General features: G+C 71.0%; 54 protein-coding genes (2 of these 54 running past the window's edge). 30 read left to right on the plus strand and 24 right to left on the minus strand.

The features are described 5' to 3' along the window. Both ACZ5K7_RS14590 and ACZ5K7_RS14595 read left to right on the plus strand, forming a co-directional pair. Positions 1–153 carry the end of an N-acetylneuraminate synthase family protein gene (locus ACZ5K7_RS14590; protein ID WP_351693198.1) on the plus strand. Its footprint begins 783 nt before the window's first position, so the window shows 153 of its 936 coding nt (coding positions 784–936); the start codon falls outside the window, past its left edge; the stop codon is at positions 151–153. 60 nt (positions 154–213) lie between these two features. Next, on the plus strand, positions 214–1,359 hold the full coding sequence (locus ACZ5K7_RS14595) for a hypothetical protein (RefSeq protein ID WP_351693195.1): 1,146 nt from the start codon (positions 214–216) through the stop codon (positions 1,357–1,359). Positions 1,360–1,450: 91 nt separating this feature from the next. Here ACZ5K7_RS14595 and ACZ5K7_RS14600 read toward each other — a convergent pair whose 3' ends face one another. Continuing rightward, positions 1,451–2,143, minus strand: coding sequence for a TetR/AcrR family transcriptional regulator (locus ACZ5K7_RS14600; RefSeq protein ID WP_351693192.1), 693 nt, complete (start codon positions 2,141–2,143; stop codon positions 1,451–1,453). Positions 2,144–2,315: 172 nt separating this feature from the next. Between ACZ5K7_RS14600 and ACZ5K7_RS14605 the strand changes: the two genes are divergently transcribed. After that, entirely contained in the window at positions 2,316–3,575 is a 1,260-nt protein-coding gene (locus ACZ5K7_RS14605; protein ID WP_468913445.1) for a prolyl oligopeptidase family serine peptidase, read from the plus strand. Positions 3,576–3,587: 12 nt separating this feature from the next. On the opposite strand, the gene ACZ5K7_RS14610 is transcribed toward ACZ5K7_RS14605, so the two are convergent. Together ACZ5K7_RS14610 and ACZ5K7_RS14615 are read right to left on the minus strand one after the other, a co-directional pair. Further along, entirely contained in the window at positions 3,588–3,755 is a 168-nt protein-coding gene (locus tag ACZ5K7_RS14610) for a zinc-binding dehydrogenase (RefSeq protein WP_468913902.1), read from the minus strand. 67 nt (positions 3,756–3,822) lie between these two features. Then, entirely contained in the window at positions 3,823–4,617 is a 795-nt protein-coding gene (locus ACZ5K7_RS14615; RefSeq protein ID WP_468913447.1) for an SDR family NAD(P)-dependent oxidoreductase, read from the minus strand. 153 nt (positions 4,618–4,770) lie between these two features. Between ACZ5K7_RS14615 and ACZ5K7_RS14620 the strand changes: the two genes are divergently transcribed. Further along, the gene (locus tag ACZ5K7_RS14620) at positions 4,771–5,412 is read left to right on the plus strand and encodes a TetR/AcrR family transcriptional regulator (RefSeq protein WP_468913449.1); all 642 of its coding nucleotides are present in this window, start codon (positions 4,771–4,773) and stop codon (positions 5,410–5,412) included. Positions 5,413–5,469: 57 nt separating this feature from the next. On the opposite strand, the gene ACZ5K7_RS14625 is transcribed toward ACZ5K7_RS14620, so the two are convergent. Further along, the gene (locus ACZ5K7_RS14625) at positions 5,470–6,210 is read right to left on the minus strand and encodes a 3-oxoacyl-ACP reductase family protein (protein WP_468913451.1); all 741 of its coding nucleotides are present in this window, start codon (positions 6,208–6,210) and stop codon (positions 5,470–5,472) included. Between the two features lie 247 nt (positions 6,211–6,457). On the opposite strand from ACZ5K7_RS14625, the gene ACZ5K7_RS14630 reads away from it, so the two are divergent. Then, positions 6,458–7,555 (plus strand): glutamate--cysteine ligase 2, encoded by a 1,098-nt coding sequence (locus ACZ5K7_RS14630; RefSeq protein ID WP_468913454.1) that lies wholly within the window; start codon positions 6,458–6,460, stop codon positions 7,553–7,555. Between the two features lie 48 nt (positions 7,556–7,603). Here the strand turns inward: ACZ5K7_RS14630 and ACZ5K7_RS14635 are convergent, their stop codons facing one another. After that, positions 7,604–8,257: a class I SAM-dependent DNA methyltransferase gene (locus ACZ5K7_RS14635; protein ID WP_468913458.1), complete on the minus strand. Its 654-nt coding sequence runs from the start codon at positions 8,255–8,257 to the stop codon at positions 7,604–7,606. A 260-nt stretch (positions 8,258–8,517) separates the two neighbouring features. Between ACZ5K7_RS14635 and ACZ5K7_RS14640 the strand changes: the two genes are divergently transcribed. The 8 genes from ACZ5K7_RS14640 (at position 8,518) to ACZ5K7_RS14675 (ending at position 18,506) form a co-directional block, all read left to right on the plus strand. Next, on the plus strand, positions 8,518–9,735 hold the full coding sequence (locus ACZ5K7_RS14640; protein WP_468913460.1) for an amidohydrolase: 1,218 nt from the start codon (positions 8,518–8,520) through the stop codon (positions 9,733–9,735). Between the two features lie 332 nt (positions 9,736–10,067). Then, complete coding sequence (locus ACZ5K7_RS14645) at positions 10,068–11,099, plus strand: BMP family lipoprotein (RefSeq protein WP_351693168.1); 1,032 nt, start codon at positions 10,068–10,070, stop codon at positions 11,097–11,099. A gap of 247 nt (positions 11,100–11,346) precedes the next feature. Then, positions 11,347–12,393, plus strand: a complete 1,047-nt coding sequence (locus ACZ5K7_RS14650) for a BMP family lipoprotein (protein WP_351693165.1) — start codon at positions 11,347–11,349, stop codon at positions 12,391–12,393. A 268-nt stretch (positions 12,394–12,661) separates the two neighbouring features. Then, positions 12,662–14,377, plus strand: a complete 1,716-nt coding sequence (locus tag ACZ5K7_RS14655) for an ABC transporter ATP-binding protein (protein WP_351694500.1) — start codon at positions 12,662–12,664, stop codon at positions 14,375–14,377. Continuing rightward, positions 14,374–15,495 carry an ABC transporter permease gene (locus tag ACZ5K7_RS14660; protein WP_468913464.1) on the plus strand — a complete coding sequence of 374 codons (1,122 nt, stop codon included), beginning with the start codon at positions 14,374–14,376 and terminating at the stop codon, positions 15,493–15,495. The genes ACZ5K7_RS14655 and ACZ5K7_RS14660 overlap by 4 nt, the downstream gene beginning before the upstream one ends. Continuing rightward, the gene (locus tag ACZ5K7_RS14665) at positions 15,495–16,757 is read left to right on the plus strand and encodes an ABC transporter permease (protein WP_351693159.1); all 1,263 of its coding nucleotides are present in this window, start codon (positions 15,495–15,497) and stop codon (positions 16,755–16,757) included. The genes ACZ5K7_RS14660 and ACZ5K7_RS14665 overlap by 1 nt, the downstream gene beginning before the upstream one ends. Next, on the plus strand, positions 16,754–17,158 hold the full coding sequence (locus ACZ5K7_RS14670) for a cytidine deaminase (RefSeq protein WP_351748709.1): 405 nt from the start codon (positions 16,754–16,756) through the stop codon (positions 17,156–17,158). The genes ACZ5K7_RS14665 and ACZ5K7_RS14670 overlap by 4 nt, the downstream gene beginning before the upstream one ends. A gap of 64 nt (positions 17,159–17,222) precedes the next feature. Then, positions 17,223–18,506 carry a thymidine phosphorylase gene (locus tag ACZ5K7_RS14675; RefSeq protein WP_351693153.1) on the plus strand — a complete coding sequence of 428 codons (1,284 nt, stop codon included), beginning with the start codon at positions 17,223–17,225 and terminating at the stop codon, positions 18,504–18,506. 7 nt (positions 18,507–18,513) lie between these two features. Here ACZ5K7_RS14675 and ACZ5K7_RS14680 read toward each other — a convergent pair whose 3' ends face one another. Next, positions 18,514–19,434, minus strand: a complete 921-nt coding sequence (locus tag ACZ5K7_RS14680; protein ID WP_468913470.1) for an AEC family transporter — start codon at positions 19,432–19,434, stop codon at positions 18,514–18,516. A 197-nt stretch (positions 19,435–19,631) separates the two neighbouring features. Here ACZ5K7_RS14680 and ACZ5K7_RS14685 point away from each other — a divergent pair, with 197 nt between their 5' ends. Then, complete coding sequence (locus ACZ5K7_RS14685; RefSeq protein WP_468913471.1) at positions 19,632–19,976, plus strand: STAS domain-containing protein; 345 nt, start codon at positions 19,632–19,634, stop codon at positions 19,974–19,976. Here ACZ5K7_RS14685 and ACZ5K7_RS14690 read toward each other — a convergent pair. The 3 genes from ACZ5K7_RS14690 to ACZ5K7_RS14700 all read right to left on the minus strand — a co-directional run bounded on the left by ACZ5K7_RS14690 (position 19,860) and on the right by ACZ5K7_RS14700 (position 22,811). Next, positions 19,860–20,873 carry a sigma-70 family RNA polymerase sigma factor gene (locus tag ACZ5K7_RS14690; protein ID WP_468913474.1) on the minus strand — a complete coding sequence of 338 codons (1,014 nt, stop codon included), beginning with the start codon at positions 20,871–20,873 and terminating at the stop codon, positions 19,860–19,862. The two genes, ACZ5K7_RS14685 and ACZ5K7_RS14690, sit on opposite strands and share 117 nt — an antisense overlap. 201 nt (positions 20,874–21,074) lie before the next feature. After that, a complete protein-coding gene (locus ACZ5K7_RS14695; protein ID WP_468913477.1) occupies positions 21,075–21,512 on the minus strand; it encodes a cytidine/deoxycytidylate deaminase family protein in 438 nt (145 codons plus the stop codon). 21 nt (positions 21,513–21,533) lie between these two features. Continuing rightward, complete coding sequence (locus ACZ5K7_RS14700) at positions 21,534–22,811, minus strand: MFS transporter (protein ID WP_468913479.1); 1,278 nt, start codon at positions 22,809–22,811, stop codon at positions 21,534–21,536. Between the two features lie 62 nt (positions 22,812–22,873). Between ACZ5K7_RS14700 and ACZ5K7_RS14705 the strand changes: the two genes are divergently transcribed. Beyond that, on the plus strand, positions 22,874–23,827 hold the full coding sequence (locus tag ACZ5K7_RS14705; RefSeq protein ID WP_351693136.1) for a LysR family transcriptional regulator: 954 nt from the start codon (positions 22,874–22,876) through the stop codon (positions 23,825–23,827). 101 nt (positions 23,828–23,928) lie between these two features. Here the strand turns inward: ACZ5K7_RS14705 and ACZ5K7_RS14710 are convergent, their stop codons facing one another. After that, positions 23,929–24,693, minus strand: coding sequence for a dienelactone hydrolase family protein (locus ACZ5K7_RS14710; RefSeq protein ID WP_351693133.1), 765 nt, complete (start codon positions 24,691–24,693; stop codon positions 23,929–23,931). Between the two features lie 124 nt (positions 24,694–24,817). Here ACZ5K7_RS14710 and ACZ5K7_RS14715 point away from each other — a divergent pair, with 124 nt between their 5' ends. After that, positions 24,818–25,975: an adenosine deaminase gene (locus ACZ5K7_RS14715; RefSeq protein WP_468913483.1), complete on the plus strand. Its 1,158-nt coding sequence runs from the start codon at positions 24,818–24,820 to the stop codon at positions 25,973–25,975. Positions 25,976–26,130: 155 nt separating this feature from the next. Further along, positions 26,131–26,484: an ATP-binding protein gene (locus ACZ5K7_RS14720; RefSeq protein ID WP_468913484.1), complete on the plus strand. Its 354-nt coding sequence runs from the start codon at positions 26,131–26,133 to the stop codon at positions 26,482–26,484. A gap of 82 nt (positions 26,485–26,566) precedes the next feature. On the opposite strand, the gene ACZ5K7_RS14725 is transcribed toward ACZ5K7_RS14720, so the two are convergent. The 5 genes from ACZ5K7_RS14725 to afsQ1 all read right to left on the minus strand — a co-directional run bounded on the left by ACZ5K7_RS14725 (position 26,567) and on the right by afsQ1 (position 30,483). Then, positions 26,567–26,764: a PspC domain-containing protein gene (locus tag ACZ5K7_RS14725; RefSeq protein ID WP_351693125.1), complete on the minus strand. Its 198-nt coding sequence runs from the start codon at positions 26,762–26,764 to the stop codon at positions 26,567–26,569. Between the two features lie 126 nt (positions 26,765–26,890). Further along, on the minus strand, positions 26,891–27,442 hold the full coding sequence (locus ACZ5K7_RS14730; protein ID WP_351693122.1) for a VanZ family protein: 552 nt from the start codon (positions 27,440–27,442) through the stop codon (positions 26,891–26,893). 199 nt (positions 27,443–27,641) lie between these two features. Beyond that, positions 27,642–28,244: a hypothetical protein gene (locus ACZ5K7_RS14735; RefSeq protein WP_468913488.1), complete on the minus strand. Its 603-nt coding sequence runs from the start codon at positions 28,242–28,244 to the stop codon at positions 27,642–27,644. After that, positions 28,244–29,755: an ATP-binding protein gene (locus ACZ5K7_RS14740; protein WP_468913491.1), complete on the minus strand. Its 1,512-nt coding sequence runs from the start codon at positions 29,753–29,755 to the stop codon at positions 28,244–28,246. Before ACZ5K7_RS14740 ends, ACZ5K7_RS14735 begins: the two co-directional genes overlap by 1 nt. 50 nt (positions 29,756–29,805) lie before the next feature. Beyond that, on the minus strand, positions 29,806–30,483 hold the full coding sequence (gene afsQ1 / locus ACZ5K7_RS14745) for a two-component system response regulator AfsQ1 (protein ID WP_174855921.1): 678 nt from the start codon (positions 30,481–30,483) through the stop codon (positions 29,806–29,808). 254 nt (positions 30,484–30,737) lie between these two features. Between afsQ1 and ACZ5K7_RS14750 the strand changes: the two genes are divergently transcribed. Continuing rightward, on the plus strand, positions 30,738–31,499 hold the full coding sequence (locus tag ACZ5K7_RS14750) for a SigE family RNA polymerase sigma factor (RefSeq protein WP_351693112.1): 762 nt from the start codon (positions 30,738–30,740) through the stop codon (positions 31,497–31,499). A 279-nt stretch (positions 31,500–31,778) separates the two neighbouring features. Here the strand turns inward: ACZ5K7_RS14750 and ACZ5K7_RS14755 are convergent, their stop codons facing one another. After that, positions 31,779–32,423, minus strand: a complete 645-nt coding sequence (locus ACZ5K7_RS14755; protein ID WP_468913495.1) for a uridine kinase family protein — start codon at positions 32,421–32,423, stop codon at positions 31,779–31,781. Positions 32,424–32,550: 127 nt separating this feature from the next. On the opposite strand from ACZ5K7_RS14755, the gene ACZ5K7_RS14760 reads away from it, so the two are divergent. Next, positions 32,551–32,958, plus strand: coding sequence for a hypothetical protein (locus ACZ5K7_RS14760; protein WP_351693106.1), 408 nt, complete (start codon positions 32,551–32,553; stop codon positions 32,956–32,958). A 73-nt stretch (positions 32,959–33,031) separates the two neighbouring features. Here ACZ5K7_RS14760 and ACZ5K7_RS14765 read toward each other — a convergent pair whose 3' ends face one another. The 3 genes from ACZ5K7_RS14765 to deoC are packed head-to-tail and all read right to left on the minus strand — an operon-like array spanning position 33,032 to position 36,334. After that, on the minus strand, positions 33,032–33,934 hold the full coding sequence (locus ACZ5K7_RS14765; protein WP_468913502.1) for an aldehyde dehydrogenase family protein: 903 nt from the start codon (positions 33,932–33,934) through the stop codon (positions 33,032–33,034). After that, positions 33,924–35,363 (minus strand): aldehyde dehydrogenase family protein, encoded by a 1,440-nt coding sequence (locus ACZ5K7_RS14770; RefSeq protein ID WP_468913504.1) that lies wholly within the window; start codon positions 35,361–35,363, stop codon positions 33,924–33,926. Before ACZ5K7_RS14770 ends, ACZ5K7_RS14765 begins: the two co-directional genes overlap by 11 nt. A 20-nt stretch (positions 35,364–35,383) precedes the next feature. Further along, positions 35,384–36,334, minus strand: coding sequence for a deoxyribose-phosphate aldolase (gene deoC, locus ACZ5K7_RS14775; RefSeq protein ID WP_351694494.1), 951 nt, complete (start codon positions 36,332–36,334; stop codon positions 35,384–35,386). 216 nt (positions 36,335–36,550) lie between these two features. Here deoC and ACZ5K7_RS14780 point away from each other — a divergent pair, with 216 nt between their 5' ends. Next, complete coding sequence (locus ACZ5K7_RS14780) at positions 36,551–37,192, plus strand: PH domain-containing protein (protein WP_468913507.1); 642 nt, start codon at positions 36,551–36,553, stop codon at positions 37,190–37,192. 407 nt (positions 37,193–37,599) lie between these two features. Here the strand turns inward: ACZ5K7_RS14780 and ACZ5K7_RS14785 are convergent, their stop codons facing one another. Further along, complete coding sequence (locus tag ACZ5K7_RS14785; protein ID WP_468913510.1) at positions 37,600–38,364, minus strand: calcium-binding protein; 765 nt, start codon at positions 38,362–38,364, stop codon at positions 37,600–37,602. A gap of 433 nt (positions 38,365–38,797) precedes the next feature. Here ACZ5K7_RS14785 and ACZ5K7_RS14790 point away from each other — a divergent pair, with 433 nt between their 5' ends. From ACZ5K7_RS14790 to ACZ5K7_RS14835, 10 genes are all read left to right on the plus strand, one after another. Continuing rightward, positions 38,798–39,184, plus strand: a complete 387-nt coding sequence (locus ACZ5K7_RS14790) for a DUF1508 domain-containing protein (RefSeq protein WP_351693091.1) — start codon at positions 38,798–38,800, stop codon at positions 39,182–39,184. A gap of 199 nt (positions 39,185–39,383) precedes the next feature. Further along, positions 39,384–40,400, plus strand: a complete 1,017-nt coding sequence (gene pstC / locus ACZ5K7_RS14795) for a phosphate ABC transporter permease subunit PstC (protein ID WP_468913513.1) — start codon at positions 39,384–39,386, stop codon at positions 40,398–40,400. 26 nt (positions 40,401–40,426) lie between these two features. After that, complete coding sequence (pstA, locus tag ACZ5K7_RS14800; protein WP_351693085.1) at positions 40,427–41,704, plus strand: phosphate ABC transporter permease PstA; 1,278 nt, start codon at positions 40,427–40,429, stop codon at positions 41,702–41,704. Further along, positions 41,701–43,425 (plus strand): phosphate ABC transporter substrate-binding protein PstS, encoded by a 1,725-nt coding sequence (pstS, locus tag ACZ5K7_RS14805; RefSeq protein ID WP_468913516.1) that lies wholly within the window; start codon positions 41,701–41,703, stop codon positions 43,423–43,425. The genes pstA and pstS overlap by 4 nt, the downstream gene beginning before the upstream one ends. Continuing rightward, positions 43,422–45,887, plus strand: a complete 2,466-nt coding sequence (locus ACZ5K7_RS14810; RefSeq protein ID WP_468913518.1) for a hypothetical protein — start codon at positions 43,422–43,424, stop codon at positions 45,885–45,887. Before pstS ends, ACZ5K7_RS14810 begins: the two co-directional genes overlap by 4 nt. Positions 45,888–46,078: 191 nt before the next feature. Next, the gene (locus ACZ5K7_RS14815; protein WP_351693076.1) at positions 46,079–47,077 is read left to right on the plus strand and encodes a hypothetical protein; all 999 of its coding nucleotides are present in this window, start codon (positions 46,079–46,081) and stop codon (positions 47,075–47,077) included. A gap of 106 nt (positions 47,078–47,183) precedes the next feature. Beyond that, a complete protein-coding gene (locus ACZ5K7_RS14820) occupies positions 47,184–48,650 on the plus strand; it encodes an Ig-like domain-containing protein (protein WP_468913521.1) in 1,467 nt (488 codons plus the stop codon). 89 nt (positions 48,651–48,739) lie between these two features. Next, positions 48,740–49,681: a sortase gene (locus ACZ5K7_RS14825; protein WP_351693070.1), complete on the plus strand. Its 942-nt coding sequence runs from the start codon at positions 48,740–48,742 to the stop codon at positions 49,679–49,681. A gap of 20 nt (positions 49,682–49,701) precedes the next feature. Next, on the plus strand, positions 49,702–50,589 hold the full coding sequence (locus tag ACZ5K7_RS14830; protein WP_351693067.1) for a phosphate ABC transporter ATP-binding protein: 888 nt from the start codon (positions 49,702–49,704) through the stop codon (positions 50,587–50,589). 126 nt (positions 50,590–50,715) lie between these two features. Then, positions 50,716–50,991, plus strand: a complete 276-nt coding sequence (locus ACZ5K7_RS14835; protein WP_468913524.1) for a hypothetical protein — start codon at positions 50,716–50,718, stop codon at positions 50,989–50,991. Position 50,992: 1 nt separating this feature from the next. Here ACZ5K7_RS14835 and ACZ5K7_RS14840 read toward each other — a convergent pair whose 3' ends face one another. From ACZ5K7_RS14840 to ACZ5K7_RS14855, 4 genes are all read right to left on the minus strand, one after another. Continuing rightward, positions 50,993–52,177 carry a hypothetical protein gene (locus ACZ5K7_RS14840; protein WP_468913527.1) on the minus strand — a complete coding sequence of 395 codons (1,185 nt, stop codon included), beginning with the start codon at positions 52,175–52,177 and terminating at the stop codon, positions 50,993–50,995. Positions 52,178–52,446: 269 nt separating this feature from the next. Next, positions 52,447–54,078: a phospho-sugar mutase gene (locus ACZ5K7_RS14845; protein WP_468913530.1), complete on the minus strand. Its 1,632-nt coding sequence runs from the start codon at positions 54,076–54,078 to the stop codon at positions 52,447–52,449. Between the two features lie 398 nt (positions 54,079–54,476). After that, positions 54,477–55,301 carry a purine-nucleoside phosphorylase gene (locus ACZ5K7_RS14850; RefSeq protein ID WP_468913533.1) on the minus strand — a complete coding sequence of 275 codons (825 nt, stop codon included), beginning with the start codon at positions 55,299–55,301 and terminating at the stop codon, positions 54,477–54,479. 143 nt (positions 55,302–55,444) lie between these two features. Further along, a protein-coding gene (locus ACZ5K7_RS14855; RefSeq protein ID WP_351693053.1) for a gamma-glutamylcyclotransferase family protein crosses the window boundary here: on the minus strand, positions 55,445–55,580 show its end. It continues 305 nt past the right edge of the window; 136 of the gene's 441 nt are visible here — the last part of the coding sequence; its start codon lies beyond the right edge, outside the window; it ends in the stop codon at positions 55,445–55,447.

Here is a 55,580-nt window from a genome sequence, read left to right on the forward strand (position 1 = left end):
CGCGACATCCGCACCATCTCGGCCTCCCTCGGTGACGGCGTCAAGAAGGTCTACGACTCCGAGCTCGGCCCGATGAAGAAGCTGCGCCGCGTCACCGGTGTCGTCGCCGAGGCGGAGATCGCCGCGGCGGCCGGCGAGCCGGTCCAGGTCTGACACCGCTGAGATCCTGAAGTTACGTCTGTTGTGTTACGACGACGGGACGGTCGTACGTCGATGAGCCCCCGCGCCGGGAACCCCGGCCCCCACACACTCGCGTTCGTCGAGAGTCCGGTGCAGCTGCTGAACGTGCTGGAGTGGGCGCATGTCCACGCCCTGCGCGGGGCGGTGGACCCGCTGCCGACGGTGCCCTCGCAGGCCCGCCGCGCATCGGTCGCCATATCGGCGGCGGCACCCGGCGCGGAACTCACGATCGTCGTCCTGTCCCCGACGGACCCCATGACCCGGGGCCAGCTGCGCCGTATGGCGGACCTGGCCCGTGACGAGGGCTACCGGGTCCGCTGGGAGGAAGCCCGGGGCGGCACCACCGCCCCCTTCCACACGATCGGCGGCCTGGCGGGTTCCCTCCGCCGGGCCGACCGGATCGTGATGGGGGATCCTTTCTCCCGTTACGTACAGCTCCTGCTGACGATCACCCGCGCCCGTGACCTGGTCGTCGTCGACGACGGCACGGCGACGATGGAGTTCGTCGCCCAACTGGCGCGCGGCGAACGCCTGGTCCGCTGGCACCGCAAGGGCGGCCGCCCGGGCGCCCGGGACCTGCTCTTCGCCCCCGTCTCCTCCTCGGCCCGGCGCCGCCTCACGCCCAGCGACCGCCGCCGGGTGGAGGTCTTCTCCTCCATGCCGGTGACGGAGACCCCGGCGGGAGTGACGGTCACCGCGAACGACTTCGGCTGGACCCGGGCCCGCTTCGGCCCGCCGCGCATCACCAAGGGCGCCGACATGGTCGGCACGTCCCTGGTGGAGACCGGGGTGGTGGACGGCGACCGCTATCTGGAGGCCGTCCAGAGCCTGGCGAAGGCACACGGCGCGACGCGCTACTTCGCGCACCGCAGGGAGAGCACGGAGAAGCTGCACCGCCTCGCGGGCGAGACGGGACTGGAGATAGTCCGCCCGGACCTCCCGCTGGAACTGATCGCCCGCCGCGGCCCGATCGGCCGTACGATCCTGAGCTTCCCCTCGACCGTCGTCCACACGCTTCCCCTCGCCCTGGTCGGCACGGGCGTCCGCGTCGCGGTCTGCGACATCGACCCGGCGTGGCTGACGGAGAACGCGTCGCCGCGCGCCCAGGGGTTCCTCTCCGGGGTCACCGGCACGGCGAAGGACGTGCACCGGCTGACGGCGGTCACCAGCCTGGCGTAGCCGGCTGGGCGGGTGATCCGCCGGGGCGGGTGTGGCCGGCGGGGCGGGCGGTCGGCCGGCGGGCGGTGGTCAGTCGGCCGGCGGGCGGTGGTCAGTCGGCCGGCGGTGGGCCCTTGCGCGGGCCGAAGCCCGCGCCCGGCGGGGTCATGTGCTCGCCGAAGCCGCCGCCGGGCAGCGGTTCCGTGTGCTCGGGGCGTGCGCGCAGGCCGTCCAGTAGCAGCCGCAGATAGCGCCGCCACAGCTCCGGCTGACCGCTGCGATCGGTGACCGCCCCCAGCATCTGCTGGATCATCACCAGGTCCCAGGGCTCGGCGTCGGCGCGCAGGACGCCCTGCTCCCTGGCCCGCTCGACCACGCGATCGACGTGGCCCTTGATCCGCTCCCCGAACTCCGACCCCCGCGGCGCTGTCCGGTCGGTGCCGAGCAGCACCTCGCGCAGACCGCGGTCGAGGGCGTGCAGTTCCGCCACCCGCTCCAGGCTGGTCGCCAGCCCCCGCCAGGCGTCGGGATCCTCGGCACCCTCCCGCGTGGCCTCCTCGACGCGGCCCAGCATGTCGTCGAAGACCGCGTCAATCAGCGCCTCCTTGTTGGGGAAGCGCCGGTACGCCGTACCCACCCCGACCCCCGCGTGATGCGCGACGTCGTCCAGGGTCGCGCTCAGCCCGCGCTCACGGAACACCTCGCGGGCGGCGGCGACGAGACGGCGGCGGTTCAGCTCGGCGTCGCGCCGCAGCCGGGGCGCGCCGGATCCGCCCGACTCACCCGATGCGCGGGGCGGCGCCATACAGGGGTCTCGCTTTCGGAAGGCGTGTGATCGTCGGCCCACATCGTACTCACCTCGGCAGACACAAACCGGAGATGGCATCTCCGGTTCGTGTTACAGTGACGGCCCGGTGAATCCGGAGATGTCATCTCCACTTAATGCCGCCATGCGCCGTCTACGGGAGATTCCTGCGATGCCTCGACCTGTCACACCCCGAACACCGCCCCGCCGCCGGACGGGCGCCGCCCTGGCCACGGCGACGCTCCTGGCCGCGCTCGGCCTGACCGCCTGTGGATCCGACGACTCGACAGACACGGCGTCCTCGGCGTCCGGATCCGCCTCCCCTGCCGCCTCCGCCTGCCCGGCGGACACGGCGGGGATACCGCAGGGTCAGGGCGGCGTGCCGTCCGGGAGCGCGGGAACGGGCGCGCAGAGCCTCGGCCAGGCCAAGACGATCAAGAAGACCGACAACAGCACCAGCACGGTCATCGACCCCGAGGGCGCGGCGATCACCTGCGACACGTCGACGCTCACGACGACCGACGACATCACCTACTCCTCACCGACCACCAAGGGCGCCACCACCGACCTGAAGCTCGACATCCAGGTGCCCAGGACCTCGGGCAGGAAGCCGCTGGTGGTGTATGTGACGGGTGGCGGCTGGCAGTTGGCCGACCGCACCGGCAACCTCGCCCAGCGCACCTACATCGCCGACCAGGGCTATGCGGTGGCCAGCGTCCAGTACCGCACCGTGGCCGACGGTGCCACCTACAAGGACGCCCTCGCCGACGTGAAGTCCGCGATCCGCTATCTGCGCGCGCACGCCGGCACCTACGGCATCGACACGGACCACGTCTTCGTCTGGGGCCAGTCGGCGGGCGGCTACCTCGCGGCGATGACCGGTGTCACCAACGGCGACAAGACCTACGACACCGGCGGCGACCTCGACCGGAGCAGCGAAGTCCAGGGCGTGGTGGACGAGTTCGGCCCGGCCGACCTCTCGAAGCTGGCCGCCGACTACGACCGGGCCGCCCAGGACAGCAACTACGCGGCGGGCAACGCCTCCGCGCAGTGGGTCTACGGCCCCGGAACCGGCAAGTCGGTGAAGCAGTACACCGCTCAGGTGGCCGCCGCCGACCCGGCCACCCACATCTCCTCCGCCACACCGCCGTTCCTGCTGATGCACGGCAGCGCCGATCCGCTGGTCTCGCCCAGCCAGACGCTCAACCTCTTCACCGCGCTGAAGGGCAAGGGCGTCGACGCCGAACGCGTGGTGCTCACGGGGGCGGGCCACGGCGACGTGAGCTTCGGGGCGGCGATCTCCGGCGCCGCCCCGGGCGCCTCGGCCTCGGCCTCCGGCGGCTCGTCCGCGGCGGCGGACGCGAAGCCCTGGTCGACCAAGGAGACGATGGGCTACATCAAGGACTTCCTGGCGAGCCACTCCCGGTCGTAGCGCTCACCGAGATCACGGTCTTGCCGCGGGCGTGCCCCCTTCCACATGGCGCACGCCCGCGGCGGCGTCGTCCAGCGGATACGTCCGGTCGACCACCGGGGTGAGCCGGCCCGCCTCCAGGAGCGCGGTCACGGCGAGGAGATCCTCGTGGACCGGGCCGTCCGGGACCGCGGGGAGGATCGGCCAAAGCCGCTGCCGGGCCCGCGCAGGCCGGGTCGTGGCGGCGCCGGCGCCGGCGCGGGGCCTGTCAGGCGAGGGTTTCGCCGCCGTCGACGGTGAGGATCTGGCCGGTGACGTAGTTGTTCGCCATGAGGAAGAGGGCGGTGCCGGCGGCTTCCTCGGCGGTGCCGAAGCGGCCGACGGGGACGGCGGAACCGGCGGCGGTGACCGCCTCGTCGGAGTCCAGCCCCGGCAGCGAGCGCAGCAGCGGGGTGTCGATCCGGCCGAAGCGGACGGTGTTCACGCGCACGCGGACGGGGGCCAGCTCCACGGCGAGGGCCCTGGTGAGGGTCTCCACGGCGCCGGCCACCGACAGCGGGGCGGCCATGCCGGGGAGGGGGCGGGCCACGAGGATCCCCGAGCTGAACGTGAGCGAGCCTCCTGCCGGAAGCCGGGACGCCGAGGTGCGGGCGATGGCGAAGGACCGCTGGAGGAGGGAGTCGAAGGTCGCACGGAGGTCGTCGGCCGACAGCGCGGTCACGGGCCCCCTGCCGCTGAGGCCACCCGCCGTGACGAGCACATGGTCGACGTGGCCCGCCCGGTCGAAGGCCTCGGCGAGGACCCGCTCGTCCCCGCCGTCGCCGGCGACGGCCAGTACGGCGTCGTCGGGGTCGTCGGCGCGGTTCGCGTCCCGCACCCGGGAGACGGCGGCCTTCAGCCGGTCGGGGTCGCGGCCGACCAGGACGACGCGGGCGCCGACCGAACGCAGCAGGAGGCCCGCCGCCAGTCCGATGCCGGAGCTGGCGCCGACGAGGACGGCGGTGGTGCCGGAGAGGCCGCTGGACAGCGGCGAACGGACGGGGATGGGAGGTGCGGTGGTCATGCGAGGCCTTCCGATCGATCGAGCGGGCCGTGAAACCGCGGCACGGTGGACGCATGGAACAGCGGCGCGGTGAAATAAACCATCTGGTTGTTTTACTGATGCCGATACTGCCGCTCGGGCGGACCGGAGTCAACCGGATGGTTTAATTCGGCCATGGCCTATGACGCGGAGGACACCAGACGGCGGATCTTCGCCGCCGCCGCAGCCGAGTTCGCCGAGCGTGGGCTGGCGGGCGCCAGGGTCGACCGGATCGCGACCGCCGCCAAGGCCAACAAACAGGCCATCTACCTCTACTACGGCGGCAAGGAAGAGCTCTTCGCCGCCGTCGTGCGGGCGAAGCTGGAGGAGGTCTGCGTCTCCATCTCCATCGATCCCGACGCGGTCGCCGAATCGGTCGGGGAGATGTTCGACTGCTATCAGCAGCATCCGGAGCTGATCAGGCTGCTCATGTGGGAGGCGCTGGAGGCGGGCGACGAACCCGGGGAGGGCGCGCGGGGCCGCCGTGACGCCTTCCGCGAGAAGACCCACCGGCTCGTGGCCGGCGGCGTGGCCGGCGACCTCCCCGAAGAGGCCCGCGTCCGCGCCGCCCAGGACCTGCTGTTCACCCTCATGGGCCTGATCTCGTGGAACTTCGCGGTGCCCAAGATGTGCCGCATGGTCCTGGACGAGGACACCCACGAGGCGGCGCTCACCCGCCGCCGCGCCACAGTGATCGAAACGGCCCGCACACTCGCGACGGCGGCGGGATCGCTCCAGACGGGAGCCCGGCGTCCGCAGAGCGGATCAGGCCAGTAGTCCGACCACGCCAGGTCTCCCGTCGGACAGGGCGGTCGGGTGCGCCCTCACGCGGTGTCAGGCCGTGAACCCTCCGTCGACGTTGATCGCCGCTCCGGTGATGTACCCACCGTCCGCGCTCGCCAGGTGGGCGACGGTGGCGGCGATCTCCGCCGCGTCCGCGTAGCGGCCCAGCGCGGTGAACCCGGCGATCGCCGACGCGTCGGGGCCGTCGGCGGGGTTGGAGTCCGTGTCGGTGGGACCGGGGTGCACCAGGTTGACGGTGATACCGCGCGGGCCGAGTTCCCTGGCCAGGCCCTTGGTCATTCCGGCCAGGGCCGTCTTGCTCATCGCGTACAGGGCCAGGCCCGGGAAGACCGCGCGCTCCGCCACGTTGCTGCCGATACTGACGATGCGGCCGCCCTCGCCCATGTGACGCGCCGCCGCCTGGGATGCCACGAACGGCGCCCGGACGTTCACCGCCAAGGTGCGGTCGATCTCCGCCGCGCCCAGGTCCTCGAGCGGGCCGACGAGGAACGCCCCTGCGTTGTTGACCAGGACGTCCAGCCTGCCGAACGTCTCGACGGTCAACTCCACCGCCGCGGCCAGTCTCTCGGGGACCGCGCTGTCGGCCTGGACGGCCAGCGCCCGGCGACCACCGTCCCTGATCCGCTTCACCACCCCGTCGGCGAGCGCCGCGCTGTTCTCGTACGTCAGAGCCACGTCGGCGCCCTCCTCGGCCAGCCGTAGAGCCACGGCAGCGCCGATACCCCGGCTTCCGCCGGTCACCAGGGCCACAGTTCCTTCGAATCGATTCATGGCGACGAGCATCGCGCCGCCCACCGCGGAACACTGGCGCAAAACGGACCTCGTGGTCGGCGCCTGCCTACTGGGGGAGTCGCGCCGTTTCCAGACGGCGGTTGTTGCCGGCCCATGGGACGGGGTGCACGGATTCGCCTCGCGTTGCCGGTGCCGCTGCGGCAGGTGTCTCCCCGGCCGGCGGGGGAAGTCGGGGGGTGCGGAGGCTGCCGCGTTCGGTGGTGGCGCGGACGGAGGGTGGGATCGCGTGCGTACCGTCGGAGTGGAGGAGGAGCTTCTGCTCGTCGACCCGGAGTCGGGGGAGCCCAAGGCGTCGGCGGCCGCGGTGCTGGCCCGGGCCGCGCTGGTGGACCCGGGGCAGGGCGTGTTCGAGAAGGAGCTGTACGGGCAGATGCTGGAGTTCGCCACCCAGCCGCAGTCGGAGATGACGGACCTGGGAGAGGAGATCGTGCGGTGCCGTAAGGAGGCCGCGCGGCTCGCCGGGGAACTCGGGTGTGCCGTTGCCGCGCTTGCCAGCTCGCCGCTGCCGGTCAGCCCCTCCGTCAGTGTGAACCGGCGCTACCAGTGGATGGCCGAGCAGTACGGGATCTCGACTCGTGAGCAACTGGTCTGCGGGTGCCATGTGCATGTTTCCGTGGAGTCGGACGAGGAGGGGGTGGGGGTTCTGGACCGGGTGCGGGCCTGGCTGCCCGTGCTCGTCGCCGTCAGCGCCAATTCCCCCTTCTGGCAGGGCCGGGACTCCGGGTACGCCAGTTACCGCAGCCGGGTGTGGGCACGCTGGCCGTCCGCCGGACCGGCCGAGCTGTTCCGGTCCGCGGAGCGGTACCACCGGCTGGTCACGGACATGGTGGCCACCGGCGTCATCCTGGACGAGGGGATGGTCTACTTCGACGCCCGGCTCGCCCGGCGCTTTCCGACCGTGGAGATCCGGGTCGCCGATGTCTGCCTGCGCGCCGGGACCGCCGTGCTCGTGGCCACGCTGGCCCGCGCCCTCGTGGAGACCGCCGCGCGGGAGTGGCGGGCCGGACAGGAGCCCGTCGATCACGGCGTGGCGCTGGCGCGGATGGCCGGCTGGCGCGCCGCCCGCTCGGGGCTCGGCGGGGAACTGCTGGACCCCGTCACGCTGCGGCCCCGGCCGACGAAGGAGGTACTGGACGCCCTGCTGGCGCACACCCGGGACGCCCTCGCGGACAGCGGCGACCTGGCGATGGCGGAAGAGGGCGTCCAGCGGCTGCTGAGGGACGGCAACGGCGCCGACGAACAGCGGCGGCTGCTGACGGACACCGGCAGCCTGCGGGACGTCGTCACCGAGTGTGCGAGCCGTACCCAGGTCGCTCAGCTCTGATGTCTCCGGTCGCCTCTGATGTCTCCGGTCGCCGCGCCCCCGGTACGGTCAGGGCTTGCGGGCCAGTACGAACGCCCGCGGCCACTTCTCCTCGTCCAGCGGCTCGCGGATCAGGGTGGCCGCCACCTCCAGGCCCGCCTTGGCGAGCATGTCGCCCACCGCGTACGCCGGCCGCCAGTAGTAGCGGAGGTCGATCTCGTGGCCGAAGCGTTCGGTGACGTGCAGGCCGGGCTGTTCGCCCTTCTGGAAGGCGAGCAGGACATGGCCGCCGGGGACCAGGGCGCGGTGGAAGCCGGCGAAGGTCGCCGGGAGGCGGTCGTCGGGGATGTGGATGATCGAGTAGAGGGCGAGGATGCCGCCCAGGGCCGCGTCGGGCAGGTCCAGGGACGTCATCGAACCCCGGTGGAAGCGCAGCGCGGGGTGGGCCTCGCGGGCCAGGGTGACCATGGCGGGGGAGAGATCGATGCCGAAGGCCGGGACCCCCAGCTCGTTCAGGTACGCGGTGATGTGGCCGGGGCCGCTGCCCAGGTCGGCCACGGGGGCGGTGCCGTTCGCCTTCACCAGCTGGGCGAAGGCGGCGATCAGGGACAGGTCCACCGGCCGGTCGGGGAGGCCGGGGTAGGCGGCGGAGTAGTCCTTCGCGATCGCGTCGTAGGACGTACGGGTGGTTTCTATGAAGTCGGTCGTCTCCGAGTCCGTCACGGTCGCGCACGCTACCGGGCGGGCGTGCCGCGCGTGGCGAAGTCGCCGTTCCGGCCCGGTTCCGTTTCGGTACGTGGACAGAAACGGCGTGATTGCCGTGCAGCGTGGTATCCGTGGAAGAGGAAACATAGGTTTTACCCAGCCACGTCCGAGGTCATGCCATCGCGGTCAGATTTTCTTCCCCTAACGGGCTGAACTTTTGTTGATCTCGGGGCAGTTGACCCCCCGGGCGTCCTACCCTTCAGAGGGTGAACCAATTGATGTCCCTAGAGTCCGAGGCCGACCTCCCAGGGGATGTGCTCCCCGGTGTGCTCAGCGAGGAGCTGCACGCCGAACTCGTAGCCTTCCGGCGCGACCTGCACATGCACCCCGAGCTAGGCAACCAGGAGTTCCGCACCACGGCCGCGATCAAGGAACGGCTGGAGAAGGCCGGTCTGAGGCCGCGGGTGCTCTCCATGGGAACCGGGCTCATCTGTGACATCGGGCCCGAGGCCGGCGGGCTGCCCGTGCTCGCCCTGCGCGCCGACATCGACGCCCTGCCGATCCCGGACATGAAGACCGAGTGCGCCTACCGGTCCACCGTGCCGGACCGGGCGCACGCGTGCGGGCACGACGTGCACACGGCCGTGGTGCTGGGCGCCGGGCTGGTCCTCGCCGAGCTGCACGAGCGGGGGCTGCTGCCGCGGCCCGTACGGCTGCTCTTCCAGCCCGCCGAGGAGGTGCTGCCCGGCGGTGCCGCCGACGCCATCCAGAGCGGGGCGCTGGACGGGGTGGGGCAGATCATCGCCGTGCACTGCGACCCCAGGGTGGACGCGGGGCGGATCGGGCTCAGGAACGGCGCCATCACCAGCGCCTGCGACCGCATCGAGGTGGCGCTGGACGGGCCCGGCGGGCACACCGCCCGGCCGCATCTGACCACCGACATGGTCACCGCCGCCGCCCGGGTCGCCGTCGACGTGCCTGCGCTCATCGCGCGGCGCGTGGACAGCCGCAGCGGGCTCGCCGTGACCTGGGGGCGGATCGAGTCCGGGCACGCGCCCAACGTCATCCCGCAGCACGCCGAGCTCTCCGGGACCGTGCGGTGCCTGGACCTGACCGCCTGGCGGCAGGCCCCGGACGTGGTGCACGCGGCGATCGACGAGGTCGCGACCCTGCACCGGGCCAAGTCCGAGATCAACTACGTGCGCGGGGTGCCGCCGGTCGTCAACGACCCGGTGGTCACCGAACTGCTGCGGGACGCGATGACCGCCCGGCGCGGCACCGACTCCATCGAGACCACCGAGCAGAGCCTCGGCGGCGAGGACTTCTCCTGGTACCTGGAGCATGTGCCGGGCGCGCTGGCGCGGCTCGGGGTGCGGACGCCCGGCGAGCGGACCGTGCGCGACCTGCACCAGGGTGACTTCGACGCCGACGAGCGGGCCATCACGGTCGGGGTGGAGCTGTTCACGGCCGCCGCCCTCATCGACGCGACCCGCTAGCGGGACGGCGGCAGTCGTATCGACAGGCTGGAGAAACGGTCACCTGGCCCCAGGGGACGAAGGCGCCCGATCGGTGCCCCTTCGTCCCCTTGTGTCACCCCGGCGTAACCCGGGATCTCTCCTTGTAACCCGGGGTCGGCACGGTTCGATAACGGCAATGAGAAACCCCGTTCCCCTTCCCTTCTACGCGCGTTACTGTGCGCCGGAATCGCCACCACAGGTGGCCGATTGGGGAAGCGGGCCGGTGACGGTGCCGTGGGGACGAAGGGGTGCTTGCTGTGCGTTTTGTCTCTAGGGGAATCTCTCGCAGGACGAGGGTCTCCCAAGCCGCGGTGACCGTCGCCGTCATCGCCCTCGCCGCCGCCGGATGCGGTAAGTCCAGCCAGGACAGTGGTGACACCGCGACGAACTCGTCCGGCAAGTACAACGGCAAGGGCATAGGCCTTGCCTACGACATCGGCGGCAAGGGCGACCAGTCCTTCAACGACGCCGCCTACGCCGGCTTCCAGAAGGCCGAGAAGGAGTTCGGCATCGGCGGCTCGGACATCGAGCCGCAGGACGGCGAGTCCGACGCCGACAAGGTGCAGCGCCTCAACACGCTCGCCAAGGCCGGCTACAACCCGATCATCGGGGTCGGCTACTCCTACGCGCCCGCCGTCAAGGAGGTCGCCGCCAAGTACCCGAACATCACCTTCGGCATGATCGACGACTCGACGATCAACGAGAAGAACGTCGTCGACATGGTCTTCGCGGCCGAGCAGTCGTCGTACCTCGCGGGTGTCGCGGCCGCCTCGGCCACCAAGAAGGACCACATCGGCTTCATCGGCGGCGTGGACATCCCGCTGATCCACACCTTCGAGGCCGGGTTCGACCAGGGCGCCAAGTCGGTCAACCCGAAGATCAAGATCGAGTCGCAGTACCTGACCCAGACCGCGGCCGAGGGCGGCTTCTCCAGCCCGGACAAGGGCAAGACCGCCGCCCAGGGGCAGATCGACTCCGGTGCCGACGTCATCTACCACGCGGCCGGTCTCTCCGGTCAGGGCGTCATCGAGGCCGCCGCCACCGCCAAGGTGTGGGCGATCGGCGTCGACTCCGACCAGTACGCGCAGGACGCGCTCGCCAAGTACAAGGACTACATCCTCGGCTCCGCGCTGAAGAACGTCGGCGGCGCGGTGTACGACCTGGTGAAGTCCGTCTACGAGGGCAAGCCGGAGAGCGGTGTCGTCAACGGCACCCTGAAGACCGGCGGGGTCGGCTTCGCGGACACCAACCCGAAGTACAAGGCCCTCACCAAGGTCGTCGAGGCCGTCGACAAGGCCAAGCAGGACATCATCGACGGCAAGGTCACCGTCAACACCAAGTGATCCGGCATATATAAGCGGCCGGGTGAGCCGGCCGGCCGTACGTACGACCGGCTGAGCGCCGCCGTTGCAGTCCCCGCGCCCCTTGCCTCCTGCAAGGGGCGCACTGCTGTCCGTCACCATGGACGGTGACTGTGGCCACAGCTAGATAACGGACCGGACATTGGGGGTTTTCCGGTTCGTCTACGCGCGTTACGCTGCCGCGGAACCAGCGCCTGGTTTGGGCGCTTGCACAAAGGAGTCAAGTTCCATGCGCCGGGTGTCCCGTATCGCGGTTGCAGGCGTTGCAACCGCAGCTCTCGCCGTCACAGTCTCCGCCTGTGGCAGCTCCTCCACCTCGTCCTCCGCGAGCAAGGGCAAGGACCTCGGTCTGGCTCTCGCCTACGACGTCGGCGGGAAGGGCGACCAGTCCTTCAACGACGCCGCGACCGCCGGCATGGACAAGGCCGACCAGCAGTACGGTTACAAGTCCTCCGCCGTCGAGCCGCAGGACGGCGAGTCGGACGCGGACAAGGCGCAGCGCCTGGAGACCCTGGCCAAGGCCGGCTACAACCCGGTGATCGGCGTCGGCTACTCCTACGCGCCGGCCGTCAAGGAGGTCGCGGCGAAGTTCCCGAAGGTCACCTTCGGCATCATCGACGACAACACCATCAAGGCCGACAACGTCGCCGACCTCGTCTTCCACGAGGAGCAGGCGTCCTACCTGGCCGGTGTCGCCGCCGCCAAGGCCACCAAGACCAACACCGTCGGCTTCGTCGGCGGTGTGGACGTGCCGCTGATCCACAAGTTCGAGGCCGGCTTCGAGCAGGGCGTCGCGGACACCAAGAAGGGCGTCAAGGTCAAGTCGCAGTACCTGACCGAGACCGCCGCAGAGGGCGGCTTCTCCAGCCCCGACAAGGGCAAGACCGCCGCGGACGGCCAGATCGACGCCGGTGCGGACGTCGTCTACGCCGCCGCCGGTCTGTCCGGTCAGGGTGTCATCCAGTCGGCCGCCGCGCACAAGGTGTGGGCGATCGGCGTCGACTCGGACCAGTACAAGCAGGACGCGCTGGCCAAGTACAAGGACTCCATCCTCACCTCGGCCATGAAGGACGTCGCGGGCGCGGTCTACAACCTGGCCAAGTCCGTCCACGACGGCAAGCCGGAGACCGGCGAGATCCGCGCCAGCCTGACCACCGGCGGCGTGAGCCTGTCCGACTCCAACCCGGTCTTCAAGAACAACGCCGCCATGCAGGCCGCGATCAAGAAGGCCGAGGACGGCATCAAGAGCGGTTCGATCACGGTCAAGACCTCCTGACCCAGGGGTCATGACCGTGTCGTAGGCATGGTCAAAGGCGCGCCGTAATGGCAGCGTTACGGCCACGGAACGGGGTGCGGGCAGGATCTTCCTCCCGCGCCCCTGCCGTAGCCCCGGATCCCGACGGGGTACGGCGGTGACGCACCCCGTTCGCGCGGCAGAATGCTCGGAACGGATCGAGAGTCAAAAGAGCTCGGTCAGGTCCGGGCACTATTTAAAACAGGGGCGCTACGCGCGTAGATGGCCCCTTTCCCGAGGAGAGTGCGCCATCGACGCGTCCAGCAGCCCTCCGCTCACCGCAGAGACGACAGCCGCGGTCGAGCTGGCGGGGATCACCAAGCGATTCCCGGGTGTCGTAGCCAACCACGACATCCACCTGTCGGTCCGCAAGGGCACCGTCCATGCCCTCGTCGGTGAGAACGGCGCCGGCAAGTCGACCCTGATGAAGATCCTCTACGGCATGCAGAAGCCGGACGAGGGCACCATCGCGATCGACGGCGAGCAGGTCACCTTCTCGTCCCCGGCCGACGCCATCGCGCGCGGCATCGGCATGGTCCACCAGCACTTCATGCTGGCCGACAACCTGACCGTCCTCGAGAACGTGGTGCTCGGCAGCGAGAAGCTGTACGGCATCGGCGGCAACGCCCGCAAGAAGATCCGCGAGATCTCCGACCGGTACGGCCTCGGCATCCGCCCGGACGCCCTGGTCGAGGACCTCGGCGTCGCCGACCGGCAGCGCGTGGAGATCCTCAAGGTCCTCTACCGCGGCGCCAAGACCCTGATCCTCGACGAGCCCACCGCCGTCCTCGTCCCGCAGGAGGTCGACGCACTCTTCGACAACCTGCGGGAGCTGAAGTCCGAGGGCCTGTCGGTCATCTTCATCTCGCACAAGCTCGGCGAGGTGCTGTCGGTGGCCGACGACATCACCGTCATCCGCCGCGGTACGACCGTCGGGACCGCGGTCCCCTCCGAGACCACCCCGCGCCAGCTCGCCGAGCTGATGGTCGGCAGCGAGCTGCCCACCCCGGAGACCGCCGAGTCCACGGTCACCGACAAGCCGGTCATCACCGTCCGCAACCTCACTGTCTACGCCAGTGGCGGCGCCTCCCTCGGCGAGCTCGGCGCGCAGCCCGAGACCGCGACCCCCGGCTCGGCCGGTGCCACGGCCGGCGCCGACGTCCTCACCGAGGCCACCACCCCCGGCGCGGCCAAGCGGGTCCTCGACGACGTCACGTTCACCATCCACGCCGGCGAGGTCATGGGCATCGCCGGTGTCGAGGGCAACGGCCAGACCGAGCTGATCGACGCGCTGATCGGCACCCGCAACGCCGACTCCGGCACCGTGGAGTTCCTCGGCGAGGACGTCACCCCCTGGGCGACCCGCAAGCGCCGCGAGTCCGGTATCGGCTACATCCCCGAGGACCGGCACCGCCAGGGCCTGCTCCTGGAGTCGCCGCTCTGGGAGAACCGCATCCTCGGCCATGTCACCGAGAAGCCCAACGCGAAGGGCTTCTGGCTGGACATCAAGGGCGCCCAGGCCGACACCCGCCGGATCGTCGAGGAGTACGACGTCCGCACCCCCGGCATCGACGTCACCGCCGCCTCCCTGTCCGGCGGCAACCAGCAGAAGCTGATCGTCGGCCGCGAGATGAGCCACAGCCCGAAGTTCCTGATCGCCGCCCACCCCACCCGCGGTGTGGACGTCGGCGCCCAGGCGCAGATCTGGGACCGCATCCGGGAGGCCCGCCGGGAGGGCCTGGCCGTGCTGCTGATCTCCGCCGACCTCGACGAGCTGATCGGCCTGTCGGACACGCTGCGAGTGATCTTCGACGGAAAGCTGGTCGCGGACGCTGACCCGGCCACCATCACCCCGGAGGAGCTGGGCTCCGCCATGACGGGTGCCGCGTCCGGCCACCTGGAACACGTAGACACCGCCCCAGAAGCACACGATGGCGCCGCTGGTCCGGAGGACGAGGCCCGATGAAGAAGTTCGACAAGGAGCGGGTGCTCCTCGCGCTGGCCGGCCCGGTCATCGCGCTCGTCCTGGCGATCGCACTGACGTCGATCGTGCTGCTCGCCTCGGACCGCAACCCGTTCGAGCCGTACTCCCTGATGCTCCAGCAGCTGCCGTACTCGGACATCCAGGTGCTGATCATCAACCAGGCGGCGATGTACTACATCGCGGCCATCGCGGTCGCTCTCGGCTTCCGGATGAACCTGTTCAACATCGGCGTCGACGGCCAGTACCGCCTCGCCGCCGTGATGACGGCCGTGGTCGGCGCCAACATCGGCCTGCCCGCCTTCCTGCAGATCCCGATGCTGCTCCTGGTCGCCATGTTCACCGGCGCCTTCTGGGCCGGCATCGCGGGCGTCCTCAAGGTCACCCGAGGGGTGAGCGAGGTCGTCTCCACGATCATGCTGAACGCCATCGCCACCAGCGTCATCGGCTATGTCACCCTCGCCAACATCTGGGGTGTCCAGGTCGGCAACAACATGACGACCGGCGACATGAAGAAGTCCGGCTGGTTCCCGGGCATCAACCTGGGCTCGGACGTCGGCGAGATCTACGGCATGGTGTTCGTCGCCATCGCCCTCGGCATCGCCTACTGGGTGGTCCTCAACCGCACCCGCTTCGGCTTCGACCTGCGCGCCACCGGTGCCTCCGAGTCCGCCGCGGCCGCCTCCGGCGTCGACGCCAAGCGCATGGTCCTCATCTCCATGCTGATCTCCGGCGCGGTCTCCGGTCTCGCGGGCCTCCCGCTGCTGCTCGGCGACACCCACACCTACAGCCTGAGCTTCCCGGCCGGCCTCGGCTTCACCGCCATCGGCATCGCCCTGCTCGGCCGCAACAACCCCGGCGGCATCGCCTTCGCCGCCCTGCTCTGGGCCTTCCTCGACAAGGCCTCGCCCGCCCTCGACTACGCGACCCCGGTGGCGTACGAGAAGGAGATCGCCACGATCATGCAGGGCCTGATCGTCTTCTCCGTGGTCATCTCCTACGAAGCCGTACGCCAGTGGGGTCTGCGCCGCCAGCAGCGCCAGGTCGGCGCGGAGCTCGCCGCGGCCGCCGCCCAGAACACCAAGAAGGAGGTGGCGGCCTGATGTCCACCGCGACCATCGCAAAGCCGCAGGCGAAGCAGCCCGGCAAGGGCGGCCGCCGAATGTCGCTCCCGGTACTCCTGCTGGTCATCGCCGGCGTACTGATCCTGACCTCGGCCGTCCGCCTGATCACCGGCGCCGACGGCATCACCTCCACCGGCCAGATGTCCACCGCGCTGCGCCTGGCCGTGCCGATCGGCCTCGCGGGTCTCGGCGGTCTGTGGGCCGAGCGCGCGGGCGTCGTCAACATCGGCCTCGAGGGCATGATGATCCTCGGCACCTGGTTCGGCGCCTGGGCCGGCTACCAGTGGGGCCCCTGGGTCGGCGTGATCTTCGGCATCATCGGCGGCGCGCTCGGCGCCCTGCTGCACGCCATCGCGACCGTCACCTTCAACGTCAACCACATCGTCTCCGGTGTGGCCCTGAACATCCTCGCCCTGGGCGCCACCCGCTACCTCTCGAAGTTCACCTTCGAGGACGCCCCCGGCGGCTCCTCCAAGCAGTCCCCGCCGATCGACTCGCTCGGCACCTTCAGCGTGCCGGGCCTGTCCGACTGGCTGAACACGCTCAACGAGAAGCACTGGTTCTTCATCTCCGACATCGCGGGCCTGGTCGGCGGTCTGCTCACCGACCTCTCCCCGCTGACGGTCGTCGCCGTCGCCCTCGTCCCGATCACCTGGTGGGTGCTGTGGCGCACGCCCTTCGGCCTGCGCCTGCGCTCCTGCGGTGAGAACCCGGTCGCGGCCGAGTCCCTCGGCGTCAACGTCTACAAGTACAAGTACATCGCGGTGATCATCAGCGGTGGCTTCGCCGGCCTCGGCGGCGCGTTCCTCTCGATCGTCGCCTCCAACGTCTACCTGGACGGCCAGACGGCCGGCCGCGGTTACATCGGTCTCGCCGCGATGATCTTCGGCAACTGGATGCCGGGCGGCCTCGCCCTCGGCGCTGGCCTGTTCGGCTACACCGACAGCCTCAACCTGCGCGGCGGCACGGTCAACGTGCACGCGCTGATCCTGCTGCTCGCGATCCTGCTGGTCTTCGGCGCGGTCTACCTGGCCTGGCGCAAGAAGTACGTCCCGGCCGTCATCACGATCGTCATCTCGGTCCTGATGTTCATCTGGTACGCCTCCACCAACGAGGTCCCGCGGCAGCTCGTGACCGCGACCCCGTACCTCGTCACCCTGCTGGTGCTCTCGCTGTCCGCGCAGTCCCTGCGGATGCCGAAGGCGGACGGCCTGCCGTACCGGAAGGGACAGGGCAAGTGACGGCCGCGGCCGCCGGATTCGACTGGGAGACCCTGCGCGCGGAGGCCCGCGAGGCCATGTCCCACGCGTACGCCCCCTACTCCGGCTTCCCGGTCGGGGTCGCGGCCCTGGTCGACGACGGCCGCACGGTCACCGGCTGCAACGTGGAGAACGCGTCGTACGGCCTGGGCCTGTGCGCCGAGTGCGGACTCGTCTCCCAGCTCCAGCGCACGGGCGGTGGCCGGCTGACCCACTTCACCTGCGTGGACGGCACGGGCGGCCTGCTCGTCCCGTGCGGCCGCTGCCGCCAGCTGCTCTACGAGTTCGGCGGCCCGGACCTCCTCCTGGACACCCCGGAGGGCGTCCTGCCCCTCTCCGAGATGCTGCCCCAGGCCTTCGGCCCGGCCCATCTCACCAAGTAACTCCCGTACGGCCCCTCCTCGCCGGGAGGGGCCGTACGCTTCGCAATGCTTCGAAGGGAACGTCATGGCCATGGACGCCATCTCCGTCATCCGCACCAAGCGGGACCGCGGTGAGCTCAGTGACGAGCAGATCGACTGGGTCATCGACGCGTACACCCGCGGCGAGGTCGCCGACGAGCAGATGTCGTCGCTCGCGATGGCCATCCTCCTCAACGGCATGAACCGCCGCGAGATCGCCCGCTGGACGGCGGCGATGATCGCCTCCGGCGAGCGCATGGAGTTCTCGGCGCTGTCCCGCCCGACCGCCGACAAGCACTCCACGGGCGGTGTCGGCGACAAGATCACCCTCCCGCTGGCCCCCCTGGTCGCGGCCTGCGGCGCGGCCGTCCCCCAGCTCTCCGGCCGGGGCCTCGGCCACACCGGTGGCACCCTGGACAAGCTGGAGTCGATCCCCGGCTGGCGCGCCCTGCTCTCCAACGAGGAGATGCTGTCGGTGCTGGACGGCACCGGCGCGGTGATCTGCGCGGCGGGCGACGGTCTGGCCCCCGCGGACAAGAAGCTGTACGCGCTGCGCGACGTGACCGGCACGGTCGAGGCGATCCCGCTGATCGCCTCCTCCATCATGTCGAAGAAGATCGCCGAGGGCACCGGTTCCCTGGTCCTGGACGTGAAGGTCGGCACCGGCGCCTTCATGAAGACGCTCGCCGACGCCCGTGAGCTGGCCTCGACCATGGTCGGCCTCGGCACCGACCACGGCGTGAAGACGGTCGCGCTCCTCACCGACATGTCCACCCCCCTCGGCCTCACGGCCGGCAACGCCCTGGAGGTCCGCGAGTCGGTCGAGGTCCTGGCCGGCGGCGGCCCCTCCGATGTCGTCGAACTGACCCTCGCCCTGGCCCGCGAGATGCTCGACGCGGCCGGCCTGAAGGACGCCGACCCGGCGAAGGCGCTGGCCGACGGTTCGGCGATGGACGTCTGGCGCCGGATGATCGCGGCCCAGGGCGGCGACCCGGACGCGGTGCTCCCGGTGGCGAAGGAACAGCACGTGATCAAGGCGCCGTCGTCCGGTGTCCTGACCCGCCTGGACGCCTACGGCATCGGCGTCGCCGCCTGGCGCCTGGGCGCGGGCCGCGCCCGCAAGGAGGACCCGGTGCAGGCGGGCGCGGGCGTCGAACTCCACGCCAAGCCCGGCGACACGGTCACGGCGGGCCAGCCCCTGCTGACCCTGCACACCGACACCCCGGACCGCTTCGAGTACGCACTCCAGTCGGTGGAGGGCTCGTACGACATCGCGGCGGCGGGCACCGAGTTCACGGCGTCCCCCGTCGTGCTGGAACGCATCGCCTGACGGTCCGTCACCCCAGCAGCGCCGCCACCACGACCAGTACCGGTACCGCCAGCACCGTGGACAGCAGGATCGAGTCCCGGGCCAGTTCCTCGCCCACGTGGTAGGTGCTGGCGTAGGTGTAGAGGTTCTGCGCGGCCGGGAGGGCCGAGGTCACCGTGACGTCCAGCAAGGGGGCGCCGTGGAGGTCGAAGACCGCTGACGCCAGGGCCCAGGCGATCAGCGGCTGGCCCACCGACTTCAGGGCCACCGAGAGGAACACCGGGTGGCGGTCGCGGCCCCGGCCGGGCGGGGTGCTGCCGTGCAGGGAGATGCCGAACGCGAGCAGCACCGCTGGGACCGACATGTTGCCGATCAGGGTCAAGGGGTCCATCACCGGGCCGGGGAGACGGATCCCGAGCGCCGACACCAGGACCCCGGTGAGGGAGCCGACGGCTATCGGGTTGCGGAGCGGGGCGAGGAGCCGGCGCCACCAGGGGCCCTTCTCGCCCATGCCCGACAGGTCCAGGATGGTCAGGGCGACCGGGGTCACGATGACCACCTGGAAGAGCAGGACCGGGGCCACCAGGGACGCGTCGCCCAGCACGTACACCGCGATTGGGATGCCCAGGTTGCCGGAGTTGACGTAGCTGGAGCACAGCGCACCGATGGTGGTGCGCCCCACGCCCCAGTGGCGCCCGGCACCCACCGCCACGAACACGCCCGCCGCCGCTGCCGTGCTCAGGGCCGTCACCAGGAGGCGGCTGGAGAAGATCACCGCCAGGTCGGCCTTCGCCAGCGTGGTGAAGAGCAGGGCGGGGGAGGCGACGTGGAAGGCCAGTTTGGTCAGGACCTCGCGGCCGTTGACCCCGAGGTGGCCGCCGCGGCCGAGGACGTATCCCACCCCGATGACGATCGCGATCACCGCGAAGCCGCTCAGCACCCCCTGCACGGGACCCCCTCGCGGGGGAGGAGACCGTCGGGTGGGCAGGGCTTGGCTGATCCGTGGGACATGCAGCTAACCCTCGGGGGGCGGTCAGGTGCAGGTCAACGTCGCGATCCCTGTGATCTGCGCGACGACCGTACGGAAGCCCGGCACCCTACCGATGAGTTGTCGAGCCGACGGCGGTCTACCGGTTCGTGGATGCCATGCCCCCCGCCGTGCTCGTACTGCCCGGCCCGGTCGCCGAGGACGCGGTGGCCGGGCTGTGTGCCGAGGTGCGGGCACTGCTGGCGGGCGGCGCGACCGGGATCGTCGTCTGCGATGTCGCCGGGATCGGGCCGCCCGGACTGGCGGCCGTCGATCTGCTGGCCCGGCTGGAGCTGACCGCCCGCCGGGCCGGTGGGCGGATACGGCTGCGGGACCCCGACCCCGCCCTACGCTCCCTCCTCCGCTTCCTCGGGCTTCGCCTCCAGGTGGAGGGGGAGGTCGAAGAGCGGGAACCAGCGCTTGGTGTCGAGGAAGAAGTGGAACCCGGTCAGCCGGCCGTCTGAGATCTCCAGGACCTGGACCGCCCAGGGGCTCCAGCCGCCGGTGTCCGGGTCGGGCTTGTACTGGGCGAACCCGGGCAGGCCGTTGACCTGGACCGGGAACAGCCGCGAGCCCTCGCAGGCCGAGCCGAAGGTGGTCATGAAGCCGGCGATGTCCTCGTGGCCGACGAGCCACAGGTCGAACGGCGGCATCGTCATGATGGCGTCCTCGTGGAGGAGCGCCGTCAGCGCCGTCATGTCGTAGCCCTCGAAGGCCGCGACATAGCGCTCCAGGAGCTTCTGCTGTTCCTCGTCGAGCGGGTCGGAGACGTCGGCGGCGGCGCCCGACTGCTGCTGCTCGGCCAGGGTGGCCCGGGCCCGCTGCAGGGCGCTGTTGACCGAGGCGACGGTGGTGCCGAGCAGTTCGGCCACCTCGTTGGCCTTCCAGGCCAGCACCTCGCGCAGGATCAGCACCGCCCGCTGCTTGGGCGGCAGCTGCTGCAGCGCGGCCATGAAGGCCAGACGGACGGACTCCTTGGCCACGGCCGCCTCCGCCGGGTCCTCCACGGTGGGCAGCACCCGCGCGTCCGGCACCGGCTCCAGCCAGGTGTTGTCGGGCCGGGGCGACAGCGCCGCCCGGGCGAGCGGGGTCGACTCGGAGAGGTCCATCGGACGGGCCCGCTTGTTGCCCGCGGACAGCATGTCCAGGCAGACGTTGGTCGCGATCCGGTACAGCCACGACCGCAGACTGGAGCGGCCCTCGAACTTGTCGTAGCTCCGCCAGGCCCGCACCAGGGTGTCCTGGACGGCGTCCTCGGCCTCGAACGACGAGCCGAGCATCCGGTAGCAGTACCCGGTCAGCTCGGTCCGGTACTTCTCCAGTGCGACGTCCAGCTCCGCCGTCGCCGTGCTGTTGCTCATTTCCGTCCACCCACCCCTGTGGCCGTTCCTGTCCGCGCGCCGTTGCGCTCCAGCACTTGGAAGCTACCGCAGGGGACTGACAATGGCCCCCGGAGTGCGGAAAAGACCAGGTCAGACCAGTCGCTTCACGGACATGAGCAGATGCTGGGAGCCCGGCGACCACTGACAACGGGGTCCGAACAGGGGACCGGAGGTGGGGCGTCAGCTCGTGCCGGGTGGTGCGCTCTCCTCGGCGTCGACCTGGTGGTCCGCCCAGACGTAGCTTTCGGGAAGCAGGTCGGTGACGGGCACCGTCCGGAGGCCGTCGGGTGTCCCGACGATGACCTTAAGGGCTGGGAAGTAGTCAAGAAGGACCTGGCGGCAGCGGCCGCAGGGGGGCACGACGCCTCGGTCGCGGTCACCCACGGCGACGATGGTGTCCAGGTCATAGGCGCCCTGGGCGGCAGCGGTGCCGATCAGGACCAGCTCCGCGCAGGGGCCTCCGGTGAAGTGATAGGCGTTCACCGCGGTGACGATCCGGCCGTCCCGGGCGCGGGCCGCAGCCGCCATGGTGTGGTTGTCGCCCCGGCAGCGGGTGGCCGCGACGTGCGCCGCCGCCCGGATCAGCTCGTGGTCGACACGGTCGGTCTGTGTGGTCATCATCCTGCTTTTCGCGCGGTGTCAGTGAGCGGTGGCCATGACCTGCCGTCGAGCCGCCACCGAGCCCAGCACCGTGATGGCCACCACGCCCGCGATCGCCAGCAGGGCCACCCCCACCGTTCCCGACCAGCCGCTCGCGTGGAAGGCCAGCGCGCCCACCGTACTGCCCGCGCTGGAGCCGATGTAGTACGCGGACTGGTAGATGGCGGAGGCCTGGGCCCGGCCGTGGGTGGCCGTCTTGCTGACCGCCGAGGAGGCCACCGCGTGGCCCGCGAAGAAGCCCGCGGTGATCAGGACGAGGCCCAGCAGGACCAGGGGGAGCGAGTCGGCCAGGGAGAGGATGAGGCCGGCGGCCGTGGTGCCGCCGCCCAGGTAGAGGGCGCCCCGGCGGCCGAGCCGGCCGACCAGACGGCCCGCCGTCGACGCGGAGACCGTGCCCACCAGGTAGACCAGGAAGATCGAGCCGATGATGCCCTGCGGGAGCGAGAACGGTGCCTCGGTCAGGCGGTAGCCGATCACCGTGTACACGCCGCCGAAGACGGTCATGAACAGCGCGCCGATCGCGTACAGGCGGCGCAGCAGCGGGTTGGCCAGATGGTCGCGGACCGTGCCGAGCAGCCGGCGCGGGTGCAGCGAGCCCGCCCTGAAGTGCCGCGGGGCCGGGAGGAGCAGCCGGAAGGCCACCGCGCAGCCGACCGCGATCACGCCGATGACACCCACCGCGATCCGCCAGCCCCACTCCTGCGCGACCCAGCCGGTGATGACCCGGCCGCTCATCCCGCCGACACTGTTGCCCGCGACGAACAGGCCTATCGCCGTGACCAGTGCCCTCGGGCGGACCTCCTCGGCCAGGTAGGCCTGCGCCGAGGCCGGCAGCCCGGCCAGCGCGGCGCCCTGGATGCCGCGCAGCACCACCAGCACGCCCAGCGACGGCGCGAAGGGGACCAGCAGACCCACGGTCACCGCCACCGCCAGCGACGCGGTCATGACCGTACGACGCCCGAAACGCTCGGACAGGGCGCTCATCGGGATGACGAACAGCGCCAGACCGCCGGTCGCCGCCGCCACCGTCCAGCTCGCGTCGCTCGCGCTCACCCCGAAGCCGTCCGAGATCAGCGGCAGCAGCGCCTGCGTGGAGTAGAGGAGGGCGAAGGTCGCGACACCGGCGAGGAAGAGGGCGAAGCTCATCCGGCGGTAGCCGGGGCCGCCCGGGGCCATACGGGAGTCGGAGGTGTCGGAGACGGGGGCGGTCGCTGCGGCGTCCATGGCGGTGGACGCCCCGGTACTGGCGGGAGACATACCTCGAACGTACGGACCCCTTTTTGATCCGTCCAATGCATGGAATCGCCATAATCGTTCCCATGGAGCATCAGCAGAGGTCAGCGAAGCGCCTGTCACCGGACAGTGACACAGAAGACATGACGATGTTGCTGGCTCCACGCCTCGCGTACTTCGCCGGCGTGGCCCGCACGGAGCATGTCACCGGGGCCGCGCAGGAGCTCGGCGTCCCGCAGTCCACCCTCTCGCGTGCGATGGCCCGCCTGGAGCAGGACCTCGGCGTCGGCCTCTTCACCCGGCACGGCCGCACGGTCTCCCTCACCCCCGCCGGCCGCACCTTCCTCACCTCGGTCGAACGCGCCCTCGCCGAGGTCCAGCGCGCCGCCGACGAGGTACGCGGCGACGCCGACCCCACCACCGGCAAGGTCGCCTTCGGCTTCCTGCACACGATGGGCGCGGAGACGGTCCCCGGCCTCCTCCAGGCCTTCCGCGTCGACCATCCCCGGGTCCGCTTCAGCCTCGTCCAGAACTACGGCGAGGCGATGATCGAGAAGCTCCGGGCGGGTGAGCTGGACCTGTGCCTCACCTCCCCGGTGCCGGACGCCCCCGACCTGGTCGCCCGGCGCCTGGACGAACAGAAGCTGCGTTTGGTGGTTCCCGCGGACCACCCCCTGGCCGCCCGTAAGCGCATCCGCCTCGCCGAAGCGGCCGACGAGACGTTCGTGACCCTGGAACCGGGCTACGGCCTGCGCCGCATCACCGACGACCTGTGCAAGGAGGCCGGCTTCCGCCCGCGGATCGCCTTCGAGGGGGAGGAGGCGGAGACCTTGAGGGGTTTGGTGGCGGCCGGGCTGGGGGTTGCGTTGCTCCCCCCACCCGCGTTTCCCCGCCCGGGAGTCGTGGAACTGACGGTCACGGCGCCGAGGGCGGCGAGGGAGATCGGCGTGGCATGGCTCCAGGGCCATCCGGACACGCCCCCGGTGACGGCCTTCAAGCGCTTCCTGCTGTCGAGAAGGGGCAACCTGCTCCCCACCTAGGGCACAGCGCGCCCCTTCAGGGGCGCGGGGCTGCATCCGATATGCGGCTACCGCCGCGTGGGCGCGAGCAGACACCCACGACCCGCACTCCCAACCGGACATCAGCCCTTACGAAGCGACCGCCCGAAGCCCGCCGCAAGCGGCATCCGCAACCCGATAGGCGGCGGCGCAGCCAGCGCATCCTCCACCGGCCGGGAAACCGCGTACCCGAACAACGCCCCCATGACGAAGTCCGAAGCGAGAGCGAGGACTTCGTCCCGGTGCTGATGCAGCCCGTGCCCGTCCGAGTGCACCTCGAACCGGCACACCTCCCGGTTCGCCTTCTTCGCCCGCGCCGCCAGCCGGAACGACTGCTCCGGATCGGTCCGTTCGTCGTTCGTGCCGTGCACGATCAGCACCCGGCGCCCCACCAGCTGCCGTACCGGTTCCTCGGGCGCCGCCTCGTCCGCCTCCGGCAGCCAGGGGGCGATGGAGACGACGGAGTTGACGGCCTCGTGGCCGCCCGCGCGCAGCGCGGCCCGGCCGCCCATGCCCAGACCCAGCAGGCACACCGGGACATCTCCGTACCGCCGTACCACCTCGTCGGCCGCCCAGTTCGCGTCCCCCGCGAGATGCGCCTCGTCGCCGTTCCAGCCGCGATAGCGGTAGTGGACGATGTGCGCGGCCAGCCCCTCGTCCCGGCCGTCCCGGGCGAGCCGGCGCCCGAGTGCGCGGACGAAGGGGGTCGCCCATACGAGGGACGGCTTGCGGGCGGAGACCTCCTCACCGCCCGGGAGCAGCAGGACCGCTCCGCTCACCGTCGTCGGCTCCTGGCCGACTGCCCTGCCCAGCCTGGCCGTTCGGACCGGCGTCGATTGCTGTGCCATGACAGAACAGTGTCAGAAGAAGCGATGTACGCGACCCGTCCGTGCGGTCACCGTTGCGTATCGACGGGAAACGGAATGCGCCGAGTACCGAGCGATCTACGCGCGTAGGAGTTACAGTGCGGAAATGACGAGCCAGAGCATCGCGAACACCCCGACGCCGGAGCAGATCCGCCGGGCACCGAAGGTTCTGCTGCACGACCATCTGGACGGCGGTCTGCGCCCCGGTACCGTCGCCGACCTCGCCCGGGAGACCGGGTACGCAGGGCTTCCCGAGTCCGATCCGGGCAAGCTCGGTGTCTGGTTCCGGGAGGCCGCCGACTCCGGTTCGCTGGAGCGGTACCTGGAGACCTTCTCGCACACCGTCGGGGTCATGCAGACCCGGGACGCCCTGGTGCGGGTCGCGCGCGAGTGCGCGGAGGACCTCGCCGAGGACGGCGTCGTATACGCCGAGGTGCGGTATGCGCCCGAGCAGCACCTCGAGAGGGGCCTGTCCCTCGAAGAGGTCGTCGAGGCCGTCAACGAGGGCTTCCGGCAGGGCGAGGCGCTCGCCAGGGAGGGCGGCCGGCGGATCCGGGTCGGCGCCCTGCTCACCGCCATGCGGCACGCGGCCCGCTCCCTGGAGATCGCCGAGCTGGCCAACCGCTACCGGGACCTGGGCGTCGTCGGCTTCGACATCGCCGGCGCCGAGGCCGGCTACCCGCCCACCCGGCACCTCGACGCCTTCGAGTACCTCAAGCGCGAGAACAACCACTTCACCATCCACGCCGGCGAGGCCTTCGGACTGCCGTCGATCTGGCAGGCCCTCCAGTGGTGCGGCGCCGACCGGCTCGGGCACGGCGTGCGGATCATCGACGACATCCAGGTCCACGAGGACGGCACGGTCAAGCTCGGCCGCCTCGCCTCCTATGTCCGTGACAAGCGGATCCCGCTGGAGCTGTGCCCCAGCTCCAACCTCCAGACCGGGGCCGCCGACTCCTACGCCGAGCACCCGATCGGGCTGCTGCGCCGGCTGCACTTCCGGGCCACCGTGAACACGGACAACCGGCTGATGTCCGGGACCAGCATGAGCCGGGAATTCGAGCATCTCGTCGAGGCGTTCGGTTACACGCTCGATGATCTGCAGTGGTTCTCCGTCAATGCGATGAAATCAGCGTTCATTCCTTTCGATGAACGACTCGCCATGATCAATGACGTCGTCAAGCCGGGCTATGCGGAGCTGAAATCCGAATGGCTGTTCCAGCAGACCGCCTCCACCAGCGGTTCTGTCGATCCGCAGGGTTGATCGAGTGACCTGACGGGGTTCGGAAAGCGGACGGGATCCGGCCGGCCGTCCGCATTTCGGTGTTTGCGGTGGGTGGTCCGGCATGTTTACGGTCGTGGACCGCTCAGCGCGTTTTTAAAAATCCCCGTCACCGTATTCCAAGGACGCAATCAACGATGAAGCAGTCTGCTGCCAAGACCCTCGGTGTCGCCGCTCTCGGTGCCGCCTTCGCCGCCGTCGGCGCGGGCGCGGCCAACGCGGCCCCGGCCGTCCCGGACTCCTCGCAGGCCCTGGACACCGTCACCAAGACGCTGCCGGCCGAGAACGTCTCCAAGGCCCTGCCGGGGGCCGGTGAGGCCCTGGCGCAGGGGCGGACCGCCCTCGCCGCCGGTCTTGCCACCGCCCAGCCGGCCGCCGAGCAGCTTCTCGCCGGTGGCCCGACCAAGCCCGTCGCCGGCCTCCTCGGCGGCCTGCCGGTCCAGGGCATGCCCACCCACGGCCTGCCGGTGAACGGGATTCCGCTCGGCTGACCTCTCCCCGGCCGATCGGCAACGCCGTTGGGGCGCACCGGATTCCTCCGGCGCGCCCCAACGGCGGTGTCGTGCCCGGGTGTTACCAGGCGGTGGCCTTCTCCTCCGAGGGGAGGAGGATCCACAGCGCGATGTAGAGCAGGAACTGCGGACCCGGCAGCAGGCAGGACAGCAGGAAGATCACCCGCATCGTCGTCGCGGAGGTGCCGAAGCGCCGGGCCAGCGCGGCGCACACTCCGCCGATCATGCGGCCATGGGTGGGGCGGGCGAGCCTGGACATCCGCGTCTCCTTTGTGAGTGTCCGGTGCTGTGGGTGCCGGCCGCTGTGAGCGTCCGGTCGAGGCGGCCCGTGCGGCCCCTCATCTGCCCTCAACGGTACGGAGACGAACCGGGTCGAAGCGTCGCTCTACGGGGCGATCCCGACCCTGGGAATCGTCGGGGTGCGACCCTGAGCCACGTCCTCCTGGAGAAGGGCCGCGGGCCTCCGCCGCGCACGCCGCCTGCGGAGCCGGGAGCGGGCCGCCGGGACCACCGCCAGATGCGCGACGATCACGCCGACCGTGTTGAGGACGATCGAGTCGACGTCCACCACCCGTCCCGGCACCCCGGTCTGCAACAGGGCTATGCCGAGCGAGATCAGGGCGCCCGCGGCGGCGGTACGGATCAGGGAGGCGAGCGGGGAGACGCGGAGCCGGCCGTGCACCATCGGGAGCAGCACGCCCAGCGGGGCGAGCAGCGCCAGGCCCTCACCGATCCGGTGGGCCGCCTCGCGCGGCCCCAGCGCCAGGTCGGCGCGGATACCGGCGAACGGGTGCAGGTTGGCGGGCATCACCCACGGCACGTCCAGCGGCCGCAGCATCAGCCAGGCGACGAACGCGAGATGTGCGACAAGGAGGACACCCCCTGTCACACGGACGCGGATCGCGGCGCTGCCGCCGATGGAGCCTTGACGCTGCACGCCCCCGTAGACGCGCCCGCGCACACGAACGGTTCCGGATACGGGTGTGAGGCCTCGAACACACGGTACGCAGAGCGCCCCGTCAGGGGCGCGGGGCCGTATCGACATGCGGCTGCGCCGCGTGGGCGCGACCAGCCCCCACCGACCCGCACCCGCCGCACGACCCTCCCCGGCACCCCATCAGGCGCCCGAACACCCCTCACCCAGAAGAAACCTCACTGGCCGGCGGCCGGTTCCCGCTCGGAGAGTTCCGCACCGCGTCCGTGCACTCGTACCGCAGCAACGGCTCCCGCCCCGGCCCGCCCAGGATCACCGACCCGTCGCCCTCGGCCGCGGCCGAGTCAGAGAGCGTGCACACGATCTGGCCCAGCGCGTACGACGTCAGCTGCGCCGGCGACGTACTGAGCCGCAGCGTGTCCTCGGGGTCCCGGGGCCGGGGTCCGACCACCGACATCCCGCCGCGCACGTAGGTGGTGTAGCCCGCCGCCTTCTCGGCGGCCGTGGGCGTCTCCGCGAGCTCGTCCAGGAGCCCCTGGGCGACGATCACCCGCCGCTGCGCGTCCGCCGTGCCCTCCGGGACCCGCACCTCCCGGTCCACGGTCACCAGCGAGGAGCCGCACAGCAGGAAAACCTGCACCGGCACCCCGCGCGCGGACTGCGCCGACAGATCCGGCTGGGTCATCGAGCACGGCACCCGCGAGGGCGCCCCACCGAAGTCGGTGGGCACCTCGGTGGCCCGGATCCCGCACCCGGAGAGCGCGAGCGCCAGTCCGGCGACGGCCAGGAGTCTTCGTCCGTGCATCAGGCGTCCTTCTCCCCGGCGTCCTGGCTCTCCTCGGTCAGCGTGGAGGCGTCCCGGGGCAGCCGCAGGGTGAACACCGCGCCGCCCTCGGGGGAGTTGGCGGCGGTGATCGTGCCGCCGTGGATACGGGCGTTCTCCGTGGCGATGGACAGGCCCAGGCCGCTGCCCTCGGAACGCGGCCGGGAGGCGCTCGCCTTGTAGAACCGGTCGAAGACGTGCGGCAGGACGTCCTCGGGGATGCCCGGACCGTGGTCGCGTACGGCGATCACCAGGTCGCCGCCTTCTCCCTGGTCCATGCGCACCGACACCCGCACCGGCGAACCGCCGTGCTTGAGCGCGTTGCCGATCAGGTTGGCGAGGATGACGTCGAGGCGGCGCGGGTCGAGACGGGCGTGGACACCGCGCTCGGCGTCCAGGTCCACCGCGTCCAGCCAGGCGCGGGCGTCGATGCAGGCGGTGATCTGGTCGGCGATGTCGACGTCGTCGAGGACCAGCCGGGCCGTACCGGCGTCGAAGCGGGTGACCTCCATCAGGTTCTCGACGAGGTCGTTGAGGCGGCGCGTCTCGCTGACGACCAGCCGGACGGCGGGCTCGATCATCGGGTCCATCGACCCCGACTCCGCCTCCAGTTCCTCCTCCAGGATCTCGGTCACGGCGGTGATCGCGGTGAGCGGCGTGCGGAGTTCATGGCTCATGTCGGCGACGAAGCGGCGCGAGGCGTCGTCCCGCGCGGCCATGTCGTCGACCCGTTTCTCCAGCGCCTCGGCCGCGTCGTTGAACGTCCGCGAGAGATCGGCGAGTTCGTCCGTCCCCGACACCCGCAGCCGGGTGTCCAGCCTGCCCTCGCCGAGCCGCCGCGCGGCGACGCCCAGCCGGTGCACGGGCTTCAGCACGGTGGTGGCGGCGGCCTGCGCGAGCAGCGCCGAGCCGATGAGCGCGAGCCCGGTGGCGATCCCGAGCGACCACGCCAGCGAGTTGAGGTCCTTCGCCTCCGGCTCCAGGGACTTCATCATGTAGCCGGTCGGCCCGCCGCCGATCAGCCGCGTCCCGGCCACCAGGTACGGCGTGCCGTGGTCGACGACCCGCTGCCAGTACAGGTGGTACGCCGACTTGTCGGAGTCGGTCAGCTTCTGCTGCTTGGCGACGGCCTCGCGCAGCGACCGGGGGACGTCGTCGAGCGCGAACGCGCTCAGCCCGTCCGAACTGCCGTACACCGTCTTGCCGTCCGGGTCCTGGCCGACCAGTAACACGCTGAAGCGCTGACTGCTGTTGGCCATCTGCCCGGCCGTGCGCTGGAGTTCGTCCTGGCTGGGATGGATGGGCAGCACGCCGGCGCGGTTCTGCATCTCCTGCTGGAAGTCGCGCAGCACCGCGTCCTGGGTACGGGTGAGCACGGCCTCGCGGTTCAGCCAGTACGCGATGCCGGACGCGGACACGGCCGCGGTCAGCGCGACGAGCCCGAAGACCACGACGAGCCGCAGCCGCAGACTGGTGAAACGCAGCCTGGACATGGCCCCCTTGCGATCCGCGGCCCAGCCGCGGAAACCCCCCTGCCGGTCCGTCACTGAGGGGCGTCCAGGCGGTAGCCGACACCACGCACGGTACGGATCAGGGTCGGCGAGGAGGGCACGTCCTCCACCTTGGCGCGCAGCCGCTGCACACAGGCGTCCACGAGCCGGGAGTCACCGAGGTAGTCGTGCTCCCAGACCAGCCGCAGCAACTGCTGCCGGGACAGCGCCTGTCCGGGCCGCCGGCTCAGTTCGAGCAGCAGCCGCAGCTCGGTCGGCGTCAGCTGGAGATCCTCGCCGTTCTTCGTCACGGTCATCGCGGACCGGTCGATGACGACGTTGCCGTAGGTCGCCGAGTCGCTGGACTCCCGCTCCCCGCGGCGCAGCACGGCCCGGATCCGGGCGTCTAGCACCCGGCCCTGCACGGGTTTGACGACATAGTCGTCGGCACCGGACTCCAGCCCGACCACCACGTCGATGTCGTCGCTGCGCGCGGTCAGCAGAATGATCGGCAACTGGTCCGTGCGCCGGATCCGCCGGCACACCTCGAACCCGTCGATGCCGGGCAGCATGACGTCGAGGACGATCAGATCGGGCCGCTGCTCGCGCAACAGCTTCAGACCGTCCTCACCGGTCGCAGCGGTGGCCACCCGGTGCCCCTGGCGCGTCAGTGAGAGCTCCAGGGCCGTACGGATGGCGTCGTCGTCCTCGATCAGCAACAGGGAAGGCACGGGCTCATTCTGGCCCATGCGGGGCCTGTCGTACGACCTGTGCGGCTGGTAGCCGCCCGCAAACCTCTCTAGCGCCACCATCTGTGCATCTTGTGTGGACTCTCTGTGCCGAACCCCTGTGACAGGTCTGTGACAGTCGGCGGATACGGCCGTGAAGGTGGCCCGGCAGAGTTCTCGGCACAGGCAGGCGAGCGGAACGCGGCGAGCGGCCTGAGCAAGCCGAACTACCGGAAGTCCACGACGGGGGGCGCGAGATGAACACGCTGCACGGCCACAGCACCAGCGCAGTGATCACGCGCCTGCACGACGTGTCCCGGGGTTCCGAGAAGTCCGGTGCCGTGAGCGGGCGGGGGTGCGCTCGCGGCACCGGACGTCAGCACACCGCCTTCATGACGGTGGTCGACGGCCTCACGGGGGAGCCCGCGGCGGTAGCCGCTCTGGGCACGGCCGGGGCATCCGCGTACGGGGAGGACACGGGGGAGCGTCGCTCGCTGACCGAGGCGGAGTTCACCGCCTACGTCCAGGAGCGCCGCGCCTCCCTGTACGCGACCGCCTACCACCTGACCGGTGACCGCTTCGAGGCCGAGGACCTGCTGCAGAGCGCGCTGTTCTCGACGTACAAGGCGTGGGACCGGATCAGCGACAAGGCGGCCGTGGGCGGTTACCTGCGGCGCACGATGACCAACCTGCACATCAGCGCCTGGCGGCGCCGCAAGCTCAACGAGTACCCGACCGAGGAACTGCCGGAGACGCCCGGCGACACGGACGCGATGAGCGGCACCGAACTGCGCGCGGTCCTGTGGCAGGCGCTGGCCCGGCTCCCCGAACTCCAGCGCACCATGCTGGTCCTGCGCTACTACGAGGGCCGCACGGACCCGGAGATCGCGGAGATCCTCGACATCAGTGTCGGCACGGTGAAGTCCAGCATCTGGCGGTCGCTCCGCCGGCTGCGCGAGGACGAGGTCCTCAGCTTCGGCCGTGACGAGGAGAACGCCTTCGGGGAGCTTGTCGCCTGAAGGTAAGGGGATCCGGGGGGATCCCGACGGGGAGGGCCCGGGAGGACTCACGGGGGACGCGAGTCAGGGCCCACGGGGGAAGCGAGTCCGGGGGGACTCGCGGGGGAAAGCACGGGGGAGCTCCGCCACGGGGGACACGGGGGTGTTCGGCGGAGCGACGGGGGAGCGGGACTGGAGGGCCGGGGGGTCCATCCAGTCCCGCGCCCTTTTACGCCTGAACCGGTGCCGCTCTCGCGGACGTGGTTGCTCGCCGTCGTGGCCGCTCGCCGTCGTGGTCGCTCAAATGGTGGTTGCGGTGGTCTTCGCTGTCCCGTGGCGCCCGACGGCGGCCGCCGCCAGCCGGCCCAGCGCCTCGTCCCGGTCGCACGGGTGCGCGCCCAGGGACACCTGGCGGCCCACGATCGCCCGCTCCGCGCGCATCAGCCGCCAGCCGCGGCGCAGCAGGAACGGCACCGACTTGCGGCCCTCCTTGAGGTCGCGCAGGAAGCGCCGCCGGAAGGTCCGCATCGGGCCCCGGCTCAGGCAGAGCGCGTCGGCCAGCAGCCCCAGCTCCCGGCAGCGCTCCACGATCTCGGCGGCGAAGATGCCCTCCGCGATGAACAGCGGGGTACGGCCGATGTGCACCGTCTCCTCGCCGGTACGGGCGCTCAGCGCGATGTCGTACACCGGCACCGGCGTCGACCCCGTGGCGCAGAGCCGGGCGATGGCCTCGACCGCGACCTCCGCGTCCCAGGACTCCGGGTGGTCCCAGTCGATGTCCGAACTCCCCGCCACCAGCGGCAGGGTGGGGTCGTCGCCCTCCTTGTAGAAGTCGTCGAGGCGCAGCACGGGCAGCCCGGAACGGGCGGCGACGAGTGACTTGCCCGAGCCGGAGGGGCCGCACAGCAGCACGACACGGGCGGGGGACGGGAGATGAAGGCTCACGGAACACCAGTTTGACGCATGGGGGGCCTCCTGCCGACCCCGCGGGTCGGCTTTGGAGCGTGAGTCACACCTCAACTACCCTGAGTGCTGACCTGATTACTCTGCGCATTCGAAGGTGGCATCAGCAATGGCCCGAACCGTGCCCTCCCCGACTCCGACCGCCCAACGCGCCCTGGTCGCACTCGCCACGGCAGGCGTCGCGCTCGGCGCGGGCGCCGCGACGGCCGCCGCGGACACCCAGCACGTCATGGACCCCTTGGTGCGGACCCGGCCCACCTCGCTCGGTCACATCGACCCGAAGGCGGGCCTGCAGGCGCTGGGGGCCGTACTGCCGTATGTCACGGGGCCGGTGGCGGGGCTGAAGCCCAACCCGCTGGCGGGCACGGGTGTCGACCCCCTGGACAACGGGGTGGGGACGCAGGTGGCGGACTTCCAGCCGCTGACGTCGAAGATGGTGACGGGGCCGGTGGCGCAGGCCCCGTCGGTCGGGGCGATGCCGGTGCTGGGGCAGGCGCTGGGGAACGCGGGGAGTTGAGCGCCCCGTAAGGGCGCGGGGAACTGCGCGACCGGCCACGGCCGGCCCGCGGTTCCCCACGCACGGACGCGAATCAGTAGGAGGACCCCGACGCGCCCAGCGCCCCCGTCGGGTGCCAGACCGTCTTCGTCTCCAGGAACGCCGTCATGCGGTCGGTGCCCGGGGTCCGCGTCCAGTCGTCCACAGGCTGTGGACGAAGCACGCGCTTGAGGTTGTCGGCCGCCGCGATCTCCAGCTCCTTCGCCAGCGCCTCGTCGGCGCCCGCGAGGTCGATCGCGTTGACGTCCTGGTGGGCGGCGAGCGGCGCCGCGATCTCCGCCGTACGGCCGGAGAGGACGTTGACCACTCCGCCGGGGACGTCGGAGGTGGCGAGCACCTCGGCCAGGGAGAGGGCCGGGAGCGGGGACTTCGCACTGGCGACGACGACCGCCGTGTTGCCGGTCGCGATCACGGGCGCGACCACGGACACCAGGCCCAGGAACGACGACTCCTGCGGGGCCAGGACCGCCACCACACCGGTCGGCTCGGGGGAGGAGAGGTTGAAGAACGGGCCCGCGACCGGGTTGCCGCCCCCGATCACCTGGGCGATCTTGTCGGTCCAGCCCGCGTACCAGACCCAGCGGTCGATGGTCGCGTCCACGACCGCGGCCGCCTTGGACCTGCCGAGGCCCTCCGCGTCCGCGACCTCGCGCGTGAACTGGTCCCGGCGGCCCTCCAGCATCTCCGCGACGCGGTAGAGGACCTGGCCGCGGTTGTAGGCCGTGGCCCCGGACCAGCCGCCGAACGCCTTGCGCGCGGCGACGACCGCGTCCCGGGCGTCCTTGCGGCTCGACTGCGGCGCGTTGGCCAGCCAGTTGCCCTTCGAGTCGGTCACCTCGTACACCCGGCCGCTCTCGCTGCGGGGGAACTTGCCCCCGACGTACAGCTTGTAGGTCTTGAAGACGCTCAGGCGCTGCTGCTCGGACTTATCGGACATCGAGGTACGCCTCCAGGCCGTGACGACCGCCCTCGCGGCCGAAGCCCGACTCCTTGTACCCGCCGAACGGCGAGGTGGGGTCGAACTTGTTGAACGTGTTGGACCAGATCACGCCCGCGCGCAGCTTGTTCGCGACGGCGAGGATCCGCGAGCCCTTCTCGGTCCAGATGCCGGCGGACAGGCCGTAGGGCGTGTTGTTGGCCTTCGCCACGGCCTCGTCGGGCGTGCGGAAGGTCAGGACCGACAGGACCGGGCCGAAGATCTCGTCGCGGGCGACGGTGTGGGCCTGGGTGACGTTCGTGAAGAGCGTCGGGGCGAACCAGTAGCCGGCGGAGGGGATCTCGCAGGCCGGGGACCAGCGCTCGGCGCCCTCCGCCTCGCCCTGCTCGACGAGGGAGGTGATGCGCGCGAGCTGCTCCGCGGAGTTGATCGCGCCGATGTCGGTGTTCTTGTCCAGCGGGTCGCCGAGGCGAAGGGTGGACAGGCGGCGCTTCAGGGAGTCCAGCAGCTCGTCGTGGATCGACTCCTGGACCAGCAGACGGCTGCCCGCGCAGCAGACCTGGCCCTGGTTGAAGAAGATGCCGGTGACGATGCCCTCGACGGCCTGGTCGATCGGAGCGTCGTCGAAGACGATGTTCGCGCCCTTGCCGCCCAGTTCGAGGGTGAGCTTCTTGCGGCTGCCGGCGACCGTGCGCGCGATCTCCTTGCCGACGGCGGTGGAGCCGGTGAAGGCGACCTTGTTCACGTCCGGGTGGGCGACGAGCGCGGCGCCCGCGTCGCCGTAGCCGGGGAGGATGTTGACGACGCCCCTGGGCAGACCCGCCTGACGGCAGATGTCCGCGAAGAAGAGGGCCGACAGCGGCGTGGTCTCCGCCGGCTTGAGGACGACCGTGTTGCCGGTGGCCAGCGCCGGGGCGATCTTCCACGCCAGCATCAGGAGCGGGAAGTTCCAGGGGATGACCTGGCCGGCGACGCCGAGGGGCCGCGGGTTCGCACCGAAGCCCGCGTGGTCGAGCTTGTCGGCCCAGCCCGCGTAGTAGAAGAAGTGCGCGGCGACCAGGGGGAGGTCGGCGTCGCGGGTCTCCTTGATGGGCTTGCCGTTGTCCAGCGTCTCCAGGACGGCCAGCTCACGGCTGCGCTCCTGGATGATCCGGGCGATGCGGAAGAGGTACTTGGCGCGCTCGGAGCCCGGCAGCGCGGACCACTTCTCGAAGGCCTTGCGGGCGGCGCCGACGGCCCGGTCGACGTCCTCGGCACCGGCCCGGGCGACCTCGGAGAGGACTTCCTCGGTGCTGGGGCTGACGGTCTTGAAGACCTTGCCGTCGGCCGCGTCGGTGAACTCGCCGTCGATGAAGAGGCCGTAGGAGGGCGCGATGTCGACGACGGAGCGGGACTCGGGCGCCGGTGCGTACTCGAATGCGGTGGTCATCTTTTCCTTGGCCATGGTGATCAGTCCACCGTCACGTAGTCGGGGCCGGAGTAGCGGCCGGTGGCCAGCTTCTGACGCTGCATCAGCAGGTCGTTCAGGAGCGAGGAGGCGCCGAAGCGGAACCAGTGGTTGTCCAGCCAGTCCGCGCCCGCCGTCTCGTTCACCAGGACGAGGAACTTGATCGCGTCCTTGCTGGTCCGGATGCCGCCGGCGGGCTTGACGCCGACCTGGACGCCGGTCTGCGCGCGGAAGTCGCGCACGGCCTCCAGCATGAGCAGGGTGTTCGCCGGGGTCGCGTTCACCGCCACCTTGCCGGTGGAGGTCTTGATGAAGTCGGCGCCGGCCAGCATGCCCAGCCAGGAGGCCCGGCGGATGTTGTCGTACGTCGACAGCTCGCCGGTCTCGAAGATGACCTTGAGCCGGGCGGCGCCCGAGGCCTCCTTCACGGCGACGATCTCGTCGAACACCTTGCGGTAGTTCCCCGCGAGGAACGCGCCGCGGTCGATGACCATGTCGATCTCGTCGGCGCCCGCGGCCACGGCGTCCCGCACGTCGGCGAGCTTGACGTCGAGCGCGGCCCGGCCGGCCGGGAAGGCGGTGGCGACGGAGGCGACCTTGACGGACGAGCCGGCGACGGCCTCCTTCGCGGTGGCCACCATGTCGGGGTAGACGCAGACGGCGGCCGTGGCGGGGGTCGTACGGTCCGTCGGGTCCGGGTGGACCGCCTTGGCGCCGAGCGCCCGGACCTTGCCCGGGGTGTCCGCGCCTTCCAGCGTCGTCAGGTCGACCATCGAGATGGCGAGGTCGATGGCGTACGCCTTCGCGGTGGTCTTGATGGAACGGGTGCCGAGGGAGGCGGCACGCGCCTCCAGGCCGACCGCGTCGACGCCGGGCAGCCCGTGGAGGAAGCGGCGCAGCGTGCTGTCGGACGCGGTGACGTCAGCAAGTGCGTGGGGTGCGGTGGTGGGCATGGTCACCACCCGAGCATATCTACGCGCGTAGCGGCTGTACACCCCGACGGAACGGTTCTTCTCGAGGGTGGCGGGCTTCGCGCCCTGAAGGGGCGCGGGGCCGTATCGATATGCGGCTGCCGCCGCGGGGGCGCGACCCGCCGCGGACGGCCCGCACCCGCGCACCGGAGCACACCCCACGGCACCACGGCACACACCTGAGGCACAATCGGCGGCATGACCACGCCCCTCGTCAAGGACCGCATCTACCGCTCGCCCCAGGCGCTGATCGGCGGCGTACTCCTGCTCGCCATCGTCGGCTGGCTGGGCATCGACGCGCTGCTCCGGGGCCATGGCCACACCCCCTGGCTCGCCCTGGCCGCGCTGATCCTGCTCGTGCCGCTGGTGGTGGCGTTCACCCTGCGTCCGGCGGTGTTCGCGGGCGAGGACCGGCTGCGGGTACGCAACCCGTTCCGGGTGATCACGCTGCCCTGGGGGGAGATCGCCGCCCTGCGCTCCGGCTACTCGAACGAGGTGATCGTCGAGTCGGGCGCGAAGTACCAGCTGTGGGCGATCCCCGTCTCCCTGCGGAGCCGCAAGAAGGCGGCGCGCCGGCAGACGAGGGCGGAGTCGGACGCGCGGGGCGGACGGACCGCGGCCGCCGGGCGCGTGTTCGGGGGCCTGCGGGAGCCGGACGGCGCGTCCGGGCCGTTGCGCGCGGAGAGCGACAAGATCATGGACGACCTGCGGCAGCTGCTGGAGCGGCGGGGCGAGGCCGAGTCCGCACAGGGCGAGGTCACCGTCCGCTGGGCGTACGAGGTGGTGGCACCGGCCGTGGCGGGAGCGGTGCTGCTGGTGATCCTGCTGGCGGTGGCCTGACCTGACCTGACCTGACCTGACCTGACCTGACCTGACCGGAACCGGTCCGGCGCGGCGTGCACCGCGCGTGGCCGGGGCGCCGGTGGCTGGCGGTGTTTCTGGCGGAGATCCTCGGGCCGGGATCGGAGCCGGCTCGGGGCCGACCCGCGCCGCGCGTGGGCGGGGCGTCGGTGGCTGGCGGTTTTCTCGGTGGGGTCCCTTGGGGCGGGCTCCTGTTCTCGCGCCGTGGCGCTGCCGCCTCGCCCTCGCGGAGCCGAGGCCGCCTCGCCCTCGCGGAGCCGAGGCCGTCCGAACCGTGGTGCCTGTGCAGGCGGCGGCGGTGTTCCGGCGCTGCCCGGAGCGCGTGGTGCCGGGCCCCCGTCGCGGGTGACCCGGCACCGTAGTTCAGGGGTTCGCTCGGGTGGGAGTCAGCGGACGTCGACGTAGTCGGACGGGGAGACCGCGGCGGCGGTCGTGGCCGTGCCGGCGTAGGACCACCGGTAGTCGCCGTCGGCGTACGCGCGGACCGTGGTGGAGACGGTGCCGTCGGCGGCGGTGGAGGCGGTCTTCAGGGTGCTCCAGGTGCCGCAGCCCGCGGGACGGAACTGGAGTTCGACGGACTGGCCGGCCCCGGCCGCGGTGAACGCGCCGGTCGCCCAGTCCGCGTTCCGCACGTCGCCCTTGACGGTGAGGAGCTTGCCCCACTTCACCGGCTCGGGGGTGGCGTCGACGGTCAGCCGGCTGTCGCGCTTCAGGGCGAACGTGGCCGCGTTCTCCAGGAACTGGGCGTCGCCGTCGGCGCCGATCGCGTACGCGCTGACGCTCCAGGTGCCGGCCAGCGTGTCGTCGGCCGGCGCGGTGCCCGGGGTGAGGTTGAACGTCAGGGTGCAGGTGGTGGTGGCGTCGGCGGTGGGGGCGCAGTCCGTCGCGGCCGGAACCGTGCTGTCCTGGGCGGCGTACGCGCCGTGGTACAGCGTGGCGTTGATCTCCGAGAGGCCGGTCGGGTCGGTCGCGGTGACCGCGACCGAGACGGTTCTCGCGTCCGTACCGACGACAACGGGGTCACCACTGTTGACGACGACCCCGGTGACGTAGGTGTCGCCGTACTGCTCGTCCGCGTGTGCGGCCGGAACGGCGAGGGCGGACAGGGCCACGACGCCGCACGCGGCGGCGACGGCAGAGTAAATGCGCATGCGAATTCCCCAGTCTGAATGCCATGGCCGGCCAATTCCCGGTAGCCGGGCCCGAATTGACGTGTGCAGCGTACTCATCGCGTGGAGATTTCGGAATGCTTTCGATGGTTGTCGAAGGGGATCGGTGTTTTTCCGCTAAAGAGAAGTGCGGGCGGATATCGGCTGCGTCGATTCCATGGAAAACCGAAGGGAAAACTCGACCCGAATTTCAGCGGACCTGGCGGCCACCTACGCGTACCGGGCCCGGCGGGCGGCCCTGTGGGACAGCTATGTGAACGAGGGGCAACCATTGGGTGAAGCATGCTCAGTGCATTAAAGAGAGGGCAATCGTTGTCACTCGTGTCTCACTACCCTGCGGGTGCCGCGCGGAGGGCGAACCAGCGTCCGAAACGCGCGGCCTTCCTGACAACGGGAATCGCAGGGGTGGGGATGGATGGCGGCAAGACAGGGGGGCGCGGCCGTACCTGGCACGCGCTGCCAAATAGACATATCCGCAGACGGCAGTTACCTGTGGCGGCTCACGGCCACGAACGGGCGGGTGATCGCCGTGGCGGCCCTGACGTACCGCAGCTACGAGGAGTGTCGAACGGCGTTCGAGCGAATGTGCGGCGATGTCGTCGGCTTACCTGGGGGTGTGCACCACACCTCCGAAGGCAACGGCTGGGTCTGGCGGTTGCGTGATCCGGCCGGCGGTGCGCTGGCCGTGTCGTCGCGTGCCTATGAGCGGCATTCGACCTGTCAGGCCGCCTATGAGCGATTCCGGGGTCTCCTGGTCGATATCGGAGCAGGCGGCGTGATCGCTTGGGAGGACATGGACTGACGGTTCTGCCGTCGGCTCGGCGGTTCACCACGGGGGCGAATGCACAACAGGGTCTGAACCCGCCGCAACGGTGGGTTCAGACCCGTTTGCGTTCCTCCTATCGCCGCGTTCACGTCAATCCCGGAAGTTGCCTCTCGGGGACACCTCGTTCACTTGCGCGTGTGCAGAAGTCCATCAGGCCTCAGGAGCGTCGACCCATGTGACGACGCGAATAGACGAGCGACCACTGGGTCCGGTGGACGACCCGCCGAGACGCCTGTACGCCGATCCGGGCGTCCCGGACCGGGTGTTCAGGGGCGCGCTGCGGGGCGGCGGCGCCCTGGTGCTGGCCATCATGCTGCTCGTCGGCGGCTTTCTCACCTATCGGGCCTGGCAGGCCCTGTCGATCGCGAAGTGGGGCTTCGTCACCACCGAGACCTGGGAGCCCGACGGCGGCCATTTCGGTATCGCGGCCGTGCTCGTCGGCACGATCCTCATCGCGCTCGTCGCCATCGCGTTCGCCGTGCCGCTGGCGCTCGGCACGGCGCTGTACATCTCCGAGTACGCCCCGCCGCGGCTCCGCCGCACCCTCGTCAGCATCGTCGACCTGATGGCCGCCGTGCCCTCGGTGGTCTACGGCCTGTGGGGGCTGTTCTTCTTCCAGGGACACGTGGTCTCCCTGTCGCGCTGGATCTCCACGTACTTCGGATGGATACCGCTCTTCGAGGTCGACGGCGCCGATCCGCGCGATCCGCTCGCCACCGCCACCGTCTACACCTCCTCCACCTTCATCGCCGGCATGGTCGTGTCGCTGATGGTCGCGCCGATCATCTGCTCCGTGATGCGCGAGGTGTTCTCGCAGGCCCCGGTCGGCGAACGGGAGGGCGCGTACGCGCTCGGCGCCAACCGCTGGGGCATGATCCGCAGCGTCGTCCTGCCCTTCGGCAAGGGCGGCATCATCGGCGGCACCATGCTGGGCCTGGGCCGGGCGCTCGGCGAGACCATCGCCGTGTACCTGATCATCTCGCCGGTCTTCGCGATCCAGCCGCACATCCTCCAGAACGGCACCAGCTCGGTCTCGTCGCTGATCGCCCTGCGCTACGGCGAGGCGAGCGAGATCGGTATGTCGGCGCTGTTGGCCGCGGGCCTCGCGCTGTTCCTGATGACCCTCGTCGTCAATTTCGTCGCGTCGTCGATCGTCGCCCGCAGCCGCTCCGGCGCGACGAGCGACTCCTGACGAGCTCCTGAGGAGATCCAGCCCCGATGACCGTCACCACCGCACAGAGCCCACCCGGCGACCAGGAACCGCAGACGACGCCCACGACGCCCGCCGAACCGCCGGCGCCGCGCACCCGGCTGCCCGGACGCCGTACCGGGCTCACCGAGTCCCGCCGCAACCTGTCGACGCTGCGCGCGACCGACGTGTACGCCATGCTCGGCGCCGCCGCCGCGTCCCTCGCGATCACCTGGGTGATGTTCGACCGGCTGCTGCCCTTCAACGGCGCGCTGGGCTTCATCGTGATCGCGTACGTGCTCTTCCTCGGCCTGTACGCGCTGCTGGTCTCCTTCGACGAGGACGGGCCCGCGGTGCGCGACCGGGTGGCCGCCGCCGTCGTCCAGAGCCTCGGCATCGTGATGATCGCCGTCCTGGCCTTCGTGATCGTCTACACCATCTACGAGGGCCGCGACGCGCTGCCGCACCTGAACTTCTACACCCAGTCGATGGCCGACGCGGGCCCGATCGAGCCGCTCAGCGTCGGCGGCATCCTGCACGCGATCGTCGGCACCCTGTGGCAGATCTCCATCGCCCTGGTGATCTGCATCCCGTCCGGACTGGTGTGCGCGGTCTTCCTCAACGAGGTGCCGGGCGCCTTCAGCCGGTTCGTCCGCACCATCGTCGAGGCGATGACAGCGTTGCCCTCCATCGTCGCCGGCCTGTTCATCTACGCCACCTTCATCCTGGCGCTGGGCTTCGACCGCTCCGGCCTCGCCGCCGCGCTGGCCATCTCCGTGATGATGCTGCCGATCATCATCCGCGCGTCGGACGTGGTGATCCGGCTGGTCCCGGGCACGCTGCGGGAGGCGTCGTACGCGCTCGGCACCTCGCGGTGGCGCACGGTGTGGCACGTGGTGCTGCCCACCTCACGGTCCGGACTGATGACGGCGATCATCCTGGGCACGGCCCGCGGCGTGGGCGAGACCTCGCCGGTCCTGCTGACCGCCGGTTACACCGCGGAGCTCAACACCGATCCGCTGCACGACCCGATGGTGTCGCTCCCGCTGGCCACCTTCGAACTGGTCAAGTCCCCCGAGCCCACCTACATCGCCCGCGGCTTCGGCACCGCCGCGGTGCTGCTGGTGCTGGTGCTCGTCCTGTTCGTCATCGCCCGCGTCATCGGCGGCCGCGGGCCGGGACAGCTGACCCGCCGCCAGGAGCACCGCCGGGTGAAGGCGTCCCGCCGTGACGCCCGGCGCTTCTCGGCGCACGCCGTCACCGACCAGCCGTCCGTCAGACCCGCACCGACGAGGAGCACCCCGTGATACCCGCCTCTGTCCGACGCCCGGGCGCTACGCGCGTGTACCAGGCGCTGGCGATCTGCGTCGCCCTGGTCTGCGTGCTGCTGGCGCTGCACCCGCCGGGTGCCTTCGCCGCCACCTACGTCAAGATCAGCGGATCCGGCTCGACCTGGAGCTCCAACGCCATCGAGCAGTGGCGCCGCAACGTCAAGCAGCAGGGACTCACCGTCAACTACTCGGCCGTCGGCTCGTCGGTCGGCCGGACCCAGTTCGCGAACGGCACCTCCGACTTCGGTGTCTCCGAGATCCCCTACGGCCTCACCGAGTTCGGCACCACGGAGGCTCCGCCGCAGCGCAAGTACGCCTACATGCCGATCGTGGCCGGCGGTACGTCGTTCATGTACAACCTGAAGATCGGCGGCAGGCAGGTGACCAACCTCCGGCTGTCCGGAGACGTCATCACCAAGATCTTCACCGGCAAGCTCACCCAGTGGAACGCGCCCGAGATCAAGGCGGACAACCCCAAACTGAACCTTCCCGCCCGCCGTATCGTCCCGGTCGTCCGCTCCGACGGCTCCGGTACGACCGCGCAGTTCAGCCTGTGGATGTCCAAGGAGTACGGCTCCCTGTGGAACGACTACTGCCGCAGGGCCGGCAAGCCCACCCCCTGCGGTCTGACGTCGTACTTCCCGGTGATCCCCGGTTCGGGCTTCGTCGCCCAGTCGCAGTCGCTCGGCGTCGCCGGCTACACCAAGCAGCCCCAGGCCGAAGGCGCCATCACCTACGTCGAGTACTCCTACGCGCGCAACGCGGGCTTCCCGGTGGCCAAGGTCCTCAACAAGGCCGGCTACTACATCGAGCCGACCGCCTCCAGCGTGGCCGTCGCGCTGACCAAGGCCCAGATCAACAACGACGAGCGCTCCGCGAACTACCTCACCCAGAACCTGGACTCCGTCTACACGTTCGGTGACAAGCGCACCTACCCGCTCTCCTCCTACAGCTACATGATCATCCCGACCAAGGAGGAGATGGGCTTCACCAAGGCCAAGGGCGCGACGCTGAGCACGTTCAACGACTACTTCCTCTGCGAGGGCCAGCAACTGGCGGACCGGCTCGGCTACTCGCCGCTGCCGAAGAACCTGGTGCAGGCGGCCATGGACCAGACGAAGCGGATCCCGGGCGCGGTGGCGGCGAACATCGACATCAGCAAGTGCAACAACCCGACCTTCTCCGGCGGGAAGAACGTGCTGCTGGACAACGCCCCCTACCCGCAGGCCTGTGACAAGAAGGGGCCGGACCAGTGCGCGACCGGCACCGGCGGCAACAAGACGCCCACGCAGGTCAGCAACGGCTCCTCCACGGGCGGCTCCGGCTCCGGCGGCGGCACGTCGGGCGGCTCCGGCACGACCGGCGGCTCGGCGTCGACGGGCGGCTCGGGTTCGACGGGCACGGGCGGTACGACGACGGGCGGCACCACCGGCGGTACGACGGGCGGCCCCACCGCCGCGGGCGGCACGACTGGCGGCATCGACCCCGACACCGGTGAGGCGCTCGGCGGCGGCCAGAACACCGGGGACACCTCGGTCGCCGCCAGCCCGGTCTCCCTGGCCTCGGACGATTCCATGGGCCTGCGCACCGCGCTGATGGCCCTGTCGGCCGTGCTCCTGGTCGGCGTGGTCGTCGGCCCGCCCGCGGTCGCCCGGCTGATGGCGGGCCGGAACCGGCGCAAGGGCGGTGCGGCATGAGCACCGCGCTGACCCGGCGGCCCGGGCCGCGCGTCGTCGTCGCCGTGGGAGCCCTGCTGGCCGGACTGGTCCTGGCCCTGCTCCCGGTCCCGCCCGTCACGACCCCCGCCGCGGCGGCGGACAGCGGGGCGGCGGACTCCGCGGTGACGGTGACGGGGAAGAAGGGCCCGTACGACGACTTCTCCAAGCTGAAGGTGACCGTCGGCCAGACGAAGGGGCTGCGGTCGCAGGGGGTTCGGGTCACGTGGGAAGGGGGGGTGCCGACGTCGGAGACCGAGTTCAAGGTCAACTACCTGCAGATCATGCAGTGCTGGGGTGACGACCCGGCCGGGCCCACCCGTGAGCAGTGCGAGTTCGGCGGCACCGGCTTGGCCATTCCGGGCGCCTTCACGTCGACGAGAGGCGTCAACGCCGGTGCCGGCGGTTACGGCAAAGACCCTGGTGAAACGCAGTACACAGGGCCGAACGCCTTCGTTCCGTTCCAGCCCGTCGGTGGTCTCCCGGCCACCACGTCCCGTTCGGACACCACCTACTTCGGCCCGCTGGACACGAACGAGCAGGTCGCCGTCCGCACCTTCGCCAACGGCACCGGGGAGGTGAACTTCGAGGTACAGGACGCGGTGGAGGCTCCCCACCTCGGATGCGGTGCGAACGCCGCGCCCGCCGGCAGCGACCCCGTTCCACGGTCGTGCTGGCTGGTCATCGTGCCGCGCGGCACTCACGAAGCCGACGGTACGGATGCGGTGAATTCGAACACCTCTCAGAACAGTCTCGACTCCTCGCCGCTGTCCGCCACGAACTGGGCCCAGCGGATGGTCGTCCCGCTGACCTTCCAGCCGGTCGACGAGTTCTGCCCGACGGGCCAGCCGGAGCGGCCCACGGCCGGCTCCGAACTGGCGACGGACGCCGTCACCTCCTGGCAGCCGAAGCTGTGCTCGTCCACGGGGAGCACCTTCTCCTTCACCCAGGGCGGGGAGGAGGAGGCCAGGAACCAGGTACTGAACACGACGACCGATACGCCCCTGCTCGGCTTCACCGTCGACCCTGTCGACCAGCAGGGCGCCGCCGCGAAGGTCGTGGAGGCACCGGTGGCGGTGTCCGGGGTGGCGATCGCGTTCTTCATGGAGAGCACGGACGGTGTCGTCCAGGACATGAAACTGACGCCACGGCTCGTCGCCAAGATGCTGACTCATTCCTACGTGAAGGACGTGTCGCTCAGTAAGACGCCCGATTATCTGAACGGGAATCCGGACACGTTCGTCAATGACAAGGAATTCCAGGAGCTGAACCCGGACTTTCCCGCGTTGCCAGGAGCGCCGAGAAGCCTCATGGTTCCGCTGCAGAGCTCCGACACCACCCGGCTGGTCTGGAACTGGCTCCAGTCCGACGCGGACGCCCGGGACTTCCTGTCCGGGAAATCAGATCCCTGGGGTACGAAAGTCAATCCCTACTTCAAGGATCTGGACCTGGCGAAGAGCACCGAGTTGACCGACTACCCCAAGGTGGACCCCACGACCACGGACGCCCTCGCCAACGGTGTCCCTCCGCTGACCTATGCCCTGACCGACCTGGACCCGTACACGGCGGACCTGCACGACGGTGCGGTGCGCACCCTCCGGGGCAACAACAACCGCACCATCCAGTGGCAGGCCGGGGGCAATACCGGAACTCCGCCCAAGCTGATCAACGACCCGCCCCTGCCGGGCAGACGTGCCGTGCTGGCGATCGTCGACACCGCGTCGGCGCAGCGCTACGGACTGAAGACGGCGGCCCTGCGCAACGCGGACGGCACCTTCGTCAAACCCTCGGCCGGCACGCTCACGGCCGGAGTCGAGGCCATGAAGCCGTCGTCCACGGACGCCACCGTGCTCGACCCCGATCCGGCGCGGGCCAAGGGCCAGGCCTACCCACTGACGGCCGTCGCCTACGCCGCGGCCTCGGTGAACCAGGACGCCGCGACCCGCAAGGCGTACGCGCAGTTCATCAGGTACGTGGCCGGGGCGGGCCAGACCCAGGGCCTGGCGGCGGGCCAACTTCCCTACGGCTACGCGCCGTTGCCGGCCGAGCAGCGCGCGCAGGCCGTGACCGCCGCGAACGCCCTGGAGAAGGGCACCACCACGGGCGACTCCACCTCCCCCCCACCGGGCGAGGGCGGCACCGGGGGATCCGGGTCCGGTTCCGGCACCGGCGGAGTCTCCGGCGGCACGGGCACCGGTGGAGGTACCGCGGGCGGAGCCGGCGGGGGCGCCACCGCCAACCCCTCTCAGGCGGCCATTGCGAACAGTTCCGCGTCGCCCTCCTCGGGACCGCAGCAACCCGTCGCGAGCAGCCAGAGCGGAGTCACCCCCAAAGAGGTCATGGGGATAATTCGCTGGGTTTTGCTCGTCGTTCTGTTCCTCGGCGGTGCGGCAGGACTTTCGGGTCCTTTGCTGCTTCGTCTCGCCCATCGACGAATTCCCTAGGAGACACCTAGGAAGCCTCCCCGTAACCTTTCTCTCGTCGGGAATTGGTTGGTCACCGTACGGAATTGATGGAAGCGTGTGCGGTGGCCGACCGGCGGGTCGGCAGCACAGAAATCCGGATTCTCGTTCCAGCCCTCCGGATTCAGCTTGAACGTCCAGTCTTCGAAAACCAGAAAACAAGGGGTTCAGAAGTGAACGTCAAGTCCTACGCCAAGGTCGGCGCTGTCTTCGGTGCCGCGGCTCTCGGTCTCGGAATCCTCACCTCCCCGGCCGTCGCCGACCCGACGCCGCTCACCGACTACCGTCAGCTCGCGGGTGTCGGCTCGGACACCACGCAGTACGTGTTGAACGGCCTCAGCGAGTCCTCCACGGTGACCAACGCGACCGGCAAGATCATCGCGTCGTGGAACGCGACCGGCACGTCCACGATCAAGACCAAGGCGACCGGCTGTGACACCGTCGCGCGCCCCGACGGTTCCTCGGCCGGCATCAACGCGCTGAACGCCGACCTGGCCGCGGGCACCCACTGCATCGACTTCGCCCGCTCCTCGCGTGGTCCGGCGGACACCAGCACCTCCGACCTGACCTTCATCCCGTTCGCCAAGGACGGTGTCACCTACGCCACCGACCTGGGCAGCACGCTGCCGACGAACCTCACCACGGCGCAGCTGGCCGCCATCTACGAGTGCAAGTCCACCGAGTTCCCGAACGCCCAGCCGCTGCTGCCGCAGTCCGGTTCCGGTACCCGCTCGTTCTGGCTGAAGGCCCTGGGCATCACCGAGGCCGACCTCGGCAGCTGCGTCGACGGCACGATCCAGGAGCACAACGGCGAGGCGATCGTCAACGCCAACCAGCTCATGCCGTACTCGATCGCGCAGTGGATCGCCCAGGGCAAGGGTCTCTCGGACGTCCCGAACCGCCGTGGTGAGTCGCGCCTGCGCAGCGTCAACAGCACCGCCCCGACCACCGGCTCGGGCACGTCGATCGCGCTCAACACCGCCTTCACCCCGAACTTCCTCCGGAACGTCTTCAACGTCGTCCCGACCGCCAACCTCACGAACAGCGTCGTCGCCGAGACCTTCGTCGGCTCCACCTCGAAGGTCTGCTCCGACACCACCACGATCACCAAGTACGGCTTCGGCACCCTGGGCTCCACCTGCGGTGACACCTCGACCAAGGCCGAGAGCTGATCCGTGCGCATCGTCTGATCCCCGCGTGACGGCCGGGCACCCTCGGGTGCCCGGCCCCACGCGCTGTCCCGGTACATCCGTCAACCGTCCCCCGGGGGGCCAAGCCATGACAGTGCCACATCCGTTCCGAAGAGCGGCCGCCCTCGCGGCCGCCTGTGCCCTGGTCGTCCTGGGCCTCGTAGCCCTGGTCACCTCACAGTCCCAGCCCGCCCGGGCGGCCTCGGTCGGTGACTTCACCATGACGCCCGGCAGCGGGAGCCTGACCGATGCGCAGCCGATCGCCGGCTCCCTCGGGTTCTCCGGCGCATGTCCCGACGCCGCCATCGAGGACATCAACTGGAACAGCGTTCTCGCCCTGTACGTGGTCAAGCCCGACGGCACCGAGGCGGTAGCGGTGACCGGCATCACCAACGAGGCGCCCTACACCGAGGCGTCCTCGACGGTCTCGCTGGCCGCGGCGGACAACCCCGGTGTGGACGTCAGGAGCCTGTCCGACATCATCGCGGGCGACGGAACGTACGAGTTGCGGCTGCGGTGCGTCGAGAACGACGACTGGTCCATTCCGCCCTCGTCGATCGTGCCGGGCGACCCGTACTGGTCCCAGAAGATCACCGTCACCGGCAACCAGTGGGTGGTCGGGGAAGGTGCCACGGCCACCAGTGTCGCTCTCGGGGCCGACCCCGCCGTGGTCGCACCCGGCGGGACGTCGAAGCTCACCGCGACTCTCTCCCCCGCGGAGGCGACCGGCAGCGTCACCTTCCTGGACGGTGACACGACGCTGGGCCAGGCCACGGTCACGGGCGGGAAGGCCGTGTTCACGACGCCGGCCCTGGCCGAGGGAGCGCACGACATCGTCGCCGAGTTCACCCCGGCCAGTACCGCCGAGTGGGGATCCTCGGAATCCACGCCCACCCGGGTCACCGCGCAGCTGCCCAGGTACGAGATGTACGACAAGGACTCCGGGACCCTGCTCGACTACAACCCGGTGCTCGAGCGCGGCCAGTCGGTGAAGGTCGTCATCCGCGGGTGTGTGGCCGGCACCAAGTACTCGATGGCCATGCGCAGCAACGACACCGAGTTCCCCGACGCCACGGCCGACGCGAGCGGGACGGTGACCTGGGCCTCGCTGACCGTGCCGGACGACGCCGTGGCCGGGCAGACCAACTGGGACTACAGCCCCGACTGCACCGGCGGTGTCAACGCCGTGGGAGCGGTGGACTTCACCCTCGCCGAACCCTCCTCCGAGTCCCCCTCCGCGAGCCCGACCGACGGCTCCACGGACGACCCCACCGACGAGCCCACGGACGGTTCCTCCACCGAGCCGACCGACGGTTCCTCCAGTGGCGGCACGTCCGGCACCACCTCCGGCGGCACGGGCGGCGACAGCACCTCCGGCGGCACCTCCGGCACGTCCGGCGGTTCCGGCGGTTCCGGCGGCGGCCTCGCCTCCACCGGTAGCCAGATCGCGCTGTTCTCCGGCGTCGGCGCCGTCGTCCTCACCGCGGCCGGCATCGCCTTCGTCCGGTACGGCCGCCGCAACGGGCTGCTGACCTTCGGCGAGCCCCGGGCCTGACCGACCGCGCGGACACGGGCGGCGGGCCCCCGCCCCGCCGCCCGCGTCTCCGTCTCTCCACCCCACACCTCTTCACAGGAGCGCGCCCCGTGACCGTTCTGTCCCCGCCCCCGCCGGCCCAGGCGCCGCCGGCGCCGGCGCCCGAACCCGAGCCCCGGCCCCGTGCGGTGGCGCCGCGGGCCGAGCGCCCCGGCTTCGCCTTCGCGGGGGTCGCGCTGTGCCTGCTCTCGGCCCTGCTCCTCGGCTTCGCCGCCAACCTCACCCTCGTGGGGCACCTCCAGCACAGCCGCGACCAGCAGACCGCGTACGACGAGTTCCGCCGGCAACTCGCCCTGGGCGTCGCCCCGGTGGGCCAGCAGACGTACGACGGCAAGATGCTGGAGCCGGGCGCTCCGGTCGCCCTGCTGCGCATTCCTGCCCTGGGCATCCGGCAGGTCGTCGGCGAGGGCACCACCTCGGGTGTGCTGATGTCCGGACCGGGCCACCGCCGGGACACCCCGCTGCCGGGACAGGCCGGCACCAGCGTGATCATGGGCCGCCAGTGGGGATACGGCAGCCCGTTCAACCACCTGCACGAGCTGCCCGTCGGCAGCGACATCCGGGTGACGACCGGTCAGGGCACCGCCATCTACAAGGTCACGGGCATCCGGCGCGAGGGCGACCCGCTGCCGGCCGTCCTCACGGCGAACCAGGGCCGGCTCACGCTCATCACCGCAGAGGGCGGCCCGTACACCCCCTCCGGCACGATCCGCGTCGACGCGGAGCTGACGAGCCCCGTCCAGCCGGCCCCGCCGCGCCCGCTGTCCCTCGGCTGGATCAACGGCTCCGAGCAGGCCATGGGCAGTGAGGGCGCCGCCTGGCTCCCGGTCTTCCTCTGGTCGCAGGCGCTGCTCCTGGCCGCCCTGCTCACCGTGGCCGCCTACCGTGTGTGGGGCCGCTGGCAGACCTGGATCGTCAGCGTCCCCGTCCTGGCCGCCCTCGGCCTCGCCGTCTCCGGCGCCGCCACCCGACTGCTGCCCAACCTGCTCTGAACGACGAGGAGTCCACCATCATGTCCGACACCACCGACACGTCCGGCACCCTCGTCGACGAGATCCTCGACCCGACGGAGAGGATCACCGCCGTCAAGGCGCCGAGGCTCGGCGCCGCCACCGCGCAGAGCGACCCGGCGACGCTGGAGGCCGACGCCATCTCGGCCTGGTTCGGCAACCACAAGGTGCTGGAGCACGTCTCGCTCGTCATGCCCGCCCGCACGGTCACCGCGCTCATCGGCCCGTCGGGCTGCGGCAAGTCCACGTTCCTGCGGATCCTCAACCGCATGCACGAGCTGGTCGGCTCCGCCTCCCTCTCCGGCCGGGTGCTCCTCGACGGCGACGACATCTACGACCGGGGGCGCCGCATCACCCACGCCCGCCGCGAGATCGGCATGGTCTTCCAGAAGCCCAACCCCTTCCCCGCGATGTCGATCTACGACAACGTCACCGCCGGCCTGAAGCTGGCCGGGGTCAGGGCGGGCCGCGACGACAAGGACTGGCTCGTCGAGGAGTGCCTCACCAAGGCGGGCCTGTGGAAAGAGGTCAAGGACCGGCTCCGCCAGCCCGGCGGCGCGCTCTCCGGCGGCCAGCAGCAGCGCCTGTGCATCGCGCGCTCCCTCGCGGTCCGGCCCCGGGTCCTCCTGATGGACGAACCGTGCTCCGCCCTCGACCCGACCTCGACGCGCCGTATCGAGGAGACGATCCACGAGCTGACCGACGAGGTCACCATCGTGATCGTCACCCACAACATGCAGCAGGCGGCCCGCGTCTCCAAGCAGTGCGCCTTCTTCCTCGCCGAGCAGGGCACCCCCGGTGTGATCGTCGAACACGGCCCCACCGAGGACATGTTCGGCAACCCGCAGGACCCGCGCACCACGGACTACGTGAACGGCCGCTTCGGGTAAGGCCGCGGCGGCCCCTCCCACGGCCCCTGCCGGGGCGACCTCACGCTCCAGTCCCGCGGCATACCGCTCTCCCTTCGGTGACGGCCGGCCGGCTACGGCTGGACACGCGTCGGGTGGCTGGAGCCCGTGTTCGGCCCGACGCCGGAGAAGGATCGAGGGGGGACGCGAGAGGGGTATCGAGAGAAGAAGAGCGGCGCGGGTGGTCCGGTCAACGGCTTCGGCTTCGGCTTCGGCATCGGCAGCGGCGGCGACGCGCTGTTCCGCGGCGGGACGTGGACGCCCTGGAGCAGCGTGTTCGTCGGGCTCATCGGCGCGGCCGGGCTCTGGCTCGGGGTGGCCGTGGAGCAGTGGGTGATCGTGGCCTTCTCCGGTGCGGTGACGCTCGTCGCCGTGCTGACATGAATCACGGCGCGCTCGGCCACACCAGCAGCATGTACGCACCGCAGTACGCCGACCCCGCCACCGCGGCCGTCAGCGCGAGCACCCGCAACCGCCGTGACGCGCGGGCGAGATACCCGGCGACGGGCAGCAGCAGCGGGAAGCCGGGCAGGAGGAAGCGGGCCCGCGGGAAGTAGACGCCCCCGCTGGCCACCACGATCACCAGCAGGACCGCGCAGAACACCAGCAGCGGCACCGGCTGCCGGTCCGCCACCGCGAGCCCGAACAGCACGACCGACGCGAGCATCGTCAGGCTCACCACCACCAGGAACAGCTCCGGCCGCGGGACCTGCCCGAACAGGTGCCGCAGCCAGCGCATGGTCTCCGCCCCGCCGTCCAGCTCGTTGTGCCACATCCGCTGTACGGCGAAGTAGCCGTCCCAGCGGCCCAGCCGGAGGCCCACCCAGCCGACGTACGCGCACCAGCCGAGGGGGGCCGCCAGGGCCGCCGTCAGGGCGCGGGCCGAGAAGCGGGTGCGCAGGGAGAGCAGCGCGGTGACCGTCACCGCGGCGGCCACCGCGATGCCGGTCGGCCTCGTCAGCCCCGCCAGCACCGCTCCCGTCGCCGCCCACAGCCAGCGTTCGGCGAGCACCGCGTACAGCGTCCACGCGGCGAACGCCGTGAACAGCGACTCGGTGTAGCCCATCCACTGCACGAGACCCACCGGGTACGCCGCCCACAACACGGTGAGCAGCACCCCGACCCGCCGCCCGCCCAGCCGGTCGCCCACCGCGAACACGCCCCAGGCGGCGACCAGCGACGCCAGCCACGTGAGCCCGAGCCCGGTACTGGCCCGGGTGCCCGGGGTCAGCACGGCCACGGCCTTGACCAGCAGCGGATACAGCGGGAAGAACGCCAGGTTGTTGTGGTCGTAGGCGAGGCCGAGTGTGTGCGCGTACCCGTGGTCGGCGATCCCGAGGTACCACCGGGAGTCCCACTGCGCCGCCAGCATCGGCCACACCCCGTGGTGCCGCCGGTGCGCCCACACGGCGAGGAACACCAGCCCGGTGAGCCGTACGCCGAGATACGCGGCGAGGGCCGGTGCCGCCCGGCGCAGCGCGTGGCGTGGGACGGCCGCGGTGGGGAGGCGGGGTCGTCGGGAGCCCGGGATGTGTCCGCTGGGGGCGGTGTCGGGGGCGGTCGAGGACACGGCGGCGGCTCCAGACTCCGGTACGACGGCGGTGGCGGGCGTTACCCGACCACCGTTTCCCGGCCGCCGGGGCACGGCGTGGTACCCGGGTCAACTACCGCCGGGAAATCACCCGATGGGGTGCTACGGGCCCGTACATGGGCCAACCCGAGGTCCGGAACGGCACGTCTGGCTGCCTGGCTGCCTGCCTGGTTGGCTCCGCGAGGCCCTCCCGACGCCGACGCCAACCGGGGCGGTGGGCCGAGGGGCGCCCGGGGGCGCCCCTCGGTTCAGATGCCGGCTGCTGTCGACAGGTCCCGCTTGATCGCGTCCAGGGTCTCGGTCGCCTTGGCGCGGGCCGCCGGGAGGTCGGCGTGCGTGGCCACCGGGACGACCACTTCCAGGTAGCACTTCAGCTTGGGCTCGGTGCCGCTGGGGCGGACGACGACCCGGGCGCCCGTGAGGGTGTAGCGCAGGCCGTCGGTGGGCGGGAGCCGGTCCGTGCCCCGGTTCAGGTCCTCCGCCTTGGTGACGGGGAGGCCGGCGAGCGCGGCCGGGGGCTGCTCGCGGAGCGTCCGCATGGCGTCCGCGATGACGGAGAGGTCCTCGACGCGGACCGACAGCTGGTCGGTGGCGTGCAGGCCGTGCTCGACGGCGAGGTCGTCGAGGAGGTCGAGGAGGGTGCGGCCCTCCTCCTTGAGGACCGAGGCCAGCTCGGTGATCAGGAGCGCGGCGGTGATGCCGTCCTTGTCGCGGACGCCGTCGGGGTCGACGCAGTAGCCGAGGGCCTCCTCGTAGCCGTAGCGCAGGCCGTCGACGCGGGCGATCCACTTGAAGCCCGTGAGGGTCTCCTCGTAGGGCAGCCCCGCCTTCTCGGCGATCCGGCCGAGGAGGGAGGAGGAGACGATCGACTCGGCGAACACGCCGGTGGCGCCGCGGCGGACCAGGTGGGCGGCGAGGAGGGCGCCGACCTCGTCGCCGCGCAGCATGCGCCATTCGCCGTTGTCCTTGACGGCGGCGGCGCAGCGGTCGGCGTCCGGGTCGTTGGCGATGATCAGGTCGGGGTCGGTCTCGCGGGCCTTCGCGAAGGAGAGGTCCATCGCGCCGGGCTCTTCCGGGTTGGGGAAGGCGACGGTCGGGAAGTCCGGGTCCGGGTCGGCCTGTTCGGTGACGAGGGCGGGGGTGGGGAAGCCGGCCCGGGCGAAAGCGGCGAGGAGGGTGTCCTTGCCGACGCCGTGCATGGCCGTGTAGACGGTCCGGGCGGTGCGGGGGGAGCCGGGGGCCAGGACGGCGTCCGTACGGGCCAGGTAGGCCTCCAGGACCGCGTCGTCGAGGGTTTCCCAGCCGGTGTCGGGGCGGGGGACGTCGTGGAGGCTCGCGATCGAGTCGATCTCGGCGGCGATCTCCGCGTCGGCGGGCGGGACGATCTGGGAGCCGTCGCCGAGGTAGACCTTGTAGCCGTTGTCGCGGGGCGGGTTGTGGCTGGCGGTGACCTCCACGCCGGCGACCGCGCCGAGGTGCCGTATGGCGAAGGCGAGGACGGGGGTGGGGAGGGGGCGGGGGAGTACGACGGCGTGGAGGCCGGCGCCGGTCATGACCGCGGCGGTGTCGCGGGCGAAGTCGGCGGACTTGTGGCGGGCGTCGTAGCCGACGACGACGGTGCCGGTGGTCTGGCCGTGGTTCTTCAGGTACGCGGCGAGGCCGGCGGCGGCGCGGATGACGACGGCGCGGTTCATGCGCTGGGGGCCGGCGCCGAGTTCGCCGCGCAGGCCGGCGGTGCCGAACTGGAGGGTGCCGCTGAAGCGGGCCGACAGTTCGGTGAGGTCACCGGCGTCGATCAGCTTGGCCAGCTCGTCGCGGGTGTCGGGGTCCGGGTCCTCGGCGAGCCAGGTCCTGGCCCGGGCGATGAGATCGTCTTGCACGGTCGTCGTCCAACCTCTCGTGGTGTGCCTGCGGCGCCGGTGCTGCTTCGGTGGGGGTGCGCGTAGCGCCTACGGGTGGTGGTGGGCCGGGGCCGGGCTCGGACCGGCGGTGCTGTCTCTCGTCCCGCACAGGGCGACGGACGCCGGCCACTGCGGGCGGAAACTCCCCACCCCGTCCCCTCCCCGCCGCGCGCGACCGACGACCGACGGCCGACGGCCAAGGACCATGGTGGACCGCTCATGCGACCAACGGTCCGTTGTGGGCTGCCCGTGTGGCCGACGGTCTGTTGTGGCGCCGGGTGCGTGTGTTCGCTCAGGGGCGCGGGGAACTGCGCGACCGGCCGCCGGCGGTCCCGCAGTCGCTCTACGGCCCTTCGTGGCACCCTCTGCCGCGTTTCTCAGATCCTGCCCAGTACCTGCGCGAGCAGCTCGCCCATCTGCGCCGCCGAGTCGCGGCCCGCCTGGAGGACCTCCTCGTGGTTGAGGGGCTCGCCGGTCATGCCCGCCGCCAGGTTGGTCACCAGGGAGATGCCCAGGACCTCGGCGCCCGCCTCACGCGCAGCGATCGCTTCGAGGACCGTCGACATGCCCACCAGGTCCGCGCCGATGACGCGGGCCATGCGGATCTCGGCCGGCGTCTCGTAGTGCGGGCCGGGGAACTGCGCGTAGACGCCCTCTTCGAGGGTGGGGTCGATCTCCTTGCACAGGGCGCGCAGGCGGGGGGAGTAGAGGTCCGTCAGATCGACGAAGTTCGCGCCGACGATCGGGGAGGTCGCCGTGAGGTTGATGTGGTCGCTGATGAGGACCGGCTGGCCAGGGCGCATGCCCTCGCGCAGGCCGCCGCAGCCGTTGGTGAGGACGATGGTCTTGCAGCCGGCGGCGACGGCGGTGCGGACGCCGTGCGCGACGGCGGCGACACCGCGGCCCTCGTAATAGTGCGTGCGGCCCAGGAAGACCAGCGCGCGCTTGTCACCGAAGGAGTACGAGCGGATCTTGCCCCCGTGTCCCTCGACGGCCGGCGGCGGGAAGCCGGGCAGCTCGGTGACCTGGAACTCGGCGTCGGGAGCGCCCAGGGCGTCGACGGCCGGAGCCCAGCCGGAGCCCATCACGAGGGCGACGTCGTGGGTCTCGGCGCCCGTGAGCTCGCGCAGGCGCCCGGCGGCCGCCCCGGCAGCGGCATGGGGGTCGCCCTGGATGTCGTCCGGAAGAAGAGATGCGTTCACGCGGATGAGAGTAGCTGGTCTGGGCCTACGCGCGTAGATGACTGAGGTCACGGGATGACGATCGTTGTCTTGTCGTTTCCAACGAGCGGTGTGACGCGGGTAACTTTTGTTCTGGCTGTGGGTGGTCTGTGTGGTTTGGGGGCTCAGCAGGGGCGCTTGCGGAGTTCCATGACGTAGTCGTGCGGGGCGCCCGCCGACTCCGCCGCGTCGGCGATCTCACCCAGGTAGCGGGCCGACGGGAGGCCGCCCTCGTAGCCGTCGAGGACGTAGAGCCAGGCG

It is taken from the genome of Streptomyces sp. NPDC031497 (genome assembly GCF_055580905.1).

What these genes read in the sequence shown, in the direction of transcription:
- ACZ5K7_RS14595 (WP_351693195.1), top strand. Translation starts at nt 214, where the DNA reads ATGAGCCCCCGCGCCGGGAACCCCGGCCCCCACACACTCGCGTTCGTC.
- ACZ5K7_RS14600 (WP_351693192.1), bottom strand. Translation starts at nt 2,143, where the DNA reads ATGGCGCCGCCCCGCGCATCGGGTGAGTCGGGCGGATCCGGCGCGCCC.
- ACZ5K7_RS14605 (WP_468913445.1), top strand. Translation starts at nt 2,316, where the DNA reads ATGCCTCGACCTGTCACACCCCGAACACCGCCCCGCCGCCGGACGGGC.
- ACZ5K7_RS14615 (WP_468913447.1), bottom strand. Translation starts at nt 4,617, where the DNA reads ATGACCACCGCACCTCCCATCCCCGTCCGTTCGCCGCTGTCCAGCGGC.
- ACZ5K7_RS14620 (WP_468913449.1), top strand. Translation starts at nt 4,771, where the DNA reads ATGGCCTATGACGCGGAGGACACCAGACGGCGGATCTTCGCCGCCGCC.
- ACZ5K7_RS14625 (WP_468913451.1), bottom strand. Translation starts at nt 6,210, where the DNA reads ATGAATCGATTCGAAGGAACTGTGGCCCTGGTGACCGGCGGAAGCCGG.
- ACZ5K7_RS14640 (WP_468913460.1), top strand. Translation starts at nt 8,518, where the DNA reads ATGTCCCTAGAGTCCGAGGCCGACCTCCCAGGGGATGTGCTCCCCGGT.
- ACZ5K7_RS14650 (WP_351693165.1), top strand. Translation starts at nt 11,347, where the DNA reads ATGCGCCGGGTGTCCCGTATCGCGGTTGCAGGCGTTGCAACCGCAGCT.
- ACZ5K7_RS14660 (WP_468913464.1), top strand. Translation starts at nt 14,374, where the DNA reads ATGAAGAAGTTCGACAAGGAGCGGGTGCTCCTCGCGCTGGCCGGCCCG.
- ACZ5K7_RS14665 (WP_351693159.1), top strand. Translation starts at nt 15,495, where the DNA reads ATGTCCACCGCGACCATCGCAAAGCCGCAGGCGAAGCAGCCCGGCAAG.
- ACZ5K7_RS14675 (WP_351693153.1), top strand. Translation starts at nt 17,223, where the DNA reads ATGGCCATGGACGCCATCTCCGTCATCCGCACCAAGCGGGACCGCGGT.
- ACZ5K7_RS14685 (WP_468913471.1), top strand. Translation starts at nt 19,632, where the DNA reads ATGCCCCCCGCCGTGCTCGTACTGCCCGGCCCGGTCGCCGAGGACGCG.
- ACZ5K7_RS14690 (WP_468913474.1), bottom strand. Translation starts at nt 20,873, where the DNA reads ATGAGCAACAGCACGGCGACGGCGGAGCTGGACGTCGCACTGGAGAAG.
- ACZ5K7_RS14695 (WP_468913477.1), bottom strand. Translation starts at nt 21,512, where the DNA reads ATGACCACACAGACCGACCGTGTCGACCACGAGCTGATCCGGGCGGCG.
- ACZ5K7_RS14700 (WP_468913479.1), bottom strand. Translation starts at nt 22,811, where the DNA reads ATGTCTCCCGCCAGTACCGGGGCGTCCACCGCCATGGACGCCGCAGCG.
- ACZ5K7_RS14705 (WP_351693136.1), top strand. Translation starts at nt 22,874, where the DNA reads ATGGAGCATCAGCAGAGGTCAGCGAAGCGCCTGTCACCGGACAGTGAC.
- ACZ5K7_RS14710 (WP_351693133.1), bottom strand. Translation starts at nt 24,693, where the DNA reads ATGGCACAGCAATCGACGCCGGTCCGAACGGCCAGGCTGGGCAGGGCA.
- ACZ5K7_RS14715 (WP_468913483.1), top strand. Translation starts at nt 24,818, where the DNA reads ATGACGAGCCAGAGCATCGCGAACACCCCGACGCCGGAGCAGATCCGC.
- ACZ5K7_RS14720 (WP_468913484.1), top strand. Translation starts at nt 26,131, where the DNA reads ATGAAGCAGTCTGCTGCCAAGACCCTCGGTGTCGCCGCTCTCGGTGCC.
- ACZ5K7_RS14725 (WP_351693125.1), bottom strand. Translation starts at nt 26,764, where the DNA reads ATGTCCAGGCTCGCCCGCCCCACCCATGGCCGCATGATCGGCGGAGTG.
- ACZ5K7_RS14735 (WP_468913488.1), bottom strand. Translation starts at nt 28,244, where the DNA reads ATGCACGGACGAAGACTCCTGGCCGTCGCCGGACTGGCGCTCGCGCTC.
- ACZ5K7_RS14740 (WP_468913491.1), bottom strand. Translation starts at nt 29,755, where the DNA reads ATGTCCAGGCTGCGTTTCACCAGTCTGCGGCTGCGGCTCGTCGTGGTC.
- ACZ5K7_RS14750 (WP_351693112.1), top strand. Translation starts at nt 30,738, where the DNA reads ATGAACACGCTGCACGGCCACAGCACCAGCGCAGTGATCACGCGCCTG.
- ACZ5K7_RS14760 (WP_351693106.1), top strand. Translation starts at nt 32,551, where the DNA reads ATGGCCCGAACCGTGCCCTCCCCGACTCCGACCGCCCAACGCGCCCTG.
- ACZ5K7_RS14765 (WP_468913502.1), bottom strand. Translation starts at nt 33,934, where the DNA reads ATGTCCGATAAGTCCGAGCAGCAGCGCCTGAGCGTCTTCAAGACCTAC.
- ACZ5K7_RS14770 (WP_468913504.1), bottom strand. Translation starts at nt 35,363, where the DNA reads ATGACCACCGCATTCGAGTACGCACCGGCGCCCGAGTCCCGCTCCGTC.
- deoC (WP_351694494.1), bottom strand. Translation starts at nt 36,334, where the DNA reads ATGCCCACCACCGCACCCCACGCACTTGCTGACGTCACCGCGTCCGAC.
- ACZ5K7_RS14780 (WP_468913507.1), top strand. Translation starts at nt 36,551, where the DNA reads ATGACCACGCCCCTCGTCAAGGACCGCATCTACCGCTCGCCCCAGGCG.
- ACZ5K7_RS14785 (WP_468913510.1), bottom strand. Translation starts at nt 38,364, where the DNA reads ATGCGCATTTACTCTGCCGTCGCCGCCGCGTGCGGCGTCGTGGCCCTG.
- ACZ5K7_RS14790 (WP_351693091.1), top strand. Translation starts at nt 38,798, where the DNA reads ATGGCGGCAAGACAGGGGGGCGCGGCCGTACCTGGCACGCGCTGCCAA.
- pstA (WP_351693085.1), top strand. Translation starts at nt 40,427, where the DNA reads ATGACCGTCACCACCGCACAGAGCCCACCCGGCGACCAGGAACCGCAG.
- ACZ5K7_RS14810 (WP_468913518.1), top strand. Translation starts at nt 43,422, where the DNA reads ATGAGCACCGCGCTGACCCGGCGGCCCGGGCCGCGCGTCGTCGTCGCC.
- ACZ5K7_RS14820 (WP_468913521.1), top strand. Translation starts at nt 47,184, where the DNA reads ATGACAGTGCCACATCCGTTCCGAAGAGCGGCCGCCCTCGCGGCCGCC.
- ACZ5K7_RS14830 (WP_351693067.1), top strand. Translation starts at nt 49,702, where the DNA reads ATGTCCGACACCACCGACACGTCCGGCACCCTCGTCGACGAGATCCTC.